Below are 57671 nucleotides of genomic sequence, written 5' to 3'. Positions count from 1 at the left end.
GCCGCCCAGACCGCGACGATGACCATGCCGATGGCCAGGGTCGTGCGCATCCACGCGCGGCCCATATCGATGTCGCCGGACTCGCCGGGGTAGAGCTTCCACGGGCTGAACCAGGGCGCGCGCACCAGCGGTGGGCGGGCGTCGCGCTCGAGCTGGGCCAGTTCCTCGGCGTAGGCCTCGGCCTGGGCCTGGTTCGGGCCGCCGTGCCAGAGTGCGATGTCGATCGGGCCGATGAAGCCTTCGTTGAGCAGTTCCTGCGGGGCGGGCAGGTAGGGCAGCAGGCCGAGGCCGCGGAAGGCGACCGCCACGTCGTTGGCGGTCCACAGATGCTTCTCGCTCTGCGAGAGCGTGTCGAAGTAGTGGCGCAACCGTCCTGGATCGTTGCCGAGGATGGCGTCGAAGCTCGGATCGCTCCACGCCTGACGGATCTCGAGGCTGGTGCCGCGCGGCGGGATGATCAACGCCACGCCGTGCACGGCGCGCTGTCCCAGGCCGCGCGCGGACAACCAGTCCTGCAGGGCATGGGTGTGCTCGCGGGAGCGTTCCAGCGGCGTGCGCTTGTCGCGGCCGACGGCGACCGGGGATCCGTCGATCGTCCACGAGCCGTTGAGCGGGACGTCGAGCACGCCGCCGTCGTCGGTGTCGGGCACATCGGCCTCGATCACCACGCAACTGGTCGGGGTCCACACCACCGCGTCGAACTGGTGCAGCTGATCTCGGTGGAACAGGCTGCAGTTGATCGTCGCGACACCGTGCGGACTGCCCGGGTCCTTCCAGGTGCGCAGCCAGTCGATCAGCGCCCGTTCGGCATCGGTGCCTGCCGGATTCTGTACTCGCACAAGCATTCGCGACCGCCCTTCACGTCGTCACCCCACCAGGGGACAGGATACGGGCGATCGGCGCGCCCCGGTGCCGCGCGCGCCGGGACCGCGTGTGTCGGCTCGGATCACTCCGGGAGTTCGGCGCGTATCCGGCCCGCCGTGACCGCCCGCGTCAACTCCGCGTGATCGGCCTCGGTCTGATCGGCGTAACGCACCGCGAAGGCGGTCACCGACTCCTCGAAGCGCTCGTCGCCGTCGAGATAGCCCGACAGCAGGCGCGGATCCAGCGACCTGGCGTGCGCCCTGGCCAGCAGCGCGCCCGCGAGCCTGCCGTAGTCGTCGAGGTCCTCGGCGCCGAGCCCGGCCGGATCGATGCTGCCCTTGAGATTGCGGAACTGGCGCACGATGAACGGCAGTTCGCGGCCGTTCAGGCGCAGCGTGCTCCAGCCGAGCAGGATGTCGGTCTCGGCCTGAACCAGCCTGGCGCCCTGCACGATTCGCTCGCCTTCGTGGGCCACCGGCGGTGCGCTCAGGTACGGCGAGAGCGAGGAGGGGATCGACTGCTTGAGCTGCAGCACCAGCACTTCGCCGTCGTTGCCGTGCAGCAGCGCCACATAGCTGTGCAGGCCGACGCTGCCGGTGCCGACGATGCGGAAAGCCACGTCCGACACCGCGAATCGGGCCAGCAGATTGCGTCGTGACTCCCGCAGAGTGCTCGCGTAGCGCTCGAGCCCGCCGGTCACTTCGTCGGCGATGTCCTCGGTGACCGGGGTGAGCACCGGTGGATCGCTGAGAAAGCGATGCTTGCGCACGCCGGTCTCGTGGTCGTCGATGTGCTCGGCCCACTTGGCGGCGACCTTGGCGCTGGTGTTCTTACGCGCCTTCTTGGCCGCCTTCTCGAAGTCGTCGATGAGGTCGCCGGCCTTGGCGTGTTCGAGGATCGACTGATCGGGCAGCGCACTCCAGGACTGCATGAACGGCTGTTCGGCGAGCGTGTCGATGGCCAGCCGGTAGGTGCGCGCGGCGTCACAGGCCGCCCGTGCGCAGTCCTGCTCGCCGACTCCGGACTCTCGACCGGCCAGCACCAGACTTGCGGCCAGGCGCTCGAGATCCCACTCCCAAGGACCGGCGATGGTCTCGTCGAAATCGTTGATGTCCATGACGATCTCACCGCGCGAGGTGCCGTACAGGCCGAAATTGGCGGCGTGCGCGTCACCGCACAGTTGCGCGTGCACGCCGCTGACCGGCCCGTCGGCGAGATCGGCGGCCATCAGCCCGGCCGTGCCGCGATAGAAGGTGAACGGCCCGCTCGCCATCCGGCCCACCCGCAGCGGCACCAGATGCGCGAGCCGATCGGCGTGCGCGGCGGTGAGGAATTCCAGCACGCCGGGGCGGCGCTCGCCGCGGGCCTGCCGGTCGCGCGCGGTCACCGGCACCCGCTCGCGCAGCGCGCGGCCGCGGGCGCGCACCTGCTCGGCGGGCACATAGGAGCGCAGGTTCACACGATCTTCGGACACGGGTGATCACGGTAATCCCACGGTGGCCCGCCGCGCGCGCCGCGGCGGGTGTGACCTGCCACCGACGCAGAACTCACCGGGGGCCGGGGGAAGTCACCGGGACCGGTTCGGATCAGGGCGCCGCCAGCACCGCGGGATCGATCGGGGTGATCGGCAGCCGCAATGCGCCGGGCGCGGCCTCGGGCACCGTGGGGCGCACCGGGCGGACCGGCTGGATGCGGCGGTACTGCTCGCCCAGTCCCGGCCGGGGATCGGCCTCGCCCTTGTTGGGCCAGAACGCCATCGCCCGCTCGGCCTGGGCGGTGATGGTCAGCGAGGGGTTCACGCCCAGGTTCGCGGTGACCGCCGAGCCGTCGGCGATGTGCAGACCGGGATGGCCGAACACGCGCTGGTAGGGGTCGACCACGCCGCTCTCCGGGCCCTCGCCGATCACGCAACCGCCGATGTAGTGGGCGGTGGCGGGGATGTCGAACACATCCATGATCAGGCCGTGGGCATCGCCGTCGACTTTCTCGGCGAAGCGGTCGGCCACCTCGTGGGCCAGCGGGATCCAGGTCGGGTTCGGTTCGCCGGTGCCCTGTTTCGTGCGTAGCGCGCCGCGCTTGCGGAAGGAGGTCAGCGAGTTGTCCAGCGACTGCATCACCAGCAGGATCACCGAGCGCTCCGAGCCGCGATAGATCCAGCAGCTGCGCAGGAAGTGGATCGGGTGCCGCAACGTCGCCAGCAGGAACCGCAGGAACCGGAACGCGCCGCCGTCGATCATCGGGACCGCCATCGTCGCCAGCGCGTTCTGCCCGGCGCCGTAGTGGCAGACCTCGACGTGGGTGTTCGGCTCGGGGTGGATCGAGGAGGTGATGGCCACACCCTGGGCGAAGTCGTAGCGAGTGCGGCTGGCGACATTGAGGATCGCCTCGGAATTGCTGCGGGTCAGCTCGCCCAGCCGGGGCGACAGGTGCGCCAGCACGCCGTCGTCGCGCATCTTGTGCAGCAGCTTCTGGGTGCCCAGCGCCGCGCCGGCGAACACCACCTGACCGGCGGTGAACGTCGTGGGCTCCTTGCGGATCCAGCGCCCCGAGCGCACCGTGTCGACGGCGTAACCGCCACCGTCGAGCGGGCGTACCGCTGTCGCGGTGGTCAGCGCGTGCACCTGTGCACCCGCCTGCTCGGCGAGGTAGAGGTAGTTGGTGGGAGTGGTGTTCTTGGCGTTGTGCGGACAGCCGGTCAGGCAGCGCGAACAGTGGATGCAGCCGTTGCGGCGCGGGCCCGCGCCGCCGAAGTAGGGATCGTCCACCTCCACGCCCTCGGCCTCGTCGTTGAAGAACACCCCGACCTGGGTCGCGTGGAAGGTGTCGCCGACGCCCATGTCCTCGGCGACCTGCTCGAGGATGTCGTCGGCGGGGGTCATCCGCGGATTGGTCACCACGCCGAGCATGCGCTGGGCCTGGTCGTAGTACGGGGCCAGTTCGCTGCGCCAGTCGGTGATGTGGGCCCACTGCTTGTCGGTGTAGAAGGCGGGCAGCGGCTCGTAGAGCGTGTTGCCGTAGATGAGAGAACCGCCGCCCACGCCCGCGCCGGAGAAGACCGCGCACTTGCCGAGGATGCTGATGGCCTGCGGGCCGGTCATCCCCAGTTTCGGCGCCCAGATGGACTTGCGGAGGTTCCAATTGGTCTTGGGCATATTCTCCGCGGTCCAGCGCCGGCCCGCCTCGAGCACGCCGACCCGATAGCCCTTCTCGGTCAGCCGCAGCGCGCTGACGCTGCCGCCGAACCCGGAGCCGATCACCACCACGTCGTAGTCGAACTCGGCCATTTTTTCCTCTCGATCACCAACGGTTCGATGAGATGCTTTCATAGTCATTCTTTCACCGTGGTCGTTGTGGCGAAAAGCAATGCCGAACGCTGTGTTGGTCCCGACGGCGCGCCCGGATGGCGAGTCCGCCCGCGCGTGCGGTAAGCACAGCGGGTGACCACGAACGCCGCCGACCGCATCCTCACCATCCCCAATGTGCTGAGCGTGCTGCGCCTGATCGGCGTGCCGGTGTTCCTGTGGCTGATGTTGGTCGAACACGCCGACGGATGGGCATTCGCGCTACTGGTCGCCAGCGGCGTCACCGACTTCCTGGACGGCAAGCTGGCCAGGCTGCTGGACCAGGGGTCCCGGCTCGGCGCGATCCTCGATCCGCTCGTCGACCGGCTGTTCCTGGTGACCACTCTGGCGGCCTTCGTGGTGCGCGGGTTGCTGCCCTGGTGGGTGGCGCTGCTGCTGATCGGTCGTGACGTCGTGCTGGCGCTGCTGCTGCCGATCTATCGCCGCCGCGATCTCGACCCGCCCGAGGTGATCTACCTCGGCAAAGCGGCCACTTTTGCCCTGATGTCGGCGCTGCCGTGGCTGCTGGCGGGGGAGATGGATTGGCCCCTGGGCGGATTCGGCGCGGCCTTCGGTGCGGCGCTGCTCATCTGGGGCACCGTGGTGTATCTGTGGACCGGCCTGTTGTACGCGGGCAAGGCGGTCGCGGTGGCGCGCGCGATACCGGCTGTGCGGCACCGTCACCCATAGCGGATAAGGTTGCGTGCAACGTTCACGACGAAAGGACGCCACGTGGCACTGACCCCCGAGGATCTGCGCTACACCGAGGAACACGAGTGGGTACGCCGGATCGGCCCCACCCGGGTGCGGGTCGGCATCACCGACTACGCGCAGTCCCAGCTCGGTGATGTCGTGTTCGTTCAACTGCCGGACGTGCCACGAACGGCCGATGCGGGGGAAAGCGTCGCAGAGGTGGAGTCGACCAAGAGCGTTTCCGACATCTACGCGCCTTTCGCCGCGAAAATCGTTGTGGTGAACGAGGAATTGACGGCCGCGCCCGAGACGCTGAACGCCGATCCGTACGGCGCCGGGTGGCTGTTCGAAGCGGAGGCGGACGATGCCTCCTGGCTCGACACCACACTCGGTGAACTGCTGGATGCGGCAGGTTATCAAGGAGTTATCGGGGGCTGAATCAGCCTTCCCGGTTCCCCCTGCACGGGCAGCCCCCGGCAGGGTACGGTCAAAGCCAACGGATGAGCCGGCGCGGTCGCGCGGGCATTCTGCCGACACGGACTCGTGTCGACCAAAGCATCACCTGCTTGCATGGATAATCAGGTTCGAGGAGGAGAGAAACGGTGAGCGAGAACAAAGACCCGGGTTACCAGGAGACCGCGGCCGAGACGACGTCGGTCTTCCGCGCGGATTTCCTGAACGAGGTCGACGCGTCGCGCTCCGAGCAGACCGGCGAACCGCCGGTCCAGGGGGTCGAGGGCCTACCGGCGGGAGCCGCTCTCCTGGTCGTCAAGCGCGGACCGAACGCGGGGTCGAGGTTTCTGCTGGATCAGCCCACCACGTCGGCGGGCCGCCATCCCGACAGCGACATCTTCCTCGACGATGTGACCGTCAGCCGGCGGCACGCGGAGTTCCGTCAGGACGACGACACCTTCCAGGTGGTCGATGTGGGCAGCCTGAACGGCACCTACGTCAACCGGGAACCGGTGGACTCCTCCGAACTGCAGAACGGTGACGAGGTACAGATCGGCAAGTTCCGCCTGGTGTTCCTGACCGGGCCGCGCGCGCAGGCGAACGAGTCCTCGGCGGGTGCGGGAAGTATGTGAGCGCTGCTCCGGGTGGCGGTGTCGGGTGGTGCCGGTCCAGCAGCGGTGTCGCCTGGAACAGACTGGGGGACGGGAAGGGCTGGCGACGGTGAGCGGTGCGGCGCAGTGGGCGCGCGGAGGGATGTCGATCGGCTCCGTGCTCGACCTGTTGCGCCCTGACTTCCCCGACGTCACCATTTCCAAGATCCGGTTCCTCGAATCCGAGGGTTTGATCCGCCCGGAGCGCACGCCGTCGGGATATCGGCGGTTCTCGGTGGCCGACTGCGAGCGGCTGCGGTTCATCCTGACCGCGCAGCGCGACCAGTACCTGCCGCTGAAGGTGATCAAGGAACAACTCGAAGCGATCGACAGCGGGGCGGCCACGCTCGGCGTCCGGGAAGCGCGCGCCCGCTCGCATCCCGGACGTCCGGGCGCCTCGGAACCGGAGCGTTCGGCCGGCGCGGGTGGGCACCCCACGCCGCGTTCGCTCAATGTGGTGGGCGAGACGGTGAGCCCGGAGCAATTGCGCTTCGATCACGAAATCCGGCTCACCCGAGCCGATCTGCTCGCCCAGGCGGGCGTCGACGAGAAGTTCCTCCACGACCTCGTGCGGGCGAATCTGGTCACTCCCGGCCCGGCGGGTTTCTTCGGCGCCGACGACGTGCCGTTGGTCAGGACCGCCCGCGCGATGGCCGAGTTCGGGCTCGAGGCGCGCCATCTGCGTGCCTTCAAGCTGGCCGCCGACCGCGAAGCCGCGCTGTTGGCTCAGATCGCCGCGCCGATCGCCAAGAGCCGGGACGCGGGCGCGCGGGCGCGCGCCGAGGAGACCGTGCGCGAGCTCGCGGCGTTGTCGCTGAGCCTGCATACCCACCTGGTGAAGGCCGCGGTCCGCAGCGCCCTCGGCAACTGAGCCCGGCGGGTGACCGCCGGCGCGAGACACCGACCATCCGGCCGCGACAGTCGATCGCGGCACTCCCTCGAATTCGCTTAGACTCGTAATCACGGCGAGCTCTGCGGCGGTCGGGCCGGGCGGCCGGCGAATACGGGAGGCAGTGGCATGAGTGAAATGCGTGTGATCGGCATCCGCGTCGAGCAGCCACAGAACCAGCCGGTGCTGTTGCTCCGGGAGGTGTCCGGGGAACGGTATCTGCCCATATGGATCGGGCAGACCGAGGCCGCGGCCATCGTGCTCGAACAGGAGCGGGTGACCCCCGTGCGCCCGCTTACCCACGACCTGATCAAGATCATGATCACCGAACTCGGGCACACGCTCAAAGAGGTCAGGATCGTCGATCTGAAGCAGGGCACGTTCTACGCCGATCTGGTGTTCGACAACGACGTGCGGATTTCGGCGCGGCCCTCGGATTCGGTCGCCATCGCGCTGCGTGTGGGTTGCCCGATCTATGCCGAGGAACCGGTGCTCGAGGAAGCGGGTCTGGTCATGCCCGACGAGCGCGAGGACGAGGTCGAGAAGTTCAAGGAGTTCCTGGAGTCGGTGTCGCCGGACGATTTCAAAGCGACCGACAGCTGATTTTCTATACCTGAAGTACAGCCTGAGACTTTTACCGCGCGTCGCGTTTGGTCCGATGACACCGGTGCCCGGACAATCGACGGGAGTAATCTCGATAGTCGGGCCGTTGGTTACCGTCGGTGGTGTCTCCGGATGGTGAGCGTCGGTCGCTACGGAGTCGGGTCATCGATGGGGCCAGGCGTCGGCGGAGCAAGGGAGTGGTCAATGGCAGAGCAATCGCGGGATGTGGTACAGCCAGGCCTGTTCCCCAACGACGCGGTGCCCGACGATTTGGTCGGCTACCGGGTTCCCAGCGCGTGTCAGGTCGCGGGCATCACCTATCGTCAGCTCGATTACTGGGCGCGGACCGGTTTGGTCGTGCCCTCGATTCGCAGCGCGGCGGGCTCGGGTAGTCAGCGGTTGTATTCGTTCAAGGACATTCTGGTCCTGAAGATCGTCAAGCGATTGCTCGACGCGGGCATCTCGCTGCAGAACATCCGCATCGCGGTCGATCATCTGCGTAGCCGCGGAGTCGAGGATCTGGCCGGAATCACTCTGTTCTCCGACGGCACGTCGGTCTACGAGTGCACCTCGCCGGAGGAAGTCGTCGATTTACTGCAGGGCGGGCAGGGCGTGTTCGGAATCGCGGTCAGCGGCGCGATGCGGGAACTGACCGGCATCATCGCGAATTTCCCGGCCGAGCGGGCCGCGGTGGTCACCGAGCGTCCCGAGGACGAATTGTCCTACCGCCGCAAAGCGCGGATGAATCGCGCCACCGGATAGGCGTACACCAGCGTTCGCTGGTTGTTCGCGACAGTGACGAGCGCGACACGGGCTCCGGCACGTCGATTCGCGGACACCGGCCTAGACTGGGTGGGCGTCGCGTCGTGCGGGAGAGTCCCGGTTTGCTGGAACCGGGCGCCGAAGGAGCAGCACCTCCCCGTCAATCTCTCAGGCACCAGGACCGTGCGACCTTCGACGCCTCTGGAAAGCGGTGATCCGCGCCTCGGCGCGGTAGCGCCCGCCCACGGGGAAAGGGGCTCGGCACCGCGCCGGGTTCCCGAATCTCTCAGGCAGCAGCGACAGAGGGGGAGGGCAGGAAACCGTCGACCTGGTCGACCCCGCCCGCCTTGGAGTTGCCGCCGTGACCCGATCATCCTTCGCCGACCGCCACATCGGCCCCGACGCCGATGAACTGACCAGCATCCTCGAGGTCGTGGGCGTCGGATCTCTCGACGCGCTGGCCGCCGCCGCGCTGCCCGCGAGCATCCTCGACGACGCCGACGGTCCGCTGGCCGCGCTACCACCGGCTGTGGGTGAGCACGAGGCGCTGGCGCAACTGTCGGCGCTCGCCGCCTCGAACACCGTCGCGACCTCGATGATCGGTCTGGGCTACTACGACACCCTGACCCCGCCGGTGCTGGTGCGCAATCTGATCGAGAACCCGGCCTGGTACACCGCCTATACGCCGTACCAGCCGGAAATCAGCCAGGGTCGCCTCGAGGCGCTGCTCAACTTCCAGACCATGGTCTCGGATCTGACCGGCATGCAGGTCGCCAACGCCTCGATGCTGGACGAGGCCACCGCGGCCGCCGAAGCCATGACGTTGCTCCGCCGGGCCGGGAGGTCGCGTTCGGCTCGGCTGGTGATCGACACCGACCTCTTCCCGCAGACCCGTACCGTGTTGTTCACCCGCGCCGAGCCGCTGGGCATCGAGATCGTCGAAGCGGATCTGGCGACGGAGGGGCTGCCCGAGGGCGAGTTCTTCGGCGTCGTCGTTCAGACGCCGGGCGCTTCCGGGCGACTGGTCGACTGGTCGTCGCTGATCGAGGCCGCGCACGAACGCGGTGCGCTGGTCGCCGTCGGCGCGGACCTGCTGGCGATGACGCTGGTGACCCCGCCCGGCGAGCAGGGCGCCGACGCGTGCTTCGGCACCACCCAGCGCTTCGGTGTGCCGATGGGCTTCGGCGGACCGCACGCCGGTTATCTCGCGGTGCGCACCGCGCACGCTCGTCAGTTGCCGGGCAGGCTGGTCGGGGTGTCCAAGGACGCCGACGGCAATCCCGCCTACCGGCTCGCGCTGCAGACCCGTGAGCAGCACATCCGCCGGGAGAAGGCCACCTCGAACATCTGCACCGCCCAGGTCCTGCTGGCGGTGCTGGCCGCGATGTACGCGAGTTACCACGGCGCCGACGGGCTGCGCGAGATCGCGCGGCGGGTGCATGCCCGGGCCGAGCGCCTCGCATCCGCTCTCGGTGACTCCCTGGTGCACGACCGGTTCTTCGACACCGTACTGGCCAGGGTGCCCGGTCATGCCGAGGCCGTGGTCGCCAAGGCCGCCGCGTGCGGGATCAACCTGCGCCTCGTCGACGCCGATCACGTCGCGGTGGCCTGCGACGAGGCCACCACCGACGCGCACATCGAGTCCGTGCTCGACTCCTTCGGCGTCGTCGAGGCCGAGCCGGTGGCGGACGGCGGTGCTCGCGCCGACGGCGGTGCTCATATCGACGGCGGTGCTCGTGTCGACGGTATCGAGGACCGCACCTCGGACTACCTCACCCATCCCGCGTTCACCCGCTACCGCACCGAAACCGCCATGCTGCGCTACCTGCGTGGGCTGTCGGACAAGGACATCGCCTTGGACCGCAGCATGATTCCGCTCGGCTCGTGCACCATGAAGCTCAACGCCACCGCCGAGATGGAGCCGATCACCTGGCCGGGCTTCAGCAAGCTGCATCCCTACGCCCCCGTCGAGGACGCGCCCGGTCTGCTGAAGTTGATCGAGGATCTGCAGACCTGGCTGGCCGAGATCACCGGCTACGACGCGGTGAGCCTGCAGCCCAACGCGGGCAGCCAGGGCGAGTACGCCGGTCTGCTGGCGATCCGCCGTTACCACCTCGACCGCGGCGACACCCACCGTGACACCTGCCTGATCCCGTCCAGCGCGCACGGCACCAATGCCGCCTCCGCGGCGATGGCGGGGCTGCGCGTGGAGGTGGTGAAATGCCGCGAGAACGGTGACGTCGACCTCGACGACCTGCGCGCCAAGATCGCCGATCACGCCGAGCGGCTGGCCTGCATCATGATCACCTACCCGTCCACCCACGGCGTCTACGAGCACGAGGTCGCCGAGCTGTGCGCGCTGGTGCACGATGCGGGCGGGCAGGTCTACGTCGACGGCGCGAACCTCAACGCGCTGGTCGGATTGGCCAGGCCGGGCCGGTTCGGCGGTGACGTCAGCCACCTCAACCTGCACAAGACCTTCTGCATCCCGCACGGCGGCGGCGGTCCCGGCGTCGGACCGGTCGCGGTGCGCTCGCACCTGGCGCAGTACCTGCCCGGCGACCCGCTCGAGCCGGGCTCGCACGCGGTCGCGGCGGCCCGTTACGGCTCGGCCTCGATCCTGCCGATCACCTGGGCCTACATTCGCATGATGGGCGCCGAGGGCCTGCGCCGGGCGACGCTGTCGGCGATCGCCTCGGCCAACTACCTGGCCCGCCGCCTCGACGAGTATTTCCCGGTGCTCTACACCGGGGAGAACGGCATGGTCGCCCACGAGTGCATCCTCGACCTGCGTGAGATCACCAAGAACACCGGCGTCACCGTCGACGATGTGGCGAAGCGGTTGGCCGACTACGGTTTTCACGCGCCGACGATGAGCTTCCCGGTCGCAGGCACCCTGATGGTGGAGCCGACCGAGAGCGAGAACCTGGCCGAGCTCGACGAGTTCGTCGAGGCCATGATCGCCATTCGCGCCGAGATCGATCAGGTCGGCGCGGGCGTGTGGCCGGTCGAGGACAACCCGTTGCGCGGCGCGCCGCATACCGCCGAGTGCCTGGTCGGTGAGTGGGACCACCCGTACTCGCGCGAAACCGCCGTCTATCCGCGGGGTCTGGGGCACAGCCGGGCCAAGGTGTGGCCGTCGGTGCGGCGTATCGACGGTGCGTTCGGTGACCGCAATCTGGTCTGCTCCTGCCCGCCGCCGGAGGTCTACGCGCAGTGATCCGCCGCCGCGGCGGGTTCTCGGTCGAGGATTCCGGCGCGGGCCGCCGCGGCCGCGATGTCGGCGGCGCGGCGGGTGAACGACTCGCCGACCGGCTCGTGGGTGATGAGCAGCCGGTGCAGGACCGGGGCGACGGCCTGGCGGATCACCGCCTCGGCGTCGATCTCGGGGGAGAGCTCGCCCCGTTCGACGGCGCGTGCGACGAGCACCGCACTCTGCCGATGCCTGGCGCGGTAAAACTCCCGTAGCGCGTCGGCCGCCTCGGCGCTCTGCAGCGCCGCGGTGACGAAGGCGGTCGCGACCGGTCCCGTGACGGGATCGGCGAAGCCGGTCCGGACGAGCGCGGTCAACTCCCGTAGGTCCGTGCCGAGATCGCCGGTGTCGGGCAGCGGCCACGGCTCGCCGGCGGCCAGTTCGAGTGCGTCGGTGACCAGGCCGGCCGCATTGCGCCAGCGGCGGTAGACGGTCGTCTTGTGCACGCCGGAGCGTTGCGCCACGTTCTCCACGGTCAGTCCCGGGAATCCGTGGGTCACCAATTCGTCGAGTGTCGCCTGCCGGACGGCGTCGCGCACCCGGGCGCTGCGTCCGCCGGGTCTTCTCGAAGTCTCCAAAGACAACTCCTGTTGCGTTAGTTCGGCGGCTGCCGTACCTTAATGCTACACAAGTAGCGATTGGAGATTCGTCTGACCACTCAACTGACTCTGCGCGGCATCGGGAAGTCCTACGGCCCTCGGGTTGTCCTGGAGGCGGTGTCGCTGTCGGTCGCCCCCGGTGAGCGGGTGGGCATCGTCGGCGAGAACGGCTCGGGGAAGTCGACGCTGTTGCGCATCATGGCCGGGGTCGAGGCGCCCGACGACGGTGACGTCGTCTGCTTCGCGCCCGGCGGCACGGGCCGTCTCGAGCAGACCCTCGATGCCGAAACCGTCGGCGGTGCGATAGATGTCGCGCTCGCGGACATCCGCGAGATCGCCCTGGCCATGCAGCGCGCCGCCGAGGCGCAGGACATGGACGCCTACGGCGAACTGCTCACCGCCTTCGAAGCGCGCGACGGTTACCGAGCCGACCTGCGGGTGGAGCAGGCGATGCACGGGCTGGGCCTCGGGCACCTGGACCGGGAACGGACTGTCGCGACCCTGTCCGGCGGCGAGCGCGCACGCCTGGCGCTGGCCTGCCTGCTCGCCTCCTCCCCGGAGATCCTGTTGCTCGACGAACCGACCAACCATCTCGACGACGCCGCGCTGACCTGGTTGGAGGACCGGTTGCGCGGTCATCGCGGGACCGTGGTCGTGGTCTCGCACGACCGGGTCTTCCTGGACCGGGTGGCGACCGCGGTGGTGCGGGTCGAAGACGGCGGCGTGACCCGTTTCGGCGGCGGCTACACGGGGTTTCTCGCCGCCGAGGCGGCTGCGCGACAGCGCTGGGAGCAGGACTACGCGCGCTGGTGTGCCGACATCGAGCGGTTGCGCGAATTCTCCCGCGACACCGCGCACCGGGTCGCGGTGGGCCGTGCGCAGCGCGACAACAACAAGATGGCCTACGACCGGCACGCGGGCCGGGTGCAGAGCTCGGTGTCCTCGCGAGTTCGCCAGGCAGCCGAGAAGGTGCGCAGGCTGGAAGCCGATCCGGTGCGGCGGCCACCGGAGCCGTTGCGGTTCGGCGCGGGATTGCGCGCGGCGCGACCGGTCCGTTTCGATCTCGGCGTCCTGACGCTGGGGCCGCGGGACCGCCTGCTGATCCACGGGCCCAACGGGACGGGCAAGTCGACGCTGCTGGACCGGATCTATGCGACGGTCTCCGGACGGGTCGGCTACCTGCGGCAGGAGGAGCGTTTCGATCCACGGCACAGCGTCGTCCACGCGTACGGCGGTTCCCGTTCGGCGCTGCTGGCGACGGGGCTGTTCCGGGCGGATGCCGTGGACCAGCCGGTCGGCGCGCTGTCGGAAGGTCAGCGGCGCAGGCTGTCGCTGGCCCGTCTGATCGCGGGCGAGCACGACCTGCTGCTGCTCGACGAACCGACCAATCACCTGTCCTTGCGATTGGTGGAAGAGCTGGAACAGGCGCTGGCCGACTATCGGGGCGCGCTCGTCGTCGTCTCGCACGACCGAGGGCTGCGGCGCAGGTTCCGGGGGATGCACATGGAGGTGGGCGAGTTTGCCTGAGATCGTGGAAGTCGTCGAGATCGACGGTGATCCGTACGGCGTCGCCGTCGACGCGGCGGGCATGGTCTGGTGCACGCTGGCCGAGCGCGGAGCGATCGCGCGTTGGGACGGCGCGCAGCTCGAGACGTTCGGGCTCGAGCCCGCCGACGGGTCGCCGACCGTCATCCTCGCCGATGGGAAAGATCTGTGGTTCACCGAGTTTCGTGGCAACCGGATCGGCAGGATCGGGCCGGGCGGCGCATGCGAGTTCCTGCCCGCCGACTCCCCGTACGGTCTGTGCGTCGCACCGGACGGTGCGCTCTGGTACACCGAGTTGAACGCGAACGCGGTGGTGCGCCGCGATCCCGGTGGCGCGCTCGACCGGTACGCCGTCGAGGGCATGCCGTCGACGATCGCCGCAGGTCCCGACGGCACCGTCTGGTTCACCCTCAATCAGGCGAACGCGATCGGCCGGATCACCGCGGCAGGGGTGCTCACGGTCCAGCCACTGCCCACCGAGGCCGCGGCGCCGGTCGGGATCACCGCCCGTGCGGACGGCGCCTGGTTCGTCGAGATCGGGGCGGGACAGCTGGGCCACATCCCCGCCGAGGGCGCGGCCACCGCCGAGGGCACAGCCACTGCCGGCGGCACCGTCACCGAATTCCCGTTGCCGGATCGCGCGGCCCGGCCGCACGCTGTCGTCGCCGGTCCCGACGGTGCGCTGTGGTTCACCGAGTGGGCGTCGTCGCGGCTTGGCCGGATGACCGTGGACGGCACGGTCACCGGTCTGTCGCTGCCCGGCGCGGAACCGCACGGTCTCACCTTCGCGCCCGACGGTTCGATCTGGGTCGCGATGGAGTCGGGGGCCCTCGTGCGGGTGCGTCCGGACACCGTCTGTTGACTGCCGGGGCTGGGGTGATCGCCGCAACCGGCGTGCGGGCCAGGACCGACACCACCTGAGACGCGGGCCGGCTGCGCATCTCCATCGAACGGAGTCGCCGCACCCGCCTCGACGATCGTTGGGGCCAGCGGAGTGCCGAAGTCAGGAGAGCGCCGCAGCCGGGTGGTTCCTCGGGTCAGGTGGTCGTCAGTGCCTGCACCACGGCGGTGCCGAAGCTCAGGTCGTTCGACGTGGCGGCCCTGGTGTAGGTGCCGCCGGTCTGTTCCGCGGCGGACTTCAAGGCCTCGGAGCCGTCGCCGCCGATCGCGATCACATCGACGCGGACCGGGCGTTGCGGATCCGTCGCTTCGGTCAGCGCCGACAGCAGCGCGGCGCCGGTGAGCGAGGAGTCGTCGTCGGGGCCGTCGGTGATCAGCAGGATCGAATTGGTGCGTCCGGCTTCATAGTTCTCGATCGCCGCCCGGTAGGCGGCCAGCAGTGACGGATAGGCCTGGTCGGCGGTGGTCGAGGTGGTCTGCACCCCGCCGAGCGCCTCGTCCACCGCGGCGCGCTGGGTGTCGGTGAGCGTGGCGGTCTCGGCCCGCACCTCGTAGGGCGTGCTCCCGTCGAGATTCTTGCCGAAGGTCCAGAGGCCGAAGCCGAAGTCGGGCGGCATGACGTTGAGGGTGGAACGCAGTGCGCCGAGGGTGTTGGTCAGGCGGGTCGTCGCGCCGTCGGCGGTCGACATGGAGGAGGAGACGTCGAGCAGGACGGTCGCGTGCACGCCCAGGACCGGATTGTCCAGGGTGGCGCGGACGGTCTCGAGCGCCGCGCGGTTCGCGCCCGCGCCGGTGGGAGCGGGGGTCGCGGTGAAGCCGGCGGAGCTGAAGAACTGGGCCTGCTGGGGATGGCGCAGGAAGTCGATGAACATCCCGGCGGCCAGGTTCACGGTTTGATCGACCCACGGTCCCGACATGAGCGCGGCCGGATGGTCGGCGTACACGGTGGTGCCGACCGGACGATACGCGACCAGTCCCGGTTGCCCGGCGATCTGTTGTTCGGTGGCCGCCACCGCGTGCACCGCCGACCCCGCACCGCCTGCCGCGGCCTGCGCCGAGGCCAGGTCGGCGGATTCCGGAGCGCCGACCGCGAGAGCCGATACCGCGGCGACCGCTTGGCCCGAAGAGGCGCCCGACTCGGTCAACGGCTCCTCACCGGACACCGCCGCGGCGACCGACATGGCGACCGCCAGGCTCGCGTCGCCGTCGGGCAGCGCCAGCGCCAGCCCGCCCCACCCGGACAGGCCGAGTTCGTCGAGCCCACCCTGCTGGAACCGGGCCAGATCCGCCCACGCGACCTGTGATCGCGTCAGCGCGGCGTGCAGCTGCTCGGGCACGCCCAGGGCGATCGGGGTGGAGGCGATGGGGGAGGGCTCCCCGGCGATCAGGCCGGGCACCCGCATGTACTCCACCGATCGCGAGGAGTCCGGAATCCACAACGCCGGCTGCGGGCCGAGCGCGCCCTCGTCCCAGGCGCCGCCCGCGCGGAAAGCCTCCGCGATCGCCGCGGACGGTTGCGCGAGGACCGAGACCCGCACGCAGTGATCGCGCACGATCGGATCGGTGGCGTTGTACTTCTCGGCGACGGCCCGCACCGGCGCCTCGATATCGGGATCGACCGTGACGTCGACGACCGCCTCGCCTTCCACGCACTCGGCCGCCGCCGCGCTGTCACGCTCGGCCGCCCGATCCTGGAATCGGAACCACGCGAAGACCGCCGCGACGACCAGCAGCAGGGCTACCACGGCGAGAACCGGACCTTTGCTGATGCCTCTGGATCCGTTTTCGCTGCGATGTGTACCCACGGCCGGTAAGTGTATGGCGACGCGCCGTGTGACGAACGCCCCGGCCGTGGATCAGTCGCGCACCAGGGTGCCCCGGTCGAACTCCGACCCGCCCCAGACCCCGGACTGCCCGGTCTCGGCGGCGAACTCACCGCAGGCGGTCCGGATGGGGCAGCCCGCGCAGATGGCGCGAGCGTAGTCGAAGTCCTCGGACGGGAACGGGAACCAGGCGTCGTGGTTGGGATCGCCGCGGCAGGCGGCGCGATGCCAGTCCCGCGCGTCGGACAGCGGCAACAGGTCGGCGAGGACCCGCTGGGCCGCGGTGGGCAGGGTTCGGACAGACATGACGGCGGTCTCCTCTCTGTGCGCCGCACTCGGCTATGCCGGCAATTGCTTCCAGATCTGACGTTGCCGCTTGCCCAGGTGGTCGGGAGCCTTGGGCTGCCACAGCAGCCGCATCCCGGCCTCTTCCGGCGTGCGGTCGGCCTTGCGGGTGTTGCAGGGCGCGCAGCAGGCGACGAGGTTGTCCCAGGTGTTGGGACCGCCCCGGCTGCGCGGGCGGATGTGGTCGACGGTGCGGGCCCAGTCCGCGCAGTAACCGCACCGGTTGCGGTCGCGGCGCAGGATGGCGGCCAGGGTGGCGCGGCTGTCGTCGCGCAGGGTCACCGCGTGCTCGAGGAACACGTACCGCAGCAGACGGATGGTCTGTGGCAGCGCGATCTCGAGCCGCTGCGACCGGATCGGGAGGTGGGGCTCGTGGTGGGCGATCGACTCGGCCGCCCCGCTGATCAGCAGCACGACGGCCCTGTCGGCGGTGATCTCGTCCAGCGCCTCGTAGGAGGCGTTGAGCACCAGCACGCGGCTGTGTATCCAGTTGTCTGCGGTGATGGCCACCGTGGCGGTGGCGGAACTGAACGGCATCGGGCTCACCAGTTTCGTGCGGAGATCGTGGGCTGACGACGGGGCTGCGGGGATCGGCACCGGGACGGCAGGGTGTAGCCGTCGGCGCTCGCGCAGGAGAGGGGTAGGGACTGTCAGGACCGGACGCGCACAGGCGATCGCGGTCGGCGGTCAGCGACCGGCGTACCGGGCGCCTGCCCGGCGCATCGTGGGGAACGGCTGACGGCCGTACCCGTATGCGCTCGATTCGCGTTGCAGTGCAGTCGGTTTCGCGTCGATCAGTGGATTCGACGGCATCGGCCACCCCCTTCCCCGTGCTCGGCGGCTCCATCCCCCCGATGGGGTGAGCGGCGTGGAATCACATGGTGGCACGAGTATCCGGGCGCTGTCGCGTCATTTTTCGAGGCCGCTCGTCCGGCCGGCCGGGGCGATTCCCCCGATCGCCGTCCGGCTCGACGATTACGGCACATACTCGGCCGCTCAGCGGGTCGTGACGACGAAGACGCCGCACCCCGCGAGTCGGTTCGCGGAGTGCGGCGTGGGTCGGTGCCTGAGGTGATCTGCCGGATCACTCCAGCGGGCTGTGGCCGAGCAGGACGTTTGCGGTGAAGCGCAGTTGCTTGGCGCGGGGCAGGGGGTGGAAGAGGACGCCGTGTACGTCGCGGTAGCGGCGTTCGATGTCGCAGCCGCGGGAGTAGCCGAAGCCGCCGACGGTTTCCATGGCCAGCCGGACGGTGGTGATGATGTGATCGGCGGCGACGGTCTTGCGGCTGAGGGTGCGGGCGGCGTGGGCATCGGTGTTGTCGAAACCCAGGTCGTCGGAATCGGCGAACATGGCCGCGGTCAGGTCGGCGGCGGTGGTGTGCGCATTGGCCAGCTCGCCCACGGTCTGCACGACATGCGGGTCGGTGCGGCCCGCGGTCAGGGCTAGCGCGGTGTCCACGGCGCCGTCGGCGATGCCGAGGTAGGCGGCGGTGACGAGCGGCATGGCCGCGCCGATGACGGTGTTCAGCAGCGGCGGCCAGACACCGGCGGGCCGGATGAGCGAGACCGCCGCGTCGGGGACGAACACGTCCTCGAGCACCACGGTGTGCGATCCGGTGGCGCGCAGACCGAGGGTGTCCCAGGTCTGCTCGATGCGCACACCGGGTGCGGAAAACGGTACCGCGCAGTGCAATACGCGCGGACCTTCCGGCGCGTCGTCCCAGCGGATACTGGTCACCAGGATGGTGCCCGCCTCGCAGCCGCTGGCCGGCGCCTTGCGCGCGGAGACCCGGTAGCCGCCCTCGACCCGCTCGGCGTGGCCGTTGGAGGCGACCCAGTCCGAGGCGCCGGTACTGACCAGAATCGCGCCCGCGGCGACCTTGCCGAGCACGCCGGAGGCATCCGCGCCGTGCTTGTGCCGCCACACCTGGGTGGCGACGAGGTGACAGTGCATGGCGAAGGCCACGGCGGTCGAGGGATCGTGGCGGCCGAGTTCGCGCAGGATCGCGCCAACGTCGGTGTGTGTCGCGCCCCCGCCGCCGAATTCGATCGGCACACCCGCGGCGGAGAGGCCGTGTTCGCGCAGGAGGTCGAAGGCGGTGCGGGACAGCTCGCCGGTGCGGTCACGCTCGGCGACCTCGGGACGGAGGGATTCGCCGACGATGCGGGCGCGGTCGACCCAGCCGGCGGTGGTGTGCTCGGAGGCGGTGTCGGCGGATGTGGCGGTCGGGGCGGGTCCGGTGGTCGCAGTGCCGGTGACGGCCGGGCTGGGGGCAACGGTGGTGGTGAGGGCGGTGGTAACAGAGGTGGTCTGGGAGGCAGCGGTAGTGGTCATGTTTCGAAGCTAGGAACCGGCGCGATAACCGGATAGTCCAGGAATTGAACTCCTCCGGTGCACGAACAGGACCGGAGAACTCGCGAGGTGGAGGCCTTATGACGAATCCGACCCCGCTGAACCCGATCGCGATGAACTCGACCCCGCCGAACCCGACGGGGGCGAACGCGAGCGCGGGCTACGGCCAGTACTGCCCGATCTCACGTGCTCTCGAGCTGCTCGGCGAGCGCTGGTCGCTGCTGATCCTGCGCGATCTGGTGCTCGGCAGCACCCGGTTCAACGACCTCGCGCGCGGGCTTCCCGGCTTGTCGCGCAGCCTGCTGGCCAAGCGGCTGCGGCAGTTCGAACGCGCCGGGCTGGTGCGCAAGACGGGGGCGCACTACGTGCTCACCGAGGCCGGTCGCGACCTCGAGCCGATCCTGTTCGGCCTGGCCGAGTGGGGCGCGAAATGGACTTTCGGCGAGCCGGATCCCACCGAGATGGATCCCGACCTGCTGGTCTGGTGGATGCACACCCGGCTGGACACCTCCGCCCTGCCGGGACAGCGTCAGGTGTTCGCGGTGCGCTTCACCGACGATCCGCGCCGCTACTGGATCGTGGTCGACCGTGGCGCGCCGTCGGTCTGCGTGACCGATCCCGGCTTCGACGTCGACGCCACGATCGTCTCCGACGTGGGCTCGCTCTATCAGGTCTGGCTGGGCCGGATGCCGATCCTGCACGCTCTGCGCTCCGGACGCCTGACCTTCGCCGGTCCCTCCGCGCTCACCCGCCGGATGCCCGAGGTCCTGCGCCTGAGCCCGGTCGCCCCGTACTTCGCGACCCCGCTGCACGCGGAAGCCAGTGCCTGAGGCGGGCGACGGGCAGAACCGGGCTCAGGCGAGCCGTCAGAGGTTGCCGACGATGTGCTCGAGCCGCTGGGCGACCAGTTCGCGCGCCTTCTCTCGCAGCGCCGGGCGGTACCCGCTGGGGTACACCTGGTCACCGGGCTCGTAGTTCTTCAGAACCTCCTTGGCGAGGGTGACCTTGTGCACCTCGGTCGGACCGTCGGCCAGGCCCATGACCTCGGCGTAGGTGAGCATGTCGACGAAGGGCAGGTCGGTGCTGACGCCGATGGCGCCGTGCAGGTGCAGCGCGCGCTGGGCGATGTCGTGCATGACCTTCGGCATGGCGACCTTGATGGCGGCGATGTCCTTGCGGACCGCCAGGTAGTCCTCTTCCTTGTCGATGAGCCAGGCGGTGCGCAGCACGAGCAGCCGGAACTGCTCCATCTCGATCCAGCTGTCGGCGATGCGCTCCTGGGTCATCTGCAATCCCGCGAGCGGGCCCTTGCGCATCTGCCGCGACACCGCGCGCTCGCACATCATGTCGAAGGCCTTGCGCACCAGGGCGACCGTGCGCATGGCATGGTGCACCCGGCCGCCGCCGAGGCGGGTCTGGGCCACGATGAAGCCTTGGCCTTCCGCGCCGAGCAGGTGGTCGGCGGGCACCCGCACATCGGTGAACCGCAGATGGCCCTCGTGCTCACTGAAGCCGGGGACGTGGAAGTTCTTGACGATCTCCAGGCCGGGGGTGTCGGCGGGCACGATGAACATCGACATGCCCTGGTACGGGCTGACCTCGCGGTTGGTGATCACCATGACGATGTGGAACGAGGCGAACTGGGCGTTGGAGTTGAACCACTTCTCGCCGTTGATGACCCAGTGGTCACCGTCGCGCACAGCGGTGGTGGTGAACAGCGTCGGGTCCGAGCCGCCGGTGGGCTCGGTCATCACATAACAGGAGCCGATCTCGCCGTCGAGCAGCGGCTGCAGGTACTTCTGCTTCTGCGCCGGGGTGCCGTAGTGGGCGAGGATCTCGGCATTGCCGGAGTCGGGGGCTTGGCAGCCGAACACCGAGGGCGCCCAGAGGGAGGTGCCGAGCACCTCGTTGAGCAGGGCGAGCTTCATCTGGCCGAAGCCGGGACCACCGAGCTCGGGGCCGAGGTGGCAGGCCCACAGACCCTGCTCCTTGACCTTCTCCTTGAGCGGGCGCATCAACGCCATCGCCTCTTTGTCCGTGCGGTCGTAGGGGTTCGGGTAGATCAGGTCCAGCGGCTCCACCTCGGTGCGGACGAACTCCGCGGCCCAGTCCAGTTTCTTCTGGAACTCCGGGTCGGTTTCGAAATCCCAAGCCATGGTCAGCCTTTCGTGTCGGGGTCGGTACGGACACCGTCGAGAACGGTGCTCGCGAGAATGTCGGCGATCTCGTCGGGGGTGCGGCCGCCGTGCGGGCGGTACCAGAGCACCACCGTGTTCAACATGCCGAGCACGCTGTTGGTGACGACGTGGTCGGCGGTGCGCAGCACGCCCGCCGCCGCGCCCGCGTCGAGTACGCGCTGCCACTGCCGCTGGATGCGGTCGCGCAGGTCCTGCAGTTGTGTGCCGCGCTCGCCGGTCAGCGAGGTCACGTCGCGCAGCTGGACGGCGACCTGACGGCGGTGCGCGACGATCAGGCGCACGTGGCTGTGGATCAGCCGGCGCAGCGTGGTGACGGGGTCGTCGCCGGCGGCGACGATGCGATCGGCGTCGGCGAGCATCAGTTCGGTGTAGTCGCGCAGGATCTCCCACAACAGCTCCTCCTTGGAACCGATGTGGTAGTAGAGCGCGCCGCGCTGCACGCCTGCCCGGTCGCCGATCTCGGCGACGCCGGTGCCGTGGAAACCCTTCTCCGCGAACAACTCCACGGCGGCCTCCATGATTCGCGCCCTGGTGTCGCCGGGCACGGATGTGGCGGCGGGCGGGCGGCCGCGTCGGCGCGCGGGCGCGGCGTCGGTCATCGTGTCGCCGTCCCGGGGGATCGCGTCGCCGTACCGGCCGTCATCGCCAGCCGCCGTCGAGGGCGAGCGTGGCGCCGGTGGCGAAGGAGGACGCCTCGGTGGCGAAGAACAGTGCGGCGCCGACGATCTCGTGCGGCTCGCCGACTCGGCCGAGCGCGTTGCGCCGGGTGAGTTCGGCGCGCATCTCCTCGGGCCAGGCCGCGGAGATGTCGGTGGCGAACGGGCCGCACTGGATGGTGTTGACCCGTACCGACGGCCCGAAGGTCTGCGCGAGACCCGCGGTGAGCGCGTTCAGCCCCGCCTTCGCCGCGGCGTAGGGCACGGCCAGTGGTTCCGGCTCGGCCGCCTCGATGGAGGAGATGTTGACGATGCTGCCGCCCCCGGCCGCCGCCATCCGCGTGCCGATCAGTGCCGACAGCCGGAACGGGCCCTTGAGGTTCACCCCGATCACCTTGTCGAACATCGCCTCGCTCACCTGGTCCACGCTGGGGTAGAGCAGCGACATGCCCGCGTTGTTGACCAGCACGTCGACCCGGCCGAACTCGCCGTAGGCGGCCTCGACCAGGGCGTCGCACTGCGCCCAGTCGCTGACATTGGCCGCGACCGGCAGCGCGCGACGTCCGTGCTGTTCGCGGACCTGTGCGGCGAGCTCGGCGCAGCCGTCGAACTTGCGGCTGGCGATCACGACATCGGCCCCCGCGGCGGCGAAGGCCAGCACCATCTGTCTGCCGAGGCCGCGGCTGCCGCCGGTGACGAGGACGACTTTGTCGGTGAGGGGCACCCGCACTCCTTCGATCGGGAAGAGCGGAACAGGTAATGTTCCGATCAGTACATTAAAGCGATCGCCCGCCGCGATCAAGAGCCCGTCCCCGCCAATTCGCAGCTACGCCCTCGGCCCTGGCAAAGCGGTCGACTACCGGTGGGTAATATGAATGCCGTCCTTTCCCACCCGGCTTCTCGGAAATGAGGCAGTAGATGACACAGCGGATTCAGGTCGGCGGGCTCCAGGTGGCCACGGTTCTCCACGACTTCATCGAGAACGAGGCACTGCCCGGCTCCGGCGTAGATTCCGCCGCGTTCTGGGCCGGTGCGGAGCAGGTGATCAACGATCTGGCTCCGCGCAACCGCGCCCTGCTGGCCGAGCGCGACGAGATCCAGGGCAAGCTCGACGCCTGGCACGCCGAGAACCCCGGCGCCGGCTACGACAAGGCCGCCTACAAGAACTACCTCACCGAGATCGGTTACCTACGGCCCGAGCCTGCCGATTTCACCATCGGCACCGCGAACGTCGACGCCGAGATCGCCACCACCGCGGGCCCGCAGCTGGTGGTGCCGGTGATGAACGCGCGCTTCGCGATCAACGCCGCCAACGCGCGCTGGGGCTCGCTCTACGACGCGCTGTACGGCACCGACGCCATCCCGGAGACCGGCGGCGCCGAGAAGGGCTCCGGCTACAACCGGGTCCGCGGCGACAAGGTCATCGAGTGGGCGCGCAACTTCCTCGACGACGCGGTCACCCTGATCACCGGCTCGCACATCGGCTCGACCTCCTACAAGATCGTCGACGGTGAGCTCGAGGTCGGCCTGGAGGACGGTACCGAGATCGGCCTGGCCGACGCTTCGCAACTGGTCGGCTACCTCGGCGATCCGGCGTCGCCGACCTCGATCCTGCTGAAGCACAACGGATTGCACATCGAGATCCAGATCGATCCCGAGTCCCCGATCGGCAGCACCGACACCGCGGGCATCAAGGACATCGTGCTCGAGTCCGCCGTCACCACCATCATGGACTTCGAGGACTCGGTCGCCGCGGTCGACGCCGAGGACAAGGTGCTCGGCTACCACAACTGGCTGGGCCTGATGACCGGCACGCTGGCCGAAGAGGTCGCCAAGGGCGGCAAGACCTTCACCCGCACCATGAACCCCGACCGCGTCTACACCGCGCTCGACGGTTCGGAGCTGACCCTGCACGGCCGTTCGCTGCTGTTCGTGCGCAACGTCGGTCACCTGATGACCTCCGACGCGATCCTCGACGCCGAGGGCAACGAGGTGCCCGAGGGCATCCTCGACGGCCTGGTCACCTCGCTGATCGCCAAGCACTCGCTGCGCGAGGACGTCGCCCTCAAGAACAGCCGCACCGGCTCGGTCTACATCGTCAAGCCGAAGATGCACGGCCCCGACGAGGTGGCCTTCGCCAACGAGCTGTTCGACCGCGTCGAGGACGTGCTCGGCCTGCCGCGCCACACCCTCAAGGTCGGCATCATGGACGAGGAGCGCCGCACCACGGTCAACCTCAAGGCCTGCATCGCCGCCGCCAAGGACCGCGTGGTGTTCATCAACACCGGCTTCCTCGACCGCACCGGCGACGAGATCCACACCTCCATGGAAGCCGGGCCGATGGTCCGCAAGGCCGATATGAAGGCCCAGCAGTGGATCGCCTCCTACGAGGACTGGAACGTCGACACCGGTCTGATCACCGGGTTGTCGGGCAAGGCGCAGATCGGCAAGGGCATGTGGGCCATGCCGGATCTGATGGCCGACATGCTGGCCCAGAAGATCGTCCACCCGAAGGCGGGCGCCAACACCGCGTGGGTGCCCTCGCCGACCGCCGCCACCCTGCACGCCACCCACTACCACCTGGTGGATGTGTTCAAGCGGCAGACCGAGATCGCCAAGGGCGGCCCGCGCGCGACCGTCGACCAGATCCTGGAGATCCCGCTGGCCGCCGACCCGAACTGGACGGCCGAGGAGAAGCAGCAGGAGCTGGACAACAACTCGCAGTCCATCCTGGGCTACGTGGTGCGCTGGATCGACCAGGGCGTCGGCTGCTCCAAGGTGCCCGACATCAAGGACGTCGCGCTCATGGAAGACCGTGCCACGCTGCGCATCTCGAGCCAGCTGATGGCCAACTGGCTGCGCCACGGCATCGTCACCGCCGACGAGGTGGTGGACAGCCTGAAGCGGATGTCCCCGGTGGTGGATCGGCAGAACGCCGGTGACGCCAACTACCGTCCGCTGTCGCCGGACTTCGAGGGCAGCATCGCGTTCCAGGCCGCCAAGGAGCTGATCCTGGAGGGCACCACCCAGCCCAACGGCTACACCGAGCCGATCCTGCACCGCCGTCGCCGCGAGGCCAAGGCCGCGTGCAAGTGAGTGATGTTCGGTGATTGAAAAGTAGCTTCTGTCAGTGCTTTTCGACTCGAGCCCCCGCACCTGGAACACCGGGTGCGGGGGCTCTGTCATCACTGGAGATCAGCTCGAATACCGGCCCGTCACGATCGAAACGGCCACAAAACGGTCACACGTGGGACATGCAGTCGGTGTCAGAAAGCGATGCCCTCGAACTCGCCGAAGTGACCTTCGAATACCTCGACATCTTCCACAACCGCCAACGCCACCGGCCTGTCCCCGGTGAATGAGACCGCCCGGATTCAGAGTCCTGTTGGCCCTGGTGAGGGGCCGGAAGGGACACTGAGAACCATGGCTGGACGTAAGCGGTATTCCGACACGGAGACGGGCGCCACCTTGTTGTGCGCTCCGACCGGGGATTCGGCGTTCGATCGGCGCGGTGGGGAGAACGTGGTCACGCAGTTCTTGCGGATCACCACTCAGCAGTTGCCGGACCTGCGAGAGGGCGGCATTGCCGACGATGTGGCGGCGGCGGTTGCCGCGGCGATGAGGCGGGATCCTGGCGAACGGCCGTCTGCTGATGCCTCGGGTGCGGTGATTCGGCAGGACAGCGGCGCCACGGATATCCGGTCGATGAGATGCCGCTGCCGGCCGAGCCGGTCCAGGAGGACGGAAAAGGAAGTCCGTCCGGGCGCGCATGGCGGCCGCCGATGACGCAGTCGGATCGTCCCGGCCTCGGGGTTCTGCCGCTGGAGTTGACCAGTTTCATCGATCGCCGCACGGAGTTGGCAGAGGTGAAAAACATGCTGGCCTCGTCACGGCTGGTCACGTTGACCGGCATCGGCGGGGTCGGCAAGACGCGGCTGGCGCTGAGGGCGGCATCGGCTGTACGACGTGACTTCACCGATGGGGTGTGGTTGGTCGACCTGGCCGACGTGTCCGACCCGGGGCTGTTGCTCGAAGTTGTGGCGGCCACTCTCGGCTTGCGCGACGAATCGGCGCGGCCGTTGCGTGACGTGGTGCTCGACGTCCTTTCGGCCCGCGAGACGCTGCTGGTCATCGACAACTGCGAGCAGGTGGTGGCGGCCGTGGCGGAGCTGGTCGATACGTGGCTGCGTGCCTGCCCGAACCTGCGGATTCTGATCACCAGCCGCGAGCCGTTGAATATCGCCGGTGAGGCGGTGCTGCGGGTGTCGCCGCTGCCGGTCCCGGATCCGGACCAGGAATTGTCGCTGCGTGGACTGCCCAAATACGATGCGATCACGTTGTTCATCGACCGTGCCGCCGCTGCGGTGCCGGGTTATGAACTCGGCGAGGACAACATGGGCGCCATAGCCCGGATCTGCGCCCGCCTGGACGGACTGCCGCTGGCGATCGAACTCGCCGCGGCCCGGATGCGCATGATGTCACCCGAGCAGATTCTGCAGCGGCTCAATGATCAGTTCGCGTTGTTGACCCGCGGCAGTCGCACCGCGCCGACGCGGCAGCAGACGCTGCGGTGGTGCATCGACTGGAGCTATGAATTGTGCACCCCGGCGGAGCAGCGGATGTGGGCCCGGCTGTCGGTGTTCGCCGGTGGCTTCGAACTCGACGCCGCAGAGCAGGTGTGCGGAGCCGGATCGGTATCCGAGACCACCTTCGACGTACTCTCCTCCCTACTGGACAAGTCGATCCTGGTGCGGGACGAATTCGAGGCCGCCGTGCGGTTCCGAATGCTCGAGACGCTGCGGGACTACGGTCGGCAGAAGCTGCGGGAGTCCGGAGAGGATCAGCTGCTGCGGCGTCGCCACCGCGACTGGTACCAACGCCTGGCATCGGACGCGGAGGCGGGGTGGATCAGCGACCGGCAGCTCGACTGGCTCGCACGGCTCGAACGCGAGCAACCCAACCTGCGCGACGTGCTCGAATACTGCCTCGTAGAGGACACCGAGGAGGCAGCGGCGGCCGGACTGCGTACCGCCAGTGCGCTCGTGATGTTCTGGACTTTCCGAGGGCTGATCAGCGAAGGCCGACACTGGCTCGATCGTATGGTTGCGCATCCGAGCGCCCGCTCGATACCCGACCGGGTAAGAGCATTGCATGCCGACGTCATGATGGCCTCCTATCAAGGTGACCTCCAGTCGGCCGAGCGCATCATGCAGGAAGCGCATTCGCTCGCCGAACGAGATTCCGCCCCCATCATTCAGGCGCTGGTCGCTCATGCCGAGGGCCTCGTGGCCTTTTACCAGGGCGACCATTCGCGCGCGTCTTCCTCCCTGAAGCGCGCGCTAGAGGTGTTCGGAGCCGATCGCGAAGGCTATTTGTACGTCTATGGTTTGACGGTGCTCGGTTGGGCCGATGCCCTGCACGGTGATACGAGACGGGCGATCGAGTGTCACGAGCAAGTATTCGCCCTCGCCGAAGCGCGCGGCGAATGGCTTTTCAGGTCGTCCGCGCTCTGGGGTATGGGCATTGCCGCATGGCTGCAAGGTGAGCGGCAACGGGCGCAGCGACTGCTCGATGAAGCGCTGCGTGCCAATCGGCGGGTGCACAGCCCTTTCGTCGCCGCCTTCGTTCTCGAGGCGATGGCCTGGACCGCCGGCACTGACGGGGCCGCCGAGCGCGCGGCCGTTCTGATGGGAGCCGCTGACTCCTTGTGGCGGTCCGCGGGCGCTATTGCGCACGGCGTGCCAGGACTGATGCACTATCACGACGAATGTGACCGGACCGTGCGCGCCGCCCTCACCCCCCGCACATTCGCGGCGGCCTTCCGGCGCGGCCAGGCGATGGGGATGGATGCCACGGCTGCTTACGCACTCCGGGAGCAGCCCACCGATACGAGGCCGACGCCGGGGCGACTCGGGGAGCTGACCAAGCGTGAACGGCAGGTCGCCGACCTCGTCGCTCGAGGTCTCACCAACAAGCAGATCGCCGCGAAACTCGTTATCTCCCAACGCACCGCTCAGGGGCACGTGGAGCATATCCTCACCAAACTCGGATTGACCTCCCGCGTCCAGATCGCAGCCTGGGTCGTGGAAGATGCTGAGCACAAGGAATTGTGATGATACTGGGACTGCTGCCAGCCCTGGTGACTCGTGCGATCGTGTCGCCAGTTTCGTTCCGAGCCGCTCGGAGGGCGTAGCCCTACCTGACATCCTCATCGTTCCGGAGCCGGTGTGACTGATGCGGCTACCCTCGGTAGGGCAATCGGAGCTGTGATCCGAGGTGCTTCGTTCGTTGGCGGATACGGGGCTGACCTCGATCAGGCGAAGAGGAGCGCGAAAGGATCGAGGTCGTCGATCGCGGCCGCATAGCGCTCGGTCATGGCTGCCACGACCTCGGCAGGCTGCATGACGGTCGGGACGCACATCCAGGCGAAGCCGTGCAGAATGTGCCTGCGGTACTCGGCCCATGCCTCGTCGGAAGGCACGGTAGGGCCGCCGGCCGCGGCGAGCGCAGCGGTGTAGTGCGCGAGCAGTTCGCGTTCGTGGGCGCGACGATCCTCGATGGTGAGGGCCGAGCCGAGGAAATAGGCGACGTCGTGGCTCCATGGCGCGAGGCAGGCAGTCTGCCAATCCAGAAATGCCGGGGCTGCGCCCGGGATGCGGTAGAGCTGCCCGAAGTGGGCGTCGCCGTGATTGATCGTGTGGACAGCGGAGTCATCGTGCTGCCACAGAGCGCGGAAGGCTTGACGGATGCGCTCGTCGTCGCGAAGTTCTGGCGATAGGTCGGGCACTTCGGCGCGGTTGATCAGGACATGGAACTGTTCGGGGCTGAGCATCACGTCGAAGGCTCGCCGCGCTGCTTCGGCCCCGACCGGCAGCCACGGGAATCGGCCCGGGGCGCTGCCGGTGAGTGGTCCATGCCAGCCTGCCATTACCTCGAGGGTCGCAGCGACATCATCGACCGGCCAGAGCGTGGTCGGAACGGCGAACTCGGCGCCCTTGTCGTTGAGGTCCTCGAGAATGACCACGCCTTGATCCTTCTCGGCGGCGGCATAGAACGCCGCTGGATGCTCGGCTTGCAGAACAGGGGAGAGGTCGCGATAGAAACAACCCTCCAGCTCGTAGGCGGGTCCCAGCCCGAAGGCGCGGCTGCGTTCGTCGAATCCTCCCTTGATACAGAGCCGGTTCGGAATACCCGCGGGGTTCACCCCGTAGTCCACTTCGACGAAGACCTTGGTCGCCGAGCCCCAGATGATTCCGGTCTGCTTCACGGAGTTCACAGTGGTGCCTGGTTGGTTGATGCTCAGCGCAGATTCGAGCCACTGTGGCGACAACTCGTCGATCGACCGGGGGAGGGAGGCCGGGGAGAGGGTTTGTGAAGTGTTCATAAAACGGACCGTACAATGTGTATAGACGTGGTGTCAATCACATTGGGTTCTTTTCGTGGTGGGGGAACACTGCAATGCGGCAAATAGATGGCAACTCTCGGCGTGTCGTCACGCCGAAGTAAAGTCGGCACGTCTCGGTGCTGTGGCGAGGAGTGCGTGGGCAGCGCGGCGGATTCGTCGACCCGACACGTGGGAGCGCGAGGAGGCGTCCTTCGGGACGCGGGAGCCGGCAGCACAGGCGCGGGGCGGAAACGCCACAGGAAGCCGTCAAGGGCGCGGCGCATCGGCCCCGGACGCCCATCGCAACTGTGCCGCGAAGACTGCGAGTTCGATCTGGCTTGCCGAGGTGCAGATTCGCGCCACGATCTCGTCCAGTGCCGACTCACGGCAACGGGCAGCCGGAACTCGGCACCCCCGAGTCGATCGGTCCGCTCAGGGAACCGGTAGCGGTGGCGAGGGTTGGAAGGTGACGGGTAGTGCGGCCAGGGCCCGCTGCATCGGGCCCGGGCGCCACTGGAGTTCGTCGGCGGGAAGGGCGAGTTCGAGTTCTGGGAGTGCGTCGAGCAGTTCGTCGACGGCGCATTGGGCGATCGTGTAGCCGAGCGATCTGGCCGGGCATGCGTGCGGTCCGGTGCCCCAGGCCAAGTGTGCACGGTTGCCGGTCCGGTCTCCGCCCGCGATCTCTGGATCGCTGTTGCATCCGGCGATACTGACGACAACGGGTTGGTGGGCGGGCAGCCATACACCGTCGATCATGATCGGTTGCCGGGGGTAGCTGAAACTGATGTTGGCCATGGGCGGGTCTTCGAACAGCACATCGTCGAGTGCGTCCCGTGTGGACAACATACCGATCCGGTCGTTGGTGATCAGCCGGAAAAGCGCGGCGGTGACCAGTGCCTGCACCGGCTCCATTCCGATGCCGTAGAACAGGACGAGTTGCTGCAGGAGTTCGTCCTCGTCGAGCGTGCCGCCGTGGCGCAGCAGACCGGTGGTGATGTCTGCGCCGGGCGTGGCGCGTTTGAACCGGATCAGTTCGAGCAGGGATTGCTCGAACGCGCGATTGCCTTCCTGGGCGTCGGAGCCGTCGTAGATCGCGGCGACGCCGGCGGCGGCTTTCGCGCTGATCGCCGGCGGGCACCCCAGCAGATCGTTGATCACCGCGAAAGCGATGGGTGTGGAGTACTGCGTCACCAGCTCTGCGGTGCCGGTGGTGCAGAAGGTGTTGATCAGCGGTGCCGCGATGCGCTTGACGATGGCGTTCACCGCGTGCGGATCGACCTCGGCGAGGGCTGCGGAGACGACCGCGCGGAGTCGAGTGTGGGCATGGCCGGTGCTGCGCGATGCGCTCGGCCGCCACTGCATGGCCGGAAGTACCGGGCAATCGGCGGCCACGCTGGTTTCCCACTTCCGCGGGTCGGTGGGAAACCTGTCCAGATCATTGAGGATTGCCAGCGCGGTTCGATAGCCGATGACAAGAGTGGCGGGGACACCGGGGGCGAGTTCGACCGGCACGAGCGAACCGAACCGCTCGCGCATCTGGCGATACGCCTGGTGCGGGTCGGCAGTGAACTCGGGGGTGTGGAGCTGGACGCGCTGTTGATCGGTGTGTAGGAGATCCGAGGGTGGTGTCGGCAATTCATTCTCCGGACGCAGGCGTATCGGTGCGAGGATTGTGCCGGATGCCTGGGTCCGGCGCCGAGTACTGCAGCGCGGCAGTCGGTCAGCCACGTCCGATCAGGCACTCGGAATGCCTGGCTGTTCAGGTAGGAAAGCGGGTGAGACCAGAGCTCGTAGCACGTACCGCGACGAACGGCGGCAGGCGCAGATCAGACCCCATAGACCGCCGTCACCAGCAGGTCGCCCAAGAAGGCCGCGACCGCGTCGATGTCCTGAAGGTGTTTTTCCCCGGCCAGCGAACCTGCGATACTGCGTTCGATGGTCCACAGCAGTACTGCGGCGAACTCCGCTGCAGGTGGCCCGTCGACGGCGAGGCCGGCCGCGCGGTCATTGTTGATGACGCGTTCGAGGGTCGTCGTCATCGTTGCCACGGTGTCCAGATATCGCTGACGCAATTCGGGCCGCCGCGGCCATTCGTGAACGGCGTTACGCAGAACTCCGAGGTCGCTTGGATCGAGTTCGAGCCAGGTGTGGATGACCCCCCGGATGCTGTCGGGGTCGGCGCGGTCGGTGTCGGCGATATCGGCGAAACCTTGCATGATCCGGTCTGCCACGGACTGGAAGAGGTCGATGAAGGCCTCGTCCTTGCTGCCGAAGTAGAAATAGAATGTCGCCCGCGAGAGCTTCGAGCGGTCGAGGATCTTGGCGACACTCAACTGGTCCAGAGTCATCTCGCCGAGCAACTCGCTGGTCGCTCGCAGAATGGCTGCCCGGGTATCGGCGTCTCCGCCCGGTGCCGACACGAGTGGCTCTGCGCGCGTAGGTGCGGCGATCGGGCTGACGGAGGCATTTTTGCGCTTCCGTGCTCGCTTGGTCCGACGTTTGGCACCGAAGATCCCGGCGAGGGTCAGTTCGGTGATCGCGGCGACAGTTGCGCCGGGATCGGGTATCCGTGGGTCGAGACCGCGTTGGCCGATGTAGAAGCTTCGTTCGTAGCCGCACACCAAGACGGTGGCGACCAGTTCGGCGGGGGCTCCGGCCGGAGCGCGCTCTGCTGCCCGCTCGTGTTCGATCTGTTCGGCGATGGCGGATACGAAGCGTTGCAGCATGACATTCCACGCCGCGCCGAGTGCGGGATTGCTGTGCATGTTCTCGACTACCGCGCAGATCAGCGGGCCGTGAGCGGACCACATCCCTATCGTGCGTTCGAGGTTGTCGTCGAGCGCACGTTGCCGGGAACGCCCGAGTTCGGAGTTCCAGGGGCCTTCGGCGGTGTAGGTATCGGCGAGCAGGCGAGACACCATCGCCACTGCGACGTCGAATTTGGAGCCGAAATAGTGGTAGAAGTTCGCCCTGGAGAGCCCGGCTTGCTTGATGATTTGGGCCACGGTCAGATCGTGCAAGGAGGTTGTCTGCAGCAGTTCTTCGGTTGCCGCGAAAACCGCGAGCTCGGCCGCGGCCCCGCCGTCATGGGGTCGGGGCCGTTGACGCGCTAGCGATTCCATGTCCACCCGACCACTTTAGATGATGTCTGGACACGATGACCGGTTGGCATGTCTGTCCTGTTGCGGAGGTCGCTGTGTCGTGGCCGGGCGGGTGAGTCGACGAGCGATTCCTCACCCGCCCGGAGTTCGGAGGGTTTGCTCACGCCGGACGCGCGGCGGTCCGATAGATGTCCTCGATCAGGTCGGCGTACTTGCTCGCGACGCCACGGCGCCGCAGCTTCATGGTCGGGGTGAGCTCTTCCGAATCGGGCAGCCACTCGGTGTCCAGAAGACGGTATGCCTTGATCTGCTCGACGCGGGACAGTCGCGAGTTCGCCTGCTCCACTGCCACATCCACTGCGGACCGCACCCGCGGGTCGGCCACCAGGGCGGGCAGGGAGGTGTCGGTGATGGCCTGCTCTTCGGCGAAGATCCGTGCGGAGTCGGCGTCGAGCACGATGAGCGCGACGTTGAACGGGCGTCGGTCGCCGATCACGCACACCTGTCCGATCAACGGTGAGGCGTTCTTGAGCGCGCTTTCGATATTGACCGGGGACATGTTCTTGCCGGCCGCGTTGATGATCAGTTCCTTCTTGCGGTCGACGATGCCGACCCAGCCGTGCTCGTCGATGACCGCGATGTCGCCGGTGTGCAGCCAGCCCTGCGGGTCGATCGCCTCGGCGGTGCGTACCGGGTCCTTGCGGTAGCCACGCATGATGTGCGGCCCACGCAACAGCAATTCTCCGTCGTCGGCGAGCATGGCCTCGGTTCCGGGCTGGGCCAAGCCGACTTTGCCGATCCGGATATCGGTGGTGAGGTTGGTGAATCCCAGCGCACCGGTCTCGGACATACCGAATCCCTCCTGCAGGGGTAGCCCGATGGCGAGGAAGAATTCGTGTACCGCAGGCGCGATGGGGGCGGCGCCGGTCATGAGCAGGGCGACCCGATCGAATCCCAGTTGCTTGCGGAGCGGCTGGAAGACCCGCTCCTCGGCGGCCGCCACCTGCGCGCGGAGATCAGGGGGGACATCGGCGCGTTCCTGCTCGAGACGCACCAGGTCGATGGCGGCGCTCACCGCGCCGATGGTCGCGACGCGCTGCTCGTCGGGAAGGGTATTGAATCTGGTGAGCAGGGCTCCGCGCAGTTTCTCCCAGATCCGCGGGACCCCGAGGAACCAGGAGGGCCGTGCCTCGGCGACCGCGGCGAAGACCGTAGCGGCATCGCGAACGGTGGTGATCGGCCAGCCGGTGACGGTGGCCAGGTAATGGGAGAAGACGCGGTCCGCGGCGTGGGCGGTCGGCAGATAGGAGATCGCCGCGCCCTCTGCGCCGAAGGGGAATCGTATGTTGCACGAGTGCATCACGAACATCAGATTCTCGTGCGTGAGCTCTACGCCTTTGGGTGCGCCGGTGGTGCCCGAGGTGTAGATCAGTGTGGCGATGTCGGAAGGCTGCACGGCCTGCCAGGTCCGTGCGAAGTCGAAGCCGGTGAGCCGCCGCCTTCGCAATTCCGTCAGCGACAGCACTTCGGCATTCCCCACGGTTCCCGAGCGATCACCGTCGCTGACCACCACATGCTTCAGCAGCGGTGCGTGGGTGGCGGCGATGACGTCGAGGAAGCGCTCTTCGGCGACCACGACGGTGTTGTCGGCGTTGTCGAACAGGTAGGCGATCTGTTCGGGGGAGGAGGTGAGGTAGATGGAGAAGGGGGTGGCCCCCAGGTGCAGCGCCGCCATGTCGACGATGTGAAATTCCGGGCTGTTGGACAACATGATCGCCACGGTGTCGCCGCGTCCGATGCCGAGCGCGGCCAGGCCGGTGGCCACTTCCTCGACCGCCACGGCGTAGTCGTGCCAGCTCATCGATCGTTTCTCGCCGTGGACGACGAGCGCGTCGCGCTCGCCGCGCTCGGACACGGTGGCCTGGAAAGCCTGCGGCAGGGTGGCGGCGGAGATGCCGGGCGCCGCGCCGGGGGCGGCGGTCTCTACCAGTTCGGACATGACTTCCTCACATCATCGGGTGGGAGTGACCGCGACGGACGCGTCGCGGCGGGTGATCTCGAAGTCCTCCAGCCGAGGGACGTGGACCCGTTTCCAGTAGTCGACGTAGCGCCATGGGCTGTTGGTGACGATGCGTCCGCGGTTGTTGCGGTAGTAGGTGGTGGTTCCGCCGAAATCCCAGACCGTGGTAGCCAGCGCCTCGTCCAGTTCACGGTTGTAGGCGTCGTGGACGTCCTGGCGGACTTCCATCGCGGCCCAGCCGTTGTCGATCAGCGCGGCGATCGCCGCGGTGACGTACTGCACCTGCATCTCGGTGCCGGCGATGACAGTGCCGCCGTGGCCGGTGTTGGTGTTCGGCCCGTACAGGCAGAAGAAGTTCGGGAAGCCGGGAACGGTGATGCCCAGGTGTGCCCGGCCGTCGCCCTCGCCCCAGACCTCCCGTAGGGTTCGTCCCTCCCGGCCTTGGACACGAAATGAACCGAGGACGTCGACCGCGTTGAATCCTGTTGCCAGAACGATGATGTCGGCTTCGTGGTGGTGGCCGTCCGCGGTGCGCACTCCGTTGGCGGTGACGGTGTGGATCGGTTCGGTCACCAGTTCGACATTGTCGCGGCGCAGGGTGCGGAACCACCCGCCGTCGATGAGCATCCGCTTGCCGTAGGGCGGGTAGTCCGGCACGCTCTTGGCGATCAGATCTGGTCGGCCGTCGAGTTCGCGCTCGATGTAGGCGGTGAGCGCGGCGCGCAACCGGTCGTTGCTCTTGTTGACCGCCCGGCCGAGGTTCGGATACTCCGGGTCGACTTGCAGCAGGCCCCATACCTTGTCACCCATGCGCCAGAACAGCCGGGCTCGATACCAGGCGAGATAGAACGGAACGTGCTCGCAGAGGAATCGGAAGGAGTCGGTCACCGCACGGCCCTTGTTCGGGTGCGGGGTGGCCCACTGCGCGGTGCGCTGGAAAATCGTGACGTGTGCGGCGATTTCGGCGGCGGCGGGCACGACCTGCATGGCGCTGGCGCCGGTGCCGACAACCGCGACCCGCTTACCGGTCAGATCGAGTTCGGGATCCCACTGCGCGGTGTGCACCGCCGGTCCGCTGAAGTCGTCGAGTCCGGGCAGATTCGGCACGCTCGGCTGGTTCAGCAGGCCGACCGCGCTGATCACGATATCGGCGGTGAGCGTCTCGGCGGCGCCTGAGCCGTCGGCGGGCTCCACCGTGACATTCCACTGGGAGGCGGCTTCGTCGTAGGCGGCGGTGTGAACCCGGGTGCCGAAGCGGATGTGCTCGCGGACGCCGTGGCGGTCGGCCAGAGCGCGCCAGTAGCGCGCCAGCTCCTCCTGCGCGGCGAAATAGGTCGACCAGTCGGGCTTCGGGTCGAACGACAGCGCGTAGAGGTGACTCGGGGTATCCACGCCACAGCCGGGGTAGACGTTCTCGTGCCAGGTGCCGCCCACCTCGTCGTTCTTGTCCACAACGAGGTAGTCGATGCCTGCCTGCCCCAGTCGCACTGCCATCGCGAGACCGGAGACTCCCGCTCCGATGATCAGTACCCGGAAATCGGGATCGACCGGCGCCTGGGGTTCGCTGTACCGGGGGAAGATGCCCATCTCCTCACCGAGGAGCGTGCCGTAGTCGGTGGGGATCGAATCGGCGAGCATCACCGACAGCACCCGGGTCAGCCGCTCGGGCGTCGGCGGCGTGTCCGGAAATGTTCCGGTTCCGTCTCGCCAGGCGCGCAGGACGGCGGCGGCCTCCTGCCGGATGCGCTGTTGCATCGGCTCATCGAAACCGCCGGAGTCGTGGTCGCCGAGGTCCCGTGGGGCGGTCGGCAGGTAGGGCGTTTCGATCCAGCGGTCATCGCCGGTCAGCAGAGCGAGCGACCCCAGGAGCCCGGGCAGGTTGGCGCCGGTGAGCGCGGTGGCGAGCTCGTCGTCGGTGAATTCGGCCGAAGGCCGGAAGCTGCCGGCCGGTTGTGCCCCCCAGTTCGGAGGGCTGGAAGGGGGAAGCGACTGCGACATAGCGCGACCATACAATTTGTTCAGACGTGGTGTCAATCACTGAAAGGCGGTGACAGGGGATGGCTCGGCGCTGACGTCGCGGCGGTGCATACACTATGTATGGATGACATGTATTGTCGGCGACATGACGACAATTGAGCAGCGACCCCGCGCCGGGGTGATCTACGAGGCCGAGCACGAGGCGTTCCGGGCGAGCTTCCGCACTTTTCTGGAAACCCGGGTGGTACCGGACTATCCGCAGTGGGAAAGAGGCGGAATCATTCCCCGTGAGGTGTTCCTCGAAGCGGGCAGCCACGGCTTTCTCGGCATGGCGATCGATGAGGAGTTCGGCGGCGGTGGCGTCGACGATTTCCGCTTCAACGCGGTGATCGCCGAGGAAGTGTCGCGCGCGGGGGTCATGTCTTTCGGCGTCAACCTGCACAACGACATCTGCGTGCCGTACTTCCTCCACTACGCCGACGCCGATCAGCGCAAGCGCTGGTTGCCCGGCCTCGCCAGCGGCGAGCTCATCGCCGCGATCGCCATGACCGAGCCCGGCACCGGCTCGGACCTTGCCGGTATCGAGACCACCGCGGTGCGCGACGGCGATCACTTCGTCGTCAACGGAGCCAAGACCTTCATCTCGAACGGCATCAACGCCGACCTCGTGATCGTCGCCGCTCGCACCGACAAGGACGCCGGTAGGCACGGCGGGCTGTCACTGATCGTGGTGGAACGCGACACCCCCGGATTCAGCCGCGGCCGTAATCTGGACAAGATCGGGATGCACGCCCAGGACACCGCCGAGCTCTTCTTCGACAACGCGCGGGTGCCGGCCGCCAACCTGCTGGGCGAGCCGGGCGGGGGTTTCGGTGCGCTGGTGTCGAATCTGCCGCAGGAGCGCCTGACCATCGCCGTGGCCAGCACGGCCGCTGCCGCGCGCGCCATCGAGTACGCGACCGAGTACGTGCGCGAGCGCACTGTCTTCGGCAAGCCGCTGGCCGATTTCCAGAACACCCGGTTCACGCTGGCCGAGGCGCACACCCGTACCGAGGTGCTGCGCTCCTTCGTCCTCGACTGTCTGCGCGAGCATGTCGAGGGCGAACTCACCCCCGATCGGGCGGCGATGGCGAAGTTCGCGGCGACGGAAACGCAGGGCCGTGTGGTCGACGCCTGCCTTCAGCTGTTCGGTGGCTACGGCTACATGGCCGAGTATCCGATCGCGCGGGCCTACGCCGACGCCCGGGTTCAGCGGATCTACGGCGGCACCAGCGAGATCATGAAGGAAATCATCGGGAAAGCGATGGGGATCTGAGATGCGCCGGACGATCTTCGCCACCGAACACGAGCAGTTCCGCTCGGCTGTCCGCAGTTTCCTCGAGAAGAACGCGGTGCCGCGCACCGCCGAGTGGGAGGCCGCGGGCCAGGTCGACCGCGGATTCTGGAAAGCCGCCGCAGCGCAGGGGCTGGTCGGCTTCGCCGCCGCCGAGGAATTCGGTGGCACCGGTCTGCGGGACTTCCGGTTCAACGCGGTGCTGAACGAAGAAGTGGTCCGCACGGGGACTGTCGGAGACGGTTTCTCGCTGACCAACGACATCGTGTTGCCGTACTTCCTCGACATTGCCTCGACGGACCAGCAGCGGCGATGGGTTCCCGGAATCGTCGCCGGGGACACCGCGATTGCGATCGCCATGTCCGAGCCGGGGACCGGCTCGGATCTGCGCGCGATCAAGACCACTGCGGTTCGCGAGCCCGGAGGGTGGCGGATCAACGGTGCCAAGACCTTCGTCACCCGGGGTATCCAGGCGGACCTGATCATCGTGGCCGCTCGCATCCTGGACTCCGATGGCGGCGGCTTCGGCCTGTTCGTCGTGCCGGGCGACCGGGAGGGATTCGAGCGAGGCCGCAAACTCGACAAGATCGGGCGCCGCGCGCAGGACACCGCGGAGTTGTTCTTCCGCGATGTTCTCGTCCCCGACCAGGATGTCCTCGGCGAGCCGGGCCGGGGCCTGCACTACCTGATGGGCAATCTCGCGCAGGAGCGGCTGTCGATGGCCGTGGTCGCTGTCGCCAGCGCCGAGCACGCGGTGGACACCGCGATCGCCTACGCCAAGGAACGCAAGGCGTTCGGTCAGCCGATCGGCTCGTTCCAGGCCAATCGGTTCCGGCTGGCCGAACTGTCGACCCGAGTCGGCATCGCGCGGGTGTACGTCGACCGGTGTATCGAGGCGCAGAACAGCGGAGAACTGACGGCCGCCGAGGCGGCCGGGGCGAAATTCTGGACCACCGAGCTGGAGTTCGAGGCGCTGGACAGCTGCCTGCAGTTGCACGGCGGATACGGCTACATGGAGGAGTACGAGGTCGCACGTCGGTGGCGGGACGCGCGCGTCCAGCGGATCTACGGTGGGACCAACGAGATCATGCGGGAAATAGTCGGTCGTTCGCTCGGCCTGTGAACCGCGTGGGTCGGGCCGAGCGCGCCCCGCGACTCCGTTGTCGGCGGGGATTCCGCGACGTCGTTGTCGCGGTGCGTTCGGCCCGGCCCGGGCTCAGTCGGAGATGACTCCGCTGTCGACGAGTGCGGCGACCTCGTCGTCGGTGTAGCCGAGATCGGCCAGCACGGCACGGCTGTCCGCGCCGGGGGACCGGCGGGCTCGCGGAGTCGTGGGCGCGGCACCGTCGAAGCGGGGTGCGGGGGCCGGCTGCACGACCCCGTCGATCTCGACGAAAGTTCCGCGTTCCCGATGGTGCGGATGGTCGACTGTCTCGGCCAGCGACAACACCGGCGCGTAGCAGGTGTTGCTGCCCAGGAACAGTGTGTCCAGTTCCGCGCGGTCGTAGCGAGCGATGCGCTCGGCCAGGACGCGACGGTAGCGGTCCCAATTCGCGGTGTCGAACTGGTTGTCGCGCAGGTCGTCCGGCAGTTCGAGAAGGTCGCACAACTCCTGCCAGAACGGTGCCTCGATGGCGCCGATGCTGACCCACTGCCCGTCCCGGGTGCGATAGACGTCGTAGAAGAAGGCCCCTGTGCCGAGCAGGTGAGTGCCGCGTTCTTCGGTGAACAACCCCTCTGCCCGGTAGGTGTGGAACATCGCCATGAGTGCGGAAACGCCGTCGATCATGGCCGCGTCCACGACCCGGCCACCACCACCGGCGCGGGCGGCGAGAATCCCCGCCAGCATGCCCATACCGAGCAGCATGCCGCCGCCGCCGAAATCGCCCACCAGATTCAACGGGGGGACCGGCGGCTCACCCTTGCGGCCGATCGCGTGCAGTGCTCCGGCCAACGCGATGTAGTTGATGTCGTGCCCGGGCATGGACGCCATCGGCCCGTCCTGTCCCCAGCCGGTCATCCGACCGTAGACCAGGTCCGAGTTGACCGCCATACAGTCCTCGGGACCGACGCCGAGCCGCTCGGCCACCCCCGGCCGGAATGTCTCGATCAGCCCGTCTGCGTCGGCGCAGAGCCGACGCACCACGGCGGCGCCGCCGGCGGTCTTCAGGTCGACCGCGAGGTGGCGCCGGCTGCGGAACATGATCGAATGTCCCTGCACCGCCCAAGGATTACCGCCGGGACGGTCGACGCAGATAACCTCCGCGCCCAGGTCGGCCAGCATCATCCCGGCGAATGGGCCCGGACCGATGCCCGCCAGTTCGATGATCCGGACTCCGTCCAGGGGTGGCCGGGTGGATCCGGTCACGAGCCGGCCACCACAGGCATGCCGCCCTTGTTGGCGGCGACGTCGGCGTGCACTTCCTCCGGGTTCGCCACGGCGACGGCCTTCTCACCGTTGGGCACCGCGATCGCGGCGTTGAAGGTTCGCAGAATGTCGAAGGCCGTCTTCTCGTCGTCGTGCGGCAGCAGCCTGCCGATCCGATCTGCGACCGAGACGAGCGGGCGGACCGCGGGCAGGACGTGCCGCCAGGGGGTGCGCTCGGCGCCGAGGGCGGTCAACACATCGGCGGGAATCCAGGAGTGCAGCAGACCGTAGGCCAGTGCGAGCCTGCGTTCGGTTGTCATGAACTTGGCGATCGGTCCGGGCAGGACCTCCACATCGCCGGGCGGGTTCTCCACGCTGTAGGCGATGACCGAGTGCACGACGTCGCGGCACAGTTCGTCCGGCGGCAACTCGAGCAGGGTGTGCAGTTCGGTCTTGCGCCGCGCATCCTCGTAGCTGGTGTGCAGGATGTCCTCCGGGACACCGATCACGTGACCGACGTAGCGGCTCAGCGCGAAGATGTCCTCGAGTTCCCGGTCGCTGTATCGGATCCCGGAGTTCTGGACGGCGTCGATGAACTTCACCCCGAACTGTCCGGCCTGGGTGACCATGCCGTCGAGGTTGTTGATCGGCACGCCCCAGTTCGCCCAGTCCCATGCCTCGGAGCGGCTCAGGCTGTGCCGGACCGCGGCATGGATCATCCGCACCTTCGCGGTGAGCCGGAAGCCCTCCTCGAACCGGTGCATGCCGCCGGGGGTGTAGGCGGCGACGACGTAGCGGAAGCTCTCGATCAGCCGGGTCCCGACCTTGTCGGACTGGCGCAGCCTGCCGCTGAACAGGACCGGGCGGGTCGCGCTGTACATGGAGAATCCGCCGGCGATAGTGGCCCAGGCGAGAACCGGGGGGACGATCGGCCCGGCTCGCCAGAAGGCGACGGCACCACGGTAGAGCTGGTCGAAATCCACCCAGTCCGGGATACGGTCGAGTTCCTCGAACAGGGCGACCAGGCCGGGGCTCGGATCCTCGACCGCGTCGATGCCTCGCTCCAACGCCAGATCGAAGGTGCGCCAATTGGTGGCGGTGGACTTGTCCTTGAAGTCGAGCATCGCCTGGTAGGCGTAGTCGTCGGCGAGCAGGGCGTGATCGGTCAGCTTCTCCACCAGCTCACGGCCGTACATCGCGATGGCCTTGTCCTTGTTCGCGATGCGACCGAGGTCGATGCCGCGGGGAAGCCCGGGCGGAACGTCGAGATCGCCCCGGAAGGTGCGATCGTCAGGGCGCGTAGCTGTGCTGGTCATGCGATCTCCTCGTTGTGACTGCCGTTACATCGAGGGTAGACCCAACTGAACACTATGTCTACACTCTCTGTCTGGCCTCAGCGTCAATGCTTTTTGCCGAGGCTCGACCGTGCCGCCGTGTGGTGAGGAAATCCCATGTCCGAAATGCTCGATGCCCCTGCTCTCGTCCCGGATGACGAAGCCACCGATGCGCTCGAACGCATCCTGCGCTCCCGTTGGAGCTGCCGCGCATTCACCCCGGAGCCGGTCCCGCGCTCCGAGATCGCCCGGATCCTGGAGCTGGCTCGTCGCTCCCCGTCGTGGTGTAACACTCAGCCGTGGCACGTGCACGTGACCGAGGCTGCCGGCACCGCGCGGCTGCGCGACGCATTGTGTTCCGCGGTCGCGGCCGGCGGGGAGCCGGCGCCCGATATCGCCTTCCCTGAGTCCTACGACGGGGTCTACCGCGAGCGGCGGCAGATCAGCGGATGGCAGCTCTACGACAGCCTCGGCATCGACAAGGGGGACCGGGCGGCGTCGAGGAGGCAGACGCTGCGGAACTTCGATCTCTTCGACGCGCCGCACGTCGCGATCGTGACGACGGAGCGGGCACTCGGCGCGTACGGCGCCGTGGATTGCGGGATCTTCGTGTCCAACTTCGTCCTCGCGGCGCACAGTCGCGGGGTTGCCACGATTCCGCAGGCCGCGCTGGCAACCCAGGCTCCGCTGCTGCGGGAGCATCTCGGGTTGCCCCCGGAACGTCAGGTGCTGCTCGGAATCTCCTTCGGCTACCCGGATGTCGGTCATCCGGTCAACGGTTACCGCACCGAGCGGCAGGCGCTCGAAGAGCTGGTTACGTTCGTCGCCGATTGACGAGGAAGTCGGACTAGACAATGTGTTCAGACGCATTGTATGTTCCGAAAAGTGCCTGATCGTAGTGGCACTCGCGTACACCCCTTCGACAGAGGAGTCCTCATGCCGGACACGCAGGCGCTGATCTTCGACGCCGTCCGAACACCGCGCGGCCGGGGAAAGAGTTCCGGTTCCCTGCACACGATCAAGCCGATCGATCTCGCGAGCGGGACGATCCGGTCGGTGCTGGAGCGCAACCCTTCGCTGGACCCGGCCCGGATCGACGACATCGTGCTCGGCGTCGTCTCGCCGATCGGGGAACAGGGTGGTGACATCGCGCGCACGGCGTCGCTGGTGGCGGGACTGCCGCATACGGTCGCCGGCGTGCAGATCAACCGCTTCTGCGCCTCCGGCCTGGAGGCGGTGAACCTGGCGGCTCAGAAAGTGCGGTCCGGTTTCGAGGACGTGGTGCTGGCCGGTGGCGTGGAATCCATGTCCCGCGTGGCGATGAGCTCCGACGGCGCGGCCTGGATGGACGACCCCGCGACCAACCTCGCGACCGGATTCGTCCCGCAGGGCATCGGCGCCGATCTGATCGCCACCCTCGAGGGATTCGGCCGCGCCGATGTCGACGAGTTCGCGGCTCGCTCGCACGAGCTCGCCGCGAAGGCTGAGGCGGAGGGACGCTTCGCAGGATCGGTTGTGCCGGTCCGAGACATCACCGGCCGGGTCGTGCTCGACCGCCACGAGACCATCCGTCCCGGGACCAGTGTGGAATCCCTTGCCGAGCTGCCGCCGTCCTTTGCCTCGCTGGGCGCGAAGGCCGGTTTCGACGCAGTGGCTCTGCAGGAGTTTCCCGAGGTCGAGCGGATCGACCACGTGCACCACGCGGGGAACAGCTCCGGCATCGTGGATGGAGCTGCCCTGCTGGTCATCGGCAGCGAGCAGGCGGGCGTGGAACTGGGGCTGACCCCGCGCGGGCGGATCGTGGCGACCGCGGTTTCCGGCGACAACCCCACCATCATGCTCACCGCGCCGGCACCGGCCTCCCGCAAAGCACTGGCCAAGGCAGGCCTGCAGGTCTCCGACATCGACCTGTTCGAGGTCAACGAGGCGTTCGCCTCGGTGGTGATGCGATTCGTGAAGGATCTCGACATCGACCTCGCGAAGGTCAACGTCAACGGCGGAGCGATCGCGATGGGTCACCCGCTGGGCGCGACCGGCGCCATGCTCGTGTCCACCGTGCTGGACGAACTGCACCGGACCGGCGGCCGATACGGCCTGGTGACGCTGTGCGTCGGCGGCGGAATGGGCATCGCGACCGTCATCGAAGCCCTCTGATCTGCCGAGCATTCCGGAAAGGACATCCGAACTCATGAGCACCAGCGCTATTCACGTCACTCGCGATTCCGGCGGGATCGTCACCCTGACCATCGACGATCCGAACCAGCGGGTCAACACCATGAACTCGCTGTTTGTGGCATCCCTCGCCGCGGAACTCGACGCCCTCGAGAACGACGCGGACCTGACCGGGGTGATCCTCACCTCCGCGAAGAAGACCTTCTTCGCCGGTGGCGATCTGCACGACCTGCGCGCCGCCGACCGCGACCGGATCGAGGAGTTCGCCGCCTTCGTCCAGCGCAACAGCTCGCTGCTGCGGCGGCTCGAGAAGCTGCCGGTCCCGGTCGTGGCCGCGATCAACGGATCGGCGCTCGGCGGTGGCCTCGAGCTCGCCCTGGCCGCGCACCACCGGATCGTCCTCGACGCTCCGGGTGTGCGGCTCGGCTTGCCCGAGGTCACGCTGGGCCTGCTGCCCGGCGCAGGTGGGGTGGTCCGCACCGTCCGCCTGCTCGGGGTGCAGGCGGCCCTGCGTGATGTTCTGCTGAGCGGCGCGAAGCACACGGTGGCCGATGCGCTCGACCTCGGCCTCGTCGACGCTACGGTGGCGACCGCCGCTGAATTGATCCCGGCCGCGACTGCGTGGATCCGTGAGCACGCAGGCGCTCGGCAGCCATGGGACATCCCCGGATTCCGCATTCCGGGCGGGGCACCGGGCGATCGCAGCGAACCGCTGCATGCCACTCTGCCCGCGCTGGCCGCGACGCTGCGTGCACAGACGAAGGGCGCGCCCGCACCCGCGCGGGAGAACATCCTGGCGGCGGCGGTGGAGGGCGCACAGGTCGACGTCGACAACGCGCTGGCGATCGAGGCCAGGTATTTCCTCGACCTCGCCACCGGGCAGATCGCGAAGAACATGATCCAGGCCGGCTTCTTCGATCTACAGGTCGTCAGGGGCCCGCGCGGCCGCGACGCCGCGCGGCAGCCGTGGTCACCGCGCAAGGCGATCGTGCTCGGAGCCGGAATGATGGGCGCCGGCATCGCCTACCAGTGCGCGGTCTCCGGTATCGAGGTCGTGCTGAAGGATGTCACGGCCGAGGCGGCCGAGCGAGGCAAGGGCTACTCCCAGCGGGTGCTGGACAGGCGGGTGCGGGCCGGGCAGATCACCGCGGCGACACGAGACGAGGTGCTCGCGCGGATCACACCGGCCACTGAGGTGGCGGCGGCGTCCGGCGCCGACCTGGTCATCGAAGCGGTGTTCGAGGATCCCGCGCTCAAGGCCGACGTGCTGCGCGAGATCGAGTCACTGCTGGCGCCCGACGCGCTGATCGGGTCCAACACCTCGACCTTGCCGATCACCGGCCTCGCCGAAAGTGTCTCGGCTCCCGATCGGTTCATCGGCTTGCACTTCTTCAGTCCGGTGGACCGCATGCCGCTGCTCGAGATCATCAAGGGTGCGCGGACCTCTGCCGAAACACTCTCGCGAGCACTGGATCTCGCCGGCGTGATCGGCAAGACTCCGATCGTGGTCAACGACAGCCGGGGCTTCTTCACCAGCCGGGTGATCGGCACCTTCGTCAACGAGGCGCTGGCCATGCTCGGTGAGGGCGTGCCCGCAACGGTGATCGAGCAGGCGACCACCCAGGCCGGCTACCCCGCCCCGGCGCTACAACTCGCCGACGAGCTCAACCTGGAGTTGCTGCGCCGAGTGCGGGACGCCTCCCGCGCTGCTGCGGAGGCGGCGGGCGGCAGCTGGGATCCCCATCCGGCCGAAGCCGTGCTGGACCGCATGCTCGGTGAGTTCGGCCGGGCCGGGCGGCTGGCGGGCAGCGGCTTCTACGAGTACGAGGACGGCGCCCGCACCCGGCTGTGGCCGGGGTTGCGGGAAGCCTTCGGCGCGCCGCGCGCCGACCTCCCCTTCGTCGATCTGAAAGAGCGGCTGCTGTTCGTGGAGGCGATCGAATCGGTGAAGTGCCTTGACGAGGGCGTGCTCGAATCGGTGCCTGACGCCAACATCGGATCGCTGCTCGGCATCGGCTACCCGGGCTGGACCGGTGGGGTACTGCAGTACGTCGACGGCTACCCGGGCGGGGTAGCCGGATTCGTCCGCCGCGCCGAGGAACTCGCCGCCGCGTACGGTGGCCGCTTCGCCCCGCCGGCGTCGCTGGTCGCGCTCGCCTGTAACGGCGGCACCCTGGCAGCCGCCCACGGCGGCCGGGAGCTCGCGCTGTCCTGACCGGGGCACGCGCCTCGACCCGCGGTGGGCCGCCCGAGTATGGGGCGGCCCACCGCCTCGTAAGAGCAAGAGGAATCATGACCGAACGTCTCATCGTTGGGCGCGACGGTGTGCGCATCAACGTCCGGGAGCTGGGAGCCGGCCGGCCTGTGCTGCTCATCCACGGCTGGAGCCTGAGCAGTGCAGCCTGGGACCGCCAGATCCGGGTGCTCGCCGAGGCCGGCTACCGGGTGCTCGCCATGGATCTGCGAGGGCACGGCGGCTCGGATGCCCCGCTGGACGGCTACGAGATCGGCTCGCTGACCGCCGATGCCGCCGACGTGCTGGCCACCTCCGAAGTGACGGGGGCCGCGGTGGTGGGCTGGTCGCTGGGCGGGATGGTCGGGTTGCGGCTCGCGCACGACCGCCCTGATCTGGTGGATCGGCTCGTCCTGGTGGCCTCGAACGGTGTCGCGGCTTCCCGCACCGAGTCCTTCCCGTTCGGGGTGCCCGCAGACGGCCCGCTGACCGCCATTCTCGCGGCTGAGCACGACGACCGGATCGCCCTGCGGCGCAGCGCCGTCGGCGATCCGTTCAAGAGCGCTCCCAGTCCGCAGCTGCTCGACTGGTTGCACCGCATGTCGCTGCGCACCCCGAGCTGGGCGGCCCGCGCCGCCATGCGGACGCTGCTGTGCACCGACCAGGTGCACCTCCTCGATGGCGTGCGGGTTCCGGTGACCCAGATCATCGGTACCGCCGACCCGGCGCTCTCGGTCCGCGGCGCTCGCTGGCTGCACGAGCGGCTCGCGACCACGCTGGTCGAGCTCGACACCGGTCACTACCCGATGCTGGAGGCTCCCGACGAGTTCGACGCAGCCCTGCTGCGGGCGCTCGGCGGGGGCGCCGCCTGATCAGTGCTGCCGGCGGCGCCGCCGAATCCGTCAGCGGCCCTCGAAGTTCGGGGCTCGTTTCCCGGCGAACGCCGCCACGCCTTCCCGGAAGTCGCGGGCATCGACAAGCCTGGTCTGCTCCTGGACCTCGCTTTCGAACGCGGCCTCCAGTTGGGGGAGCAGGGCCGTGTTGAGGCTGCGCTTGGTCGCCGCGAACGCCGCGGTGGGGCCGTCGGCCAGGCGCAGCGCGAGTTCGGCCACGCGGCCGATCACGGCTTCGTCGGCCACGACCTCGTCCACCATGCCCCAGCCGAGCGCCGTCTCCGCGCCGACGCGCTCGGCGAGCAGCGCCAACCGAGTGGCCCGGCCCAGCCCGATCCGGGCGCCGAGCAGTGCCGAGGCGCCCGCGTCGAGCGTCAGCCCGACCTTGGCGAAGGCCAGCGTGAAAGAGGCCGATCGGGCCGCGACGATCTGGTCGCAGGCCAGTGCCAAGGAGCAGCCTGCCCCGACGGCGGCACCGTTGACGGCGGCTATCACCGGTTTCGGCATGGTGCGGATCGCGCGCACGGCGGGGTTGTAGCGCATTCGCAGTTCCTCCTCGGTGCGAGGGGACAAGCGAGTTCCCGGCGTCAGCTCGTCCAGCGCCAGATCCGCTCCAGCCGAGAACGCCCGGCCCGCGCCGGTGATGACTACGCAGCGCACCGAATCGTCCTCCGCCACCTGGTCGACGGCTTCGCGCAACTGCTGTTGCAACGCGAGATCGAATGCGTTCAACGCGTGCGGCCGGGCGAGGATCAATGCGGTTGCCCCACCCGAGCGCCGATTTTCGAGGACCTCTGTCCTGGAAATCAATTCCCATTCCTTCATGCCGCGGAATGATAGTTCATACATGGTGTATATATGACATGTTCGACCGATGGGAAAATGGTTCACAGGCTGCGGCGGCAGAAGTGATTGACATAACATCTGAACACTATGTATGGTGCTCGTCATGTTTCATATTCTCCCTGGTCTCGCGGCCTATGTCGTTGCGGGCGAGGTAACTCTGGCACCCGGCGACCGTGCGGAGGCCGAGCAGTGACCACCACCGAAACGGCATCCGCGACGAGTGCGCGGCAATCGGATATCCGAGCAGACGTAGAACTCGCCCGAGGCGCATTCGCGAGCGGGAGGACCCGTCCGCTGTCTTGGCGAATCGCCCAATTGGAGGGCTTGCTGCGTTTCATCGACGAAAGCGAGTCCGAAATCGCGGCGGCAATCGCCGACGATCTCGGGCGCAGCCCGATGGCGACGTTCATGGCCGATATCGGTCCGGTGCGGCATGAGATCCGGCACACGCTGTCGCGGCTGGCTGGGTGGGTGCGCCCCACGCCTGTGCGGGTGAGCGCCGCGACGGCGCCGGGCAAGGCCTGGTCGCTGCCGGAACCGAAGGGCACCGTGCTGATCCTCGGCACCTGGAACTTCCCGCTTCTGCTGACGGTCCAGCCACTGGCGAGCGCACTGGCGGCGGGCAATACCGTGGTACTCAAGCCGTCCGATCTCGCGAACGCGACAGGCGCGCTGCTGGCGCGGCTGCTGCCGCGCTACGTCGATCCGGAAGCTGTGCGGGTGGTGCTCGGGGACGGGAAGGTCAATCGCGTGCTGCTCGAACAGCGCTTCGACCATATCTTCTTCACCGGATCCACCGCGGTCGGCAAGGCCGTGATGACCGCTGCCGCACAGCACCTGACCCCGGTGACACTCGAGCTGGGCGGCAAGAGCCCGGTAATCGTCACTGCGGACGCCGACATCGAGGTGGCGGCCCGCCGGATCGCCTGGGCCAAGTCGATCAACGCGGGCCAGACCTGCATCGCCCCCGACTACGTCCTCGTGGAGGACGCCGTCCGGCCGAAGCTGGTCGAACGGCTGCTCGCCGAACTGCCCGCGCACGGCGCGAACGACACCACCCACATCGTCAACGAACGCCACCTCGAACGGCTCGCCGGTGCGCTGACCGGCCACGGCGGCGAGCAGTTCGGCGGCGCGATCGATCGCGACAAGCTCACCGTCGCCCCGGCGCTGGTGACCGATCCCGATCCGGAGTCCGAGCTCATGCGCGAGGAGATCTTCGGGCCCATCCTCCCGCTGCTGTCGGTCGCCAGCGTGCGCGACGCCGTGGACTTCGTGAATCAGCGGCCCAAACCGCTCGCCCTCTACCTGTTCACGTCTTCGCGCGAGACCGAGCGCACGGTGCTGGAGCAAACCTCCTCGGGCGCGGTCGTGGTCAACCATCTGCTGTATCACTTGCTGGTCCCGGAGCTGCCCTTCGGCGGTGTCGGCGACTCAGGCCTGGGCAGCTACCACGGCAAACACGGCTTCGACACCTTCAGTCACCACAAGGCCGTCCTGCGCAAGCCGGCCCGGCCCGACCCGTCGGCCGCCTACCCGCCCTACGGCCGCGGGATGCAGAAGGTGCTGCGCCGACTCATGGGCTGATCGCCCCCGATCGACATCGTTGACTCCGATCTGCCCACAGGAGGTGTGCAGTGAGTATTTCCGTATCCGGAGGGCCGGCGCAGCGCGTCTACGGTTCCCTCGCGGACCGCGTGTTGCGCAGTCTCGCAACGCTGGGCAGATCGGCGCGCCTCGGCGCCGATGTGGCCCGCTTCTCGATTTCCGACACCCTCGCCCGGCGTCTGCCGGTCGGGGAGGTGATCGAACAGATGTGGAAGTTGTTCAAGGTCACGGCGCTGCCCGCGCTGCTGATGGCAGTGCCGATCGGCGCCGAGGTCTCGGTGCAGGTCGGCGGCGTCATGGACCAGGTGGGCGCCAACTCGCTGGCCGGCGCGGCCAGCGGTCTCGGCGTGGTGAGCCAGGGCGCGCCGATGGCGGCCGGGCTGTTGATGAGCGGCGCCGCCGCCTCCACCATCGCCTCCGACCTCAGCGCCCGCGCCATCCGGGAGGAGATCGACGCCATGCGCGTGATGGGCGTGAATCCCATTCAGCGTCTTGTGGTTCCGCGCTTCATCGCGATGGTGGCGATCGCGCCCGCGCTGTGCATCCTGATCATCGCCGCAGGTGTCGCCGCGGGGCTGATCATCTCGACCAATGTCAACGGCGTGGTGCCCGCCAGCTTCTGGCAGTCCTTCGGCGCTTTCGCCACCCCCCTCGACCTGCTGTTCTCGGTGCTCAAGGCGCTGCTGTTCGCGGTCATCGTGGTAACCATCGCCAGCCTGCGCGGGTTGGAGGCCTCCGGCGGCCCGAAGGGGGTGGCCAACGCGGTGAACGCCTCGGTGGTGCTCAGTGTGTTCTGCATCTTCATGACCAATCTGGCCGTGAGCCAGCTGCAGAACATGTTCTTCCCGGCGAGGCTGGCATGAGCGTGCAGCGGGTCGTGATGAACTCGGCGGCCGGCGCGCTGCTCGAGCTCGGCCAGATCGCCGCGTTCACCTGGAAGACCCTGGTGAACTTACCCAAGACGGTGCGCCACTATTCCAAGCAGACCCTCAAGACCATGAACGACATGGCCTGGGGCAGCGGCTCGCTGATCGTCGACGGCGGGGTGCTGAGCCTGATGTTCTTCCTCGGCGTCGCGGTCGGCGCGGTCGTGGCGATCCAGGCGTTCATGGCGTTCGACCTGCTCGGGTTCGGGGCACTGACCGGCATCATCGGCTCGTTCGGCAATATCCGGGTGATCGCGCCGATCATCACCGGCATCGGGTTCGCCGCCCAGGCGGGCTGCCGGATGACCGCCGAGATCGGGGCCATGCGGATCTCCGAGGAGATCGACGCCACCGAATCCATGGGCCTGCAGGCGATTCCGTTTGTGGTCGGCACCCGCCTGGTCGGCGGCATGCTGGTGGTTCTGCCGGGCTACCTGATGGCGATGGTGGTCAGTTTCATCACGGGCGGTCTCATCATCAAATACGCCTACGGGCAGCCCGCGGGCACCTACGACCACTACTTCGCCCAATTCGTGAACATCGGCGACCTGGCCGCCTCGGTAGGCAAAGCACTGATCTTCTGCGCCGTGGTCACCATGATCCACTGCTATTACGGCTATTTCGCCTCCGGCGGCCCCGCAGGCGTCGGCATCGCCTCCGGCCGCGCGATCCGCGCCAGCCTGGTCGCGATCGTCGTCCTGAACTTTCTGATGACCGTAGCCATCTGGGGCCTGAACCCGGAACTTCCATTCAGGGGATGAGCATGGCCAAACACATCAATCAAGATTTCGTGCGCGGTGACAGCGATCGTCAGCTGCGCGTACTGGCCCTCTGCGGGAGCGCGGCGGCGCTCGCCGTGTTGCTGGCGGTGGTGGCCGGCTCCTGGGCCTACACCCAGCTGACCGCATCGCATGGGATCCGGCTGCAATTGGTGGTGCCCGCGTTGGGCCCGGGCGTGGAGTCCGGCTCCAAGGTGCTGGTGCGCGGTGCCGCCGTCGGCGAGGTCACCGAGGTCACCGCTGTCGGCTCCGGCGCGGTGCATGTCGCGCTGGTGCTCGACGACGAGCTCGGTGCCATCCTGACCGACAGCCTCGACGTCGATTTCCGGCCCGAGAACTACTTCGGTGTCTCGGCAGTGAATCTCATCGAGCGTCCCGGCGGCAAAGCCCTCACCGACGGCCGCGTGCTGCACCGCACAACGGCCCCGGACTTCACCATGTCGACCATGCTGGAACAGGTCTCGCTGGTGGTCGACGGCACTCTCACGTCCAGCATGATCGCCACGTTGGACGAGGTCATGCGCTACGCCAACGGACTGGCGCCGCTGATCCGCGCCGGCATCATCGTGGCCGAGCAGATGTCGAAGACCCAGCAACACCTGCCCACGGAACTGCTGTTGCGCGCCAACGACGTGCTGGTCCAGCTGCCTGCCTTCGGCCGGGGTGCCGCCGACGCGCTCTACGCCATCTACCTCAGCGCCTACAACCAGCGACCCGACGGCAGCACAGGGGTGGACGACGCTTTCATGACGGAGACCGATCAGGCGCTGGAACTGGCTGCCTCGGATCTGTTCGGGCTGGCCGGCTCGCTGCTGGCCTCGCATGATGCGGAACTGACTCCGCTGGTCAGCGCTGCGGACGAGGTGGTCGCACCACTGCCCGGCCTGCTCGGCGATGGCCGGCTGGGCGAGCTGAACACCGTGATCGACCGGCTGGAGTCGGCCTTCACCGGCACGGCGGAGCAGCGGACCCTGCAGTTGCGGCTGGTGCTGGACGACGTGCCGGCGCTGGCCGGGCCGCTGGCTCAACTGGGTGCGTTTCCCACACCGGCGCAGGCGGTCCGCTGATGGCCACTGGACGCGGACTGATCTGGGCCGCAACGAAACTGGTTGCCGTCGCGGTGGTGACGGTGCTGCTCTTCGTGATCGTGCTGAACGCCATGCGCAATCCTGTCGAGCAGGCCACCCGCGGGTACACCGCGGATTTCGCCGACGTCTCCGGCCTGCGGGTCAACGGCGATGTCCGGTTGAAGGGCCTGCGCATCGGTAAGGTGACCGGCGTCGAACTGATCCCGGAGGGCGACGGCACGGCGGCGCGGGTGAGCTTCTCCATGGACACCGGGTACGAACTCACCGACACCACGACCTTGGCGATCAAGTACCAGAACCTCACCGGTGCACGCTTCGTCGACGTGGAGTTCAGCGAGCGGCCGGGGAACCGGGTCGACCATCTGACCACCGCGGCGACGCGGCCGTCGTTCGACATCACCGCGCTGTTCAACGGCCTGCAACCGGTGCTGTCGACGATGAACACCGAGCAGATCAACGCCTTCGCAGAAAACGCCATCGCGGTACTGCAAGGTGACGGCGGCGGTCTGGCTCCGATGTTGGACAGCGCGCAGCAACTGGCAGCCTACGCACAGGACCGAAATCAGCTGATCGCCACGCTGACCACGAACGTCGCGCGGATCGCCGACACCATGGGTGGACGCTCCGAGTACGTCCTCGAGTTCCTGAAGGCCATGAGCCTGCCGATCAGCAACGCCATGACAGTGCTCGACGAATTCCCGAAGACCGCGGTAACCGGCCCCGCGCTGGTCGAGCCGATCGAACGGCTGCTCGCGGCCCTGGGATTCCGCCCCGACCTGGACGTCGATGTCCTGATCACGCGGGCGTTCGCCTCGATCACCGAGGCGGTCGATTCGTTTCGGCTGATGCCCGGCGCGTTGGCAGGACTGCAGCTCGCCCACCGCCCGGAGAACACGCATTGCAGCAATGGGCAGGCCCAGCTGCCGCCCGATATCCAGATCCTGCTCAACGGTAGTGAGGTCGTGCTGTGCAACGCGAAATGACAAGACGACGGCGATTGCGGGACCGTGCGCACGCCGTCTGGCACAACGATGTGCTGCTCGGGACCGCCGTCGTCGGCGCCACCCTGGTGGTCGTCGCGGCCTTCGCCGGGCTCTACCTGCGCCCGCCGGGGCAGCAGACCATCACCTTCGAGACCACCGACGCCTCGGCCATCGAGACCGGGCAGGATGTCCGGGTGGCCGGGATCAGCGTCGGCAAGGTCTCCGACGTGTCCATCGGTACGGGCACCGTGACCGTGCAGGCCCGGATCGATGACATTGTCCGAGTCGGCGACCAGTCGCGCATCGAGGTCAGGATGCTGACGCCGGTCGGCGGTTACGCGGTGACCCTGATCCCGCTCGGCTCGCGCAGCGAGCGCGCTGCCACCATCCCGGTGGAACGAGTCGCGGTGCCGTACTCGATCGGGGATGTCCTGCAGAGTTCGCCGTCGGTCACCGACGAGGTCGACGCCGCGACGATGAACGCCAACCTGCGTCAGGTCGCCCAAGCGCTGCAAGGGAATTCGACCTCGCTGGGCACCATCATCGACGGCATGAACGCGGTCACCGAGGTGCTCGACCAGCAACGGTCGCAGATCCACCAGGTCGCCGCGCTGGCTGCGGAATACCTGCAGACCTTCAACGTCAATCGCGGCTTCGTCTTCGAGCTGATCGGCAAGATCGACACCGTTCTCGCCACCTATCACAACAATTCGGCAGGCTTCAACTACGCCTACGAGCTGCTCGGCAGCGCGCTGTCGCGACTGCAGCCACTGGAGGCGTACTACCTCGAGCACTCCGACGAGGTCGACGCCCACATCCGCAATCTGCAGGGGCTGGTGGCGGAGCTGCAGCAGCACCTCGGTCCCGCCATCGACAATCTGGCCGGGTTGCGCGCGCAACTCGAGCAGTGGCTCACGCCCACAGGCATGGCCGAGTTCGGCGGGGGTGTGCTCACCACGTCGCTGTGTATTCCGATTCCGGGACGGGAGTGCTGAGATGCCGATCTCGAAGAAGAGCGCAGTGGTGACGCTGGCCCTCGCCGCGACCGCCTTGATCGCGACCGCCGCGGTTGTGCGGCAGGTGGGCCCCGCGGACGCCGCAGGCGCCGAGCCCGCCGGAGGGGGTGAGGGCTTCTGCGTCGATATGCCCGATGCCATCGGGCTCTATCCTGGTAACCCCGTCACCCAGATGGGTTTTCGGGTCGGAACGGTGAGCGCGGTGCGACAGCGCGGCGATCATGTCCGAGTCGAATTCGCACTGGACGAGGGCCGCCGCTATCCGGCCGACGTTCAGGTGGTGACCCGGTCGAAGTCACTGCTCGCCGACCGCAGCATGGAACTGGTCGGCAACTACACCGCGGGCCCCTCCCTACGCCCCGGCAGTTGCGTGCCACGCGAGCGGGCGCACACCCCCAAGAGCATCTCCGAGATCACCGGCTCTGCCGCCGACTTCATCGATGCGCTCTCCGCCGCAGGAGACGGCAGCGTGCAAGGCTCGATCGCCGGGCTGAACACCGCCCTCGACGGCACCGGCGCCGCCATGCACGCGATGCTGACCCACGCCGCCGCAGCGGCGAACAGCCCGGACCAGGTCACCGCCGACCTCGGTTCGGCGATCATGAACATGGCCCCGCTCACCGCGGACGCGCTGCGAGACTGGGACCGGATCGACTCGATCCTGGACCGGATGCCGGAGATCGCTGCCCAGGGCACCGAACTGTTCGACTACGTCGCCCGCTTCGACCGCGGAATCGGCTGGCTGGTCGCGGTGATCTACGACATCCAGCGCCGCTACGGCGACCAGCTGTGGCCGCTGATGCACGGCCCGGTCGCCGACGTGATCGCCCTGGCCGCCACCAGGGCGCCGGATCTGGCGCAGTTGTACGGCACCATTCCCGCGGTCGCGACCGCGATGAGCTACCAGCAGCAGACCGGCGGAGGGATTTCGGTGCCGTACCAGCCGCCGTCCGTTCCGGTCGACCCCGCGGTGTGTGACCTGCTCGGCCCACAGTGCGTACAGAACGAATTCGCCCCGGGCACCGTCAATCTACTGTCCCTGATCGTGCGGAGGCCGTCGTGAGAACTTTCCGATCGAGCCAGGTGCGGTGCCGGTCGGTGGTCGCCGCGGGCCTCGCGTTCGCGTTGTCGGTCACGGGATGCTCGCTGAGCCCCGACGACCTGCCCTCGGTGCGCTCCGGCGTGCACGCCGACTACAGCGTCACCATCCGGTTCGAGAACGTGATGAATCTGCCGGCCGGCGCGGACGTGCTGCTCGACGGTCTCCGGGTCGGGCAGGTCCAGGGTCTCACCGCGACTCCGGACGGCATCGATGTCATGGTCGGGCTCGCCGCCGACACCCGAGTGGCCGCCGACGCCGGCGCCATCATCCGGCAGAACACCCTGCTCGGCGACACCTACATAGCGCTGATCCCGAACTCCGATCCACGCTCGGAGCAGGGCTTCCTCGGTGCGGGCAGCACGGTGCCACTGGAGCGCACCACCTCGCCGCCGCAGTTGGAGGACACCATCGCGGTGCTGGCCTACTTCGTCAACGGCGGCAGCATCCAGAAGATGCAGGACACCATGGCCACCCTGAACCGGACCATGCCCGAGCTGGAGGACGTTCGGCGGATGGCGGGAACCGTCGCACTGGACATGGCCGATCTGGCTGAAGGCACCGCGGAACTGGATCGCCTGCTGAACGGGGTGAACGACACCGCGACCGCGGTGAACGACCGGAGCGCCGAATGGCAGGCGGTCTTCGGTGAGCAGGGCACCTACTACTGGCACAATGTCGCGCGGGCCGTTGTCGCGCACATCAGCACCCTGCTGCCCTCGGTCGGCTCCATCTTCGAAGGCGGCCTGTGGCTGACCCCGATGCTGAACTCGCTGGCCGACACGGCGGAATCCGGGCGCGGGATCTGGGACGACGCCCCGGCGACCACAGTGCGGGTCAACAACTTCCTACGCACCACGTTGCTGCCGTTCGCGCAACGCCCCGCCGTGAACGTCACCTCGGTCGGCACCGGCTCCGGCGATGAACTGATCGGTGACGTCACCTCCATCCTGCGTCTGCTGGGAGCTGTCCGATGATCACCCGCACCCGTGTCTCGATCGTTGCCATGACGGTCCTGACCGCCCTGTCCCTGCTCTATATCCAACGGGTGGGGCTGGAGGTGGACCGCTTCCGGGAGATGCGCACGGCCAGCATGCTCGTGCCGGACACCAACGGCATACTGGTCGGCTCCCGGATACTGCTTCGTGGTGTGCCGATCGGCAAGGTGACCGGCATCGAACTGGAGCCGAATGGTGTTCGAATCGCCTTGCGCTACAACGGCTCCGACCCCATCCCGGCGGCCAGCTGGTTCCGGATCGACAATCTCTCCGCGCTCGGCGAGTCCTATGTCTCGGTACTGCCGGACACCGCGGCCGGTCCTTTTCTGGCCGACGGCGCGCAGGTCGACGCGGACCGCGTCGCGGTGCCGACGACCTTCAAGGAACTCTCCGCCCGGCTCGCGCACCTGCTCCAGCAGGTCGATCCGGATCAGGTGCAGCAGATCTTCCGCACGCTCGATGTCGGCCTGCCCGAGGGAGTCCAGGTGGTTGGTGATCTGAACCGGGCGGGCACCCTGCTCGCCGCCGAATTCACCCAGCAGACCGACAATCTCGTGACACTGCTCAGCACGTTGCAACCGCTGCTCATGCGCACCGGCGAGGTCCCGGCGAGCCTGGCCGCCACCAGCCCGCAGCTACCGGGCTTCGGCACCGGCTTCCAGGATCTGCTCAATTCGGTGCGCGACGCGATGCGCCGCGGGCCGCTGCTGGAAGGAATCCGGGACGGCGCCAGCCCCCTGTTCGGTGAACTGCAGAAGTTCCTCGACCTCACCGCCGCGGATCTCGGCGTCATCGGCGTCAATCTGCTGCCCGCCGCGCAATCCGGCGGTGCCGCGCTGCGCACCGTCGACCTCGGCGGCCTGCTGGGCCGGGCGCTGGACGCCACCGACCCGGCAGGCGCCGTCACCGTACACATCCCCACCCCGAAGTGAACACCCCTAACGGAAGGAACAGGTTGATGCCAGAGAAGTCATCGGCCACCGCGGCCGCCGAGCAGGACACCGCGATCGAACAGCGCACCGCGACCACGCTGGCGACACGGCGGAGCGTGCCCTCCCGCACTGTTCTCACCGGGGTGGCCATCGTGGTCGTGGCCGCGGTGATCGCGGCGCTGAGCCGGCAGTGGTACTCCGCTGCCGGCGAACTGGAACGCAGGGACGCGGCCGCCGCAGACCACCGCAGGGCCGAACAAGTCGCCCTCGACTACGCCACCGGCGCCGCGCAGATGAGCTTCGAGAACACCCAGGAGTGGCGCGGCAGGCTGACCGCCAACACCACGCCCGAACTCACCGCCCGCCTGACCCAGGCGGCCACCTCGATGGAGCAGCTGATCGGCCCGATGCAGTGGTCCTCCAGCGCCCGGCCGATCGCGGCGAAGGTGGAGTCCGATTCCAACGGGGTCTATCGGGTCGTCTGCTTCGTCGACGTGCTCACCAAGAACGTGCAGGCGCCCGACGGCGTCCAGTCCACTGCCACCTACAAGCTCGACATCGACAGCGGCCGGAACTGGGCCATCACCGAGATCAGCGGAATCGATTCCGCGCTCGGTGGCGGCGCGCCGCGTTGATCGGTTCGTGTCGGTTCTC

Annotated in this window: 48 protein-coding genes and 1 riboswitch (1 of these 49 running past the window's edge); of the genes, 29 read left to right on the top strand and 19 right to left on the bottom strand. The window is 68.1% G+C overall.

The window, feature by feature from the left end:
• The 3 genes from NS3_RS21475 to NS3_RS21465 form a co-directional block, all read right to left on the bottom strand.
• On the bottom strand, positions 1–845 hold the 5' portion of the coding sequence (locus NS3_RS21475; RefSeq protein ID WP_067862583.1) for a nuclease-related domain-containing protein. It extends 43 nt beyond the left edge of the window; only the first 845 of its 888 coding nucleotides appear in the window; its start codon is at positions 843–845; the stop codon falls past the left edge of the window.
• Positions 846–946: 101 nt separating this feature from the next.
• Positions 947–2338 carry a DUF2252 domain-containing protein gene (locus NS3_RS21470; protein WP_067862581.1) on the bottom strand — a complete coding sequence of 464 codons (1392 nt, stop codon included), beginning with the start codon at positions 2336–2338 and terminating at the stop codon, positions 947–949.
• 112 nt (positions 2339–2450) lie between these two features.
• Positions 2451–4148, bottom strand: a complete 1698-nt coding sequence (locus NS3_RS21465) for a GMC oxidoreductase (protein ID WP_067862580.1) — start codon at positions 4146–4148, stop codon at positions 2451–2453.
• Between the two features lie 153 nt (positions 4149–4301).
• On the opposite strand from NS3_RS21465, the gene NS3_RS21460 reads away from it, so the two are divergent.
• The 7 genes from NS3_RS21460 to gcvP all read left to right on the top strand — a co-directional run bounded on the left by NS3_RS21460 (position 4302) and on the right by gcvP (position 11475).
• On the top strand, positions 4302–4895 hold the full coding sequence (locus tag NS3_RS21460) for a CDP-alcohol phosphatidyltransferase family protein (protein ID WP_067862578.1): 594 nt from the start codon (positions 4302–4304) through the stop codon (positions 4893–4895).
• Positions 4896–4937: 42 nt separating this feature from the next.
• On the top strand, positions 4938–5336 hold the full coding sequence (gene gcvH / locus NS3_RS21455; protein ID WP_067862576.1) for a glycine cleavage system protein GcvH: 399 nt from the start codon (positions 4938–4940) through the stop codon (positions 5334–5336).
• A 164-nt stretch (positions 5337–5500) separates the two neighbouring features.
• Positions 5501–5983: a glycogen accumulation regulator GarA gene (gene garA, locus NS3_RS21450; RefSeq protein ID WP_067862573.1), complete on the top strand. Its 483-nt coding sequence runs from the start codon at positions 5501–5503 to the stop codon at positions 5981–5983.
• Between the two features lie 121 nt (positions 5984–6104).
• Positions 6105–6872 (top strand): transcriptional regulator FtsR, encoded by a 768-nt coding sequence (gene ftsR / locus NS3_RS21445; RefSeq protein WP_067862571.1) that lies wholly within the window; start codon positions 6105–6107, stop codon positions 6870–6872.
• Positions 6873–7019: 147 nt separating this feature from the next.
• Positions 7020–7493 carry a bifunctional nuclease family protein gene (locus NS3_RS21440; protein ID WP_067862569.1) on the top strand — a complete coding sequence of 158 codons (474 nt, stop codon included), beginning with the start codon at positions 7020–7022 and terminating at the stop codon, positions 7491–7493.
• A 204-nt stretch (positions 7494–7697) separates the two neighbouring features.
• Positions 7698–8255, top strand: coding sequence for a MerR family transcriptional regulator (locus NS3_RS21435; RefSeq protein WP_174550502.1), 558 nt, complete (start codon positions 7698–7700; stop codon positions 8253–8255).
• A 97-nt stretch (positions 8256–8352) separates the two neighbouring features.
• Positions 8353–8449: riboswitch (glycine riboswitch) on the top strand.
• A 167-nt stretch (positions 8450–8616) separates the two neighbouring features.
• The gene (gene gcvP / locus NS3_RS21430) at positions 8617–11475 is read left to right on the top strand and encodes an aminomethyl-transferring glycine dehydrogenase (protein WP_067862565.1); all 2859 of its coding nucleotides are present in this window, start codon (positions 8617–8619) and stop codon (positions 11473–11475) included.
• Here gcvP and NS3_RS21425 read toward each other — a convergent pair.
• Complete coding sequence (locus NS3_RS21425) at positions 11463–12086, bottom strand: TetR/AcrR family transcriptional regulator (RefSeq protein WP_067862562.1); 624 nt, start codon at positions 12084–12086, stop codon at positions 11463–11465. The two genes, gcvP and NS3_RS21425, sit on opposite strands and share 13 nt — an antisense overlap.
• 66 nt (positions 12087–12152) lie before the next feature.
• Between NS3_RS21425 and NS3_RS21420 the strand changes: the two genes are divergently transcribed.
• The gene (locus tag NS3_RS21420; RefSeq protein WP_373865333.1) at positions 12153–13634 is read left to right on the top strand and encodes an ABC-F family ATP-binding cassette domain-containing protein; all 1482 of its coding nucleotides are present in this window, start codon (positions 12153–12155) and stop codon (positions 13632–13634) included.
• Positions 13627–14514: a Vgb family protein gene (locus NS3_RS21415; RefSeq protein WP_067862560.1), complete on the top strand. Its 888-nt coding sequence runs from the start codon at positions 13627–13629 to the stop codon at positions 14512–14514. Before NS3_RS21420 ends, NS3_RS21415 begins: the two co-directional genes overlap by 8 nt.
• Positions 14515–14689: 175 nt before the next feature.
• Here the strand turns inward: NS3_RS21415 and NS3_RS21410 are convergent, their stop codons facing one another.
• The 4 genes from NS3_RS21410 to NS3_RS21395 form a co-directional block, all read right to left on the bottom strand.
• The gene (locus NS3_RS21410; RefSeq protein ID WP_067862559.1) at positions 14690–16297 is read right to left on the bottom strand and encodes a VWA domain-containing protein; all 1608 of its coding nucleotides are present in this window, start codon (positions 16295–16297) and stop codon (positions 14690–14692) included.
• A gap of 111 nt (positions 16298–16408) precedes the next feature.
• The gene (locus tag NS3_RS21405; RefSeq protein ID WP_067862556.1) at positions 16409–16681 is read right to left on the bottom strand and encodes a WhiB family transcriptional regulator; all 273 of its coding nucleotides are present in this window, start codon (positions 16679–16681) and stop codon (positions 16409–16411) included.
• Positions 16682–16714: 33 nt separating this feature from the next.
• Positions 16715–17257, bottom strand: a complete 543-nt coding sequence (locus NS3_RS21400) for an HNH endonuclease (RefSeq protein WP_067862554.1) — start codon at positions 17255–17257, stop codon at positions 16715–16717.
• Positions 17258–17804: 547 nt separating this feature from the next.
• The gene (locus tag NS3_RS21395) at positions 17805–19055 is read right to left on the bottom strand and encodes an acyl-CoA dehydrogenase family protein (RefSeq protein ID WP_084495809.1); all 1251 of its coding nucleotides are present in this window, start codon (positions 19053–19055) and stop codon (positions 17805–17807) included.
• Between the two features lie 98 nt (positions 19056–19153).
• On the opposite strand from NS3_RS21395, the gene NS3_RS21390 reads away from it, so the two are divergent.
• Entirely contained in the window at positions 19154–19903 is a 750-nt protein-coding gene (locus NS3_RS21390) for a winged helix-turn-helix transcriptional regulator (RefSeq protein WP_245649736.1), read from the top strand.
• A gap of 36 nt (positions 19904–19939) precedes the next feature.
• Here the strand turns inward: NS3_RS21390 and NS3_RS21385 are convergent, their stop codons facing one another.
• Genes NS3_RS21385 through NS3_RS21375 form a run of 3 tightly spaced genes read right to left on the bottom strand, consistent with a single transcriptional unit; the run spans position 19940 to position 22651 of the window.
• Positions 19940–21229 (bottom strand): acyl-CoA dehydrogenase family protein, encoded by a 1290-nt coding sequence (locus NS3_RS21385; protein ID WP_067862552.1) that lies wholly within the window; start codon positions 21227–21229, stop codon positions 19940–19942.
• Between the two features lie 2 nt (positions 21230–21231).
• Positions 21232–21870, bottom strand: coding sequence for a TetR/AcrR family transcriptional regulator (locus NS3_RS21380; protein WP_067862550.1), 639 nt, complete (start codon positions 21868–21870; stop codon positions 21232–21234).
• Between the two features lie 40 nt (positions 21871–21910).
• On the bottom strand, positions 21911–22651 hold the full coding sequence (locus NS3_RS21375; RefSeq protein ID WP_169811668.1) for an SDR family NAD(P)-dependent oxidoreductase: 741 nt from the start codon (positions 22649–22651) through the stop codon (positions 21911–21913).
• A 194-nt stretch (positions 22652–22845) separates the two neighbouring features.
• Here NS3_RS21375 and NS3_RS21370 point away from each other — a divergent pair, with 194 nt between their 5' ends.
• From NS3_RS21370 to NS3_RS21360, 3 genes are all read left to right on the top strand, one after another.
• A complete protein-coding gene (locus NS3_RS21370; protein WP_067862548.1) occupies positions 22846–25023 on the top strand; it encodes a malate synthase G in 2178 nt (725 codons plus the stop codon).
• A 327-nt stretch (positions 25024–25350) separates the two neighbouring features.
• Positions 25351–25713 (top strand): hypothetical protein, encoded by a 363-nt coding sequence (locus NS3_RS29560; protein ID WP_169811667.1) that lies wholly within the window; start codon positions 25351–25353, stop codon positions 25711–25713.
• Complete coding sequence (locus tag NS3_RS21360) at positions 25710–28040, top strand: ATP-binding protein (protein WP_067862545.1); 2331 nt, start codon at positions 25710–25712, stop codon at positions 28038–28040. Before NS3_RS29560 ends, NS3_RS21360 begins: the two co-directional genes overlap by 4 nt.
• Positions 28041–28240: 200 nt before the next feature.
• On the opposite strand, the gene NS3_RS21355 is transcribed toward NS3_RS21360, so the two are convergent.
• The 5 genes from NS3_RS21355 to NS3_RS21335 form a co-directional block, all read right to left on the bottom strand.
• Positions 28241–29194, bottom strand: coding sequence for a phosphotransferase (locus tag NS3_RS21355; protein ID WP_245649735.1), 954 nt, complete (start codon positions 29192–29194; stop codon positions 28241–28243).
• A 549-nt stretch (positions 29195–29743) separates the two neighbouring features.
• A complete protein-coding gene (locus NS3_RS21350) occupies positions 29744–30946 on the bottom strand; it encodes a cytochrome P450 family protein (protein ID WP_245649734.1) in 1203 nt (400 codons plus the stop codon).
• Positions 30947–31137: 191 nt separating this feature from the next.
• The gene (locus NS3_RS21345) at positions 31138–32433 is read right to left on the bottom strand and encodes a TetR/AcrR family transcriptional regulator (RefSeq protein WP_067862541.1); all 1296 of its coding nucleotides are present in this window, start codon (positions 32431–32433) and stop codon (positions 31138–31140) included.
• Positions 32434–32572: 139 nt separating this feature from the next.
• Entirely contained in the window at positions 32573–34411 is a 1839-nt protein-coding gene (locus tag NS3_RS21340) for an AMP-dependent synthetase/ligase (RefSeq protein ID WP_067862539.1), read from the bottom strand.
• A gap of 12 nt (positions 34412–34423) precedes the next feature.
• Complete coding sequence (locus NS3_RS21335; RefSeq protein WP_067862538.1) at positions 34424–36430, bottom strand: flavin-containing monooxygenase; 2007 nt, start codon at positions 36428–36430, stop codon at positions 34424–34426.
• Between the two features lie 124 nt (positions 36431–36554).
• Between NS3_RS21335 and NS3_RS21330 the strand changes: the two genes are divergently transcribed.
• Entirely contained in the window at positions 36555–37724 is a 1170-nt protein-coding gene (locus tag NS3_RS21330; protein ID WP_067862536.1) for an acyl-CoA dehydrogenase family protein, read from the top strand.
• A 1-nt stretch (position 37725) separates the two neighbouring features.
• Positions 37726–38865 (top strand): acyl-CoA dehydrogenase family protein, encoded by a 1140-nt coding sequence (locus NS3_RS21325; RefSeq protein ID WP_067862534.1) that lies wholly within the window; start codon positions 37726–37728, stop codon positions 38863–38865.
• A gap of 93 nt (positions 38866–38958) precedes the next feature.
• On the opposite strand, the gene NS3_RS21320 is transcribed toward NS3_RS21325, so the two are convergent.
• Positions 38959–40110: a CaiB/BaiF CoA transferase family protein gene (locus NS3_RS21320; protein WP_067862532.1), complete on the bottom strand. Its 1152-nt coding sequence runs from the start codon at positions 40108–40110 to the stop codon at positions 38959–38961.
• Positions 40107–41426, bottom strand: coding sequence for an oxygenase MpaB family protein (locus NS3_RS21315; protein ID WP_067862530.1), 1320 nt, complete (start codon positions 41424–41426; stop codon positions 40107–40109). The genes NS3_RS21320 and NS3_RS21315 overlap by 4 nt, the downstream gene beginning before the upstream one ends.
• A 144-nt stretch (positions 41427–41570) precedes the next feature.
• Between NS3_RS21315 and NS3_RS21310 the strand changes: the two genes are divergently transcribed.
• The 4 genes from NS3_RS21310 (at position 41571) to NS3_RS21295 (ending at position 46721) form a co-directional block, all read left to right on the top strand.
• Entirely contained in the window at positions 41571–42278 is a 708-nt protein-coding gene (locus tag NS3_RS21310) for a nitroreductase (protein ID WP_245649743.1), read from the top strand.
• A 102-nt stretch (positions 42279–42380) separates the two neighbouring features.
• Positions 42381–43598 carry an acetyl-CoA C-acetyltransferase gene (locus NS3_RS21305; protein WP_067862527.1) on the top strand — a complete coding sequence of 406 codons (1218 nt, stop codon included), beginning with the start codon at positions 42381–42383 and terminating at the stop codon, positions 43596–43598.
• A 34-nt stretch (positions 43599–43632) separates the two neighbouring features.
• Positions 43633–45831, top strand: a complete 2199-nt coding sequence (locus NS3_RS21300; protein WP_067862525.1) for a 3-hydroxyacyl-CoA dehydrogenase NAD-binding domain-containing protein — start codon at positions 43633–43635, stop codon at positions 45829–45831.
• 77 nt (positions 45832–45908) lie between these two features.
• Entirely contained in the window at positions 45909–46721 is an 813-nt protein-coding gene (locus NS3_RS21295) for an alpha/beta fold hydrolase (RefSeq protein WP_067862523.1), read from the top strand.
• A gap of 30 nt (positions 46722–46751) precedes the next feature.
• On the opposite strand, the gene NS3_RS21290 is transcribed toward NS3_RS21295, so the two are convergent.
• On the bottom strand, positions 46752–47693 hold the full coding sequence (locus tag NS3_RS21290) for an enoyl-CoA hydratase-related protein (protein ID WP_245649733.1): 942 nt from the start codon (positions 47691–47693) through the stop codon (positions 46752–46754).
• A gap of 84 nt (positions 47694–47777) precedes the next feature.
• On the opposite strand from NS3_RS21290, the gene NS3_RS21285 reads away from it, so the two are divergent.
• The 10 genes from NS3_RS21285 to NS3_RS21240 are packed head-to-tail and all read left to right on the top strand — an operon-like array spanning position 47778 to position 57652.
• The gene (locus tag NS3_RS21285; protein WP_067862521.1) at positions 47778–49175 is read left to right on the top strand and encodes an aldehyde dehydrogenase family protein; all 1398 of its coding nucleotides are present in this window, start codon (positions 47778–47780) and stop codon (positions 49173–49175) included.
• Positions 49176–49231: 56 nt separating this feature from the next.
• The gene (locus NS3_RS21280; RefSeq protein WP_245649742.1) at positions 49232–50059 is read left to right on the top strand and encodes an MlaE family ABC transporter permease; all 828 of its coding nucleotides are present in this window, start codon (positions 49232–49234) and stop codon (positions 50057–50059) included.
• Entirely contained in the window at positions 50056–50883 is an 828-nt protein-coding gene (locus NS3_RS21275) for an MlaE family ABC transporter permease (RefSeq protein ID WP_067862517.1), read from the top strand. Before NS3_RS21280 ends, NS3_RS21275 begins: the two co-directional genes overlap by 4 nt.
• Positions 50880–51968, top strand: a complete 1089-nt coding sequence (locus NS3_RS21270; RefSeq protein ID WP_245649732.1) for an MlaD family protein — start codon at positions 50880–50882, stop codon at positions 51966–51968. Before NS3_RS21275 ends, NS3_RS21270 begins: the two co-directional genes overlap by 4 nt.
• Complete coding sequence (locus tag NS3_RS21265) at positions 51968–52972, top strand: MlaD family protein (protein ID WP_067862514.1); 1005 nt, start codon at positions 51968–51970, stop codon at positions 52970–52972. The genes NS3_RS21270 and NS3_RS21265 overlap by 1 nt, the downstream gene beginning before the upstream one ends.
• The gene (locus NS3_RS21260) at positions 52969–53967 is read left to right on the top strand and encodes an MlaD family protein (RefSeq protein WP_067862512.1); all 999 of its coding nucleotides are present in this window, start codon (positions 52969–52971) and stop codon (positions 53965–53967) included. The genes NS3_RS21265 and NS3_RS21260 overlap by 4 nt, the downstream gene beginning before the upstream one ends.
• Position 53968: 1 nt before the next feature.
• Positions 53969–55051, top strand: a complete 1083-nt coding sequence (locus NS3_RS21255; protein ID WP_067862510.1) for an MlaD family protein — start codon at positions 53969–53971, stop codon at positions 55049–55051.
• Entirely contained in the window at positions 55048–56064 is a 1017-nt protein-coding gene (locus NS3_RS21250; protein WP_245649731.1) for an MlaD family protein, read from the top strand. The genes NS3_RS21255 and NS3_RS21250 overlap by 4 nt, the downstream gene beginning before the upstream one ends.
• Complete coding sequence (locus tag NS3_RS21245; protein ID WP_067862506.1) at positions 56061–57017, top strand: MlaD family protein; 957 nt, start codon at positions 56061–56063, stop codon at positions 57015–57017. Before NS3_RS21250 ends, NS3_RS21245 begins: the two co-directional genes overlap by 4 nt.
• Before the next feature lie 26 nt (positions 57018–57043).
• Complete coding sequence (locus NS3_RS21240) at positions 57044–57652, top strand: hypothetical protein (RefSeq protein ID WP_245649730.1); 609 nt, start codon at positions 57044–57046, stop codon at positions 57650–57652.
• The last annotated feature ends 19 nt before the right edge of the window (positions 57653–57671 follow it).

Origin of the sequence: Nocardia shimofusensis NBRC 100134 (assembly GCF_001613125.1) — a bacterium.
Taxonomy (GTDB): Bacteria; Actinomycetota; Actinomycetes; order Mycobacteriales; family Mycobacteriaceae; genus Nocardia; species Nocardia shimofusensis.
This window is presented reverse-complemented; position numbering and strand designations above follow the sequence as displayed.

Excerpts from the sequence above, each read along its gene's own strand:
- NS3_RS21465 (WP_067862580.1), bottom strand. The coding sequence starts at position 4,148 with ATGGCCGAGTTCGACTACGACGTGGTGGTGATCGGCTCCGGGTTCGGC.
- ftsR (WP_067862571.1), top strand. The coding sequence starts at position 6,105 with ATGTCGATCGGCTCCGTGCTCGACCTGTTGCGCCCTGACTTCCCCGAC.
- NS3_RS21440 (WP_067862569.1), top strand. The coding sequence starts at position 7,020 with ATGAGTGAAATGCGTGTGATCGGCATCCGCGTCGAGCAGCCACAGAAC.
- NS3_RS21435 (WP_174550502.1), top strand. The coding sequence starts at position 7,698 with ATGGCAGAGCAATCGCGGGATGTGGTACAGCCAGGCCTGTTCCCCAAC.
- NS3_RS21405 (WP_067862556.1), bottom strand. The coding sequence starts at position 16,681 with ATGTCTGTCCGAACCCTGCCCACCGCGGCCCAGCGGGTCCTCGCCGAC.
- NS3_RS21400 (WP_067862554.1), bottom strand. The coding sequence starts at position 17,257 with ATGCCGTTCAGTTCCGCCACCGCCACGGTGGCCATCACCGCAGACAAC.
- NS3_RS21395 (WP_084495809.1), bottom strand. The coding sequence starts at position 19,055 with ATGACCACTACCGCTGCCTCCCAGACCACCTCTGTTACCACCGCCCTC.
- NS3_RS21390 (WP_245649736.1), top strand. The coding sequence starts at position 19,154 with ATGACGAATCCGACCCCGCTGAACCCGATCGCGATGAACTCGACCCCG.
- NS3_RS21385 (WP_067862552.1), bottom strand. The coding sequence starts at position 21,229 with ATGGCTTGGGATTTCGAAACCGACCCGGAGTTCCAGAAGAAACTGGAC.
- NS3_RS21380 (WP_067862550.1), bottom strand. The coding sequence starts at position 21,870 with ATGACCGACGCCGCGCCCGCGCGCCGACGCGGCCGCCCGCCCGCCGCC.
- NS3_RS21370 (WP_067862548.1), top strand. The coding sequence starts at position 22,846 with ATGACACAGCGGATTCAGGTCGGCGGGCTCCAGGTGGCCACGGTTCTC.
- NS3_RS29560 (WP_169811667.1), top strand. The coding sequence starts at position 25,351 with ATGGCTGGACGTAAGCGGTATTCCGACACGGAGACGGGCGCCACCTTG.
- NS3_RS21360 (WP_067862545.1), top strand. The coding sequence starts at position 25,710 with ATGACGCAGTCGGATCGTCCCGGCCTCGGGGTTCTGCCGCTGGAGTTG.
- NS3_RS21345 (WP_067862541.1), bottom strand. The coding sequence starts at position 32,433 with ATGGAATCGCTAGCGCGTCAACGGCCCCGACCCCATGACGGCGGGGCC.
- NS3_RS21340 (WP_067862539.1), bottom strand. The coding sequence starts at position 34,411 with ATGTCCGAACTGGTAGAGACCGCCGCCCCCGGCGCGGCGCCCGGCATC.
- NS3_RS21335 (WP_067862538.1), bottom strand. The coding sequence starts at position 36,430 with ATGTCGCAGTCGCTTCCCCCTTCCAGCCCTCCGAACTGGGGGGCACAA.
- NS3_RS21330 (WP_067862536.1), top strand. The coding sequence starts at position 36,555 with ATGACGACAATTGAGCAGCGACCCCGCGCCGGGGTGATCTACGAGGCC.
- NS3_RS21325 (WP_067862534.1), top strand. The coding sequence starts at position 37,726 with ATGCGCCGGACGATCTTCGCCACCGAACACGAGCAGTTCCGCTCGGCT.
- NS3_RS21315 (WP_067862530.1), bottom strand. The coding sequence starts at position 41,426 with ATGACCAGCACAGCTACGCGCCCTGACGATCGCACCTTCCGGGGCGAT.
- NS3_RS21310 (WP_245649743.1), top strand. The coding sequence starts at position 41,571 with ATGCTCGATGCCCCTGCTCTCGTCCCGGATGACGAAGCCACCGATGCG.
- NS3_RS21305 (WP_067862527.1), top strand. The coding sequence starts at position 42,381 with ATGCCGGACACGCAGGCGCTGATCTTCGACGCCGTCCGAACACCGCGC.
- NS3_RS21300 (WP_067862525.1), top strand. The coding sequence starts at position 43,633 with ATGAGCACCAGCGCTATTCACGTCACTCGCGATTCCGGCGGGATCGTC.
- NS3_RS21295 (WP_067862523.1), top strand. The coding sequence starts at position 45,909 with ATGACCGAACGTCTCATCGTTGGGCGCGACGGTGTGCGCATCAACGTC.
- NS3_RS21290 (WP_245649733.1), bottom strand. The coding sequence starts at position 47,693 with ATGACGAGCACCATACATAGTGTTCAGATGTTATGTCAATCACTTCTG.
- NS3_RS21275 (WP_067862517.1), top strand. The coding sequence starts at position 50,056 with ATGAGCGTGCAGCGGGTCGTGATGAACTCGGCGGCCGGCGCGCTGCTC.
- NS3_RS21270 (WP_245649732.1), top strand. The coding sequence starts at position 50,880 with ATGAGCATGGCCAAACACATCAATCAAGATTTCGTGCGCGGTGACAGC.
- NS3_RS21265 (WP_067862514.1), top strand. The coding sequence starts at position 51,968 with ATGGCCACTGGACGCGGACTGATCTGGGCCGCAACGAAACTGGTTGCC.
- NS3_RS21260 (WP_067862512.1), top strand. The coding sequence starts at position 52,969 with ATGACAAGACGACGGCGATTGCGGGACCGTGCGCACGCCGTCTGGCAC.
- NS3_RS21255 (WP_067862510.1), top strand. The coding sequence starts at position 53,969 with ATGCCGATCTCGAAGAAGAGCGCAGTGGTGACGCTGGCCCTCGCCGCG.
- NS3_RS21245 (WP_067862506.1), top strand. The coding sequence starts at position 56,061 with ATGATCACCCGCACCCGTGTCTCGATCGTTGCCATGACGGTCCTGACC.
- NS3_RS21240 (WP_245649730.1), top strand. The coding sequence starts at position 57,044 with ATGCCAGAGAAGTCATCGGCCACCGCGGCCGCCGAGCAGGACACCGCG.